Origin of the sequence: Bacillus sp. 22-7 (assembly GCF_010628845.1) — a bacterium.
Classification (GTDB): domain Bacteria; phylum Bacillota; class Bacilli; order Bacillales; family Cytobacillaceae; genus Cytobacillus; species Cytobacillus firmus_B.
This window is the reverse complement of record NZ_NJQY01000006.1, coordinates 274,377-332,047: the sequence shown is the minus strand read 5'-3', so window position 1 is coordinate 332,047 and position 57,671 is coordinate 274,377. Positions and strand designations below refer to the sequence as shown.

The 57,671-nt window shown below is 41.4% G+C and carries 56 protein-coding genes (1 of these 56 only partly in view); 39 read left to right on the top strand and 17 right to left on the bottom strand.

The genetic code is table 11. From position 1 onward, the window contains the following. Positions 1-1,981, bottom strand: partial view of a polysaccharide deacetylase family protein gene (locus CE058_RS05440; RefSeq protein WP_053071404.1) — the 5' portion only. Its footprint begins 1,676 nt before the window's first position; only the first 1,981 of its 3,657 coding nucleotides appear in the window; it begins with the start codon at positions 1,979-1,981; the stop codon falls past the left edge of the window. 257 nt (positions 1,982-2,238) lie between these two features. Here CE058_RS05440 and CE058_RS05435 point away from each other — a divergent pair, with 257 nt between their 5' ends. Further along, a complete protein-coding gene (locus CE058_RS05435; RefSeq protein ID WP_048011853.1) occupies positions 2,239-3,729 on the top strand; it encodes a flavin monoamine oxidase family protein in 1,491 nt (496 codons plus the stop codon). A 320-nt stretch (positions 3,730-4,049) separates the two neighbouring features. Here the strand turns inward: CE058_RS05435 and CE058_RS05430 are convergent, their stop codons facing one another. After that, entirely contained in the window at positions 4,050-4,694 is a 645-nt protein-coding gene (locus tag CE058_RS05430) for a 2OG-Fe(II) oxygenase (RefSeq protein WP_163140884.1), read from the bottom strand. A gap of 249 nt (positions 4,695-4,943) precedes the next feature. Between CE058_RS05430 and CE058_RS05425 the strand changes: the two genes are divergently transcribed. Further along, on the top strand, positions 4,944-5,564 hold the full coding sequence (locus tag CE058_RS05425; RefSeq protein ID WP_163140881.1) for a YitT family protein: 621 nt from the start codon (positions 4,944-4,946) through the stop codon (positions 5,562-5,564). A gap of 66 nt (positions 5,565-5,630) precedes the next feature. Beyond that, entirely contained in the window at positions 5,631-5,867 is a 237-nt protein-coding gene (locus CE058_RS05420) for a hypothetical protein (protein WP_048011856.1), read from the top strand. 440 nt (positions 5,868-6,307) lie between these two features. Here the strand turns inward: CE058_RS05420 and CE058_RS05415 are convergent, their stop codons facing one another. Further along, positions 6,308-6,760: a nucleoside deaminase gene (locus CE058_RS05415; protein ID WP_163140878.1), complete on the bottom strand. Its 453-nt coding sequence runs from the start codon at positions 6,758-6,760 to the stop codon at positions 6,308-6,310. 212 nt (positions 6,761-6,972) lie between these two features. Between CE058_RS05415 and CE058_RS05410 the strand changes: the two genes are divergently transcribed. From CE058_RS05410 to CE058_RS05380, 7 genes are all read left to right on the top strand, one after another. Continuing rightward, the gene (locus CE058_RS05410; protein WP_163140868.1) at positions 6,973-7,698 is read left to right on the top strand and encodes a GntR family transcriptional regulator; all 726 of its coding nucleotides are present in this window, start codon (positions 6,973-6,975) and stop codon (positions 7,696-7,698) included. A 195-nt stretch (positions 7,699-7,893) separates the two neighbouring features. Next, positions 7,894-9,027 (top strand): alanine dehydrogenase, encoded by a 1,134-nt coding sequence (gene ald / locus CE058_RS05405; RefSeq protein ID WP_163140865.1) that lies wholly within the window; start codon positions 7,894-7,896, stop codon positions 9,025-9,027. A gap of 63 nt (positions 9,028-9,090) precedes the next feature. Continuing rightward, complete coding sequence (locus CE058_RS05400) at positions 9,091-10,452, top strand: aspartate aminotransferase family protein (RefSeq protein WP_163140862.1); 1,362 nt, start codon at positions 9,091-9,093, stop codon at positions 10,450-10,452. Positions 10,453-10,543: 91 nt separating this feature from the next. Further along, positions 10,544-12,313, top strand: coding sequence for a sulfoacetaldehyde acetyltransferase (gene xsc / locus CE058_RS05395; RefSeq protein ID WP_163140859.1), 1,770 nt, complete (start codon positions 10,544-10,546; stop codon positions 12,311-12,313). Positions 12,314-12,571: 258 nt separating this feature from the next. Beyond that, a complete protein-coding gene (locus tag CE058_RS05390) occupies positions 12,572-14,032 on the top strand; it encodes a sodium:solute symporter family protein (protein ID WP_163140856.1) in 1,461 nt (486 codons plus the stop codon). A gap of 15 nt (positions 14,033-14,047) precedes the next feature. Beyond that, positions 14,048-15,712 carry an amidohydrolase gene (locus CE058_RS05385; protein WP_163140853.1) on the top strand — a complete coding sequence of 555 codons (1,665 nt, stop codon included), beginning with the start codon at positions 14,048-14,050 and terminating at the stop codon, positions 15,710-15,712. A gap of 144 nt (positions 15,713-15,856) precedes the next feature. Further along, complete coding sequence (locus tag CE058_RS05380) at positions 15,857-17,338, top strand: APC family permease (RefSeq protein WP_163140850.1); 1,482 nt, start codon at positions 15,857-15,859, stop codon at positions 17,336-17,338. Positions 17,339-17,406: 68 nt separating this feature from the next. Here CE058_RS05380 and CE058_RS05375 read toward each other — a convergent pair whose 3' ends face one another. The 3 genes from CE058_RS05375 to CE058_RS05365 form a co-directional block, all read right to left on the bottom strand. Beyond that, positions 17,407-18,294, bottom strand: coding sequence for a selenium metabolism-associated LysR family transcriptional regulator (locus CE058_RS05375; RefSeq protein WP_163140847.1), 888 nt, complete (start codon positions 18,292-18,294; stop codon positions 17,407-17,409). Positions 18,295-18,353: 59 nt separating this feature from the next. Beyond that, entirely contained in the window at positions 18,354-19,397 is a 1,044-nt protein-coding gene (locus CE058_RS05370; RefSeq protein ID WP_163140844.1) for a YeiH family protein, read from the bottom strand. A gap of 116 nt (positions 19,398-19,513) precedes the next feature. Further along, positions 19,514-20,443: a DMT family transporter gene (locus CE058_RS05365; protein ID WP_163140841.1), complete on the bottom strand. Its 930-nt coding sequence runs from the start codon at positions 20,441-20,443 to the stop codon at positions 19,514-19,516. Between the two features lie 101 nt (positions 20,444-20,544). Here CE058_RS05365 and pdxR point away from each other — a divergent pair, with 101 nt between their 5' ends. The 3 genes from pdxR to CE058_RS05350 all read left to right on the top strand — a co-directional run bounded on the left by pdxR (position 20,545) and on the right by CE058_RS05350 (position 23,473). Further along, positions 20,545-21,936 carry a MocR-like pyridoxine biosynthesis transcription factor PdxR gene (gene pdxR / locus CE058_RS05360; RefSeq protein WP_163140838.1) on the top strand — a complete coding sequence of 464 codons (1,392 nt, stop codon included), beginning with the start codon at positions 20,545-20,547 and terminating at the stop codon, positions 21,934-21,936. Positions 21,937-22,119: 183 nt separating this feature from the next. Then, entirely contained in the window at positions 22,120-22,914 is a 795-nt protein-coding gene (locus CE058_RS05355; RefSeq protein ID WP_163140836.1) for an extracellular solute-binding protein, read from the top strand. Positions 22,915-23,029: 115 nt separating this feature from the next. After that, a complete protein-coding gene (locus CE058_RS05350) occupies positions 23,030-23,473 on the top strand; it encodes a hypothetical protein (protein ID WP_163140833.1) in 444 nt (147 codons plus the stop codon). A gap of 49 nt (positions 23,474-23,522) precedes the next feature. Here CE058_RS05350 and CE058_RS05345 read toward each other — a convergent pair whose 3' ends face one another. From CE058_RS05345 to CE058_RS05335, 3 genes are all read right to left on the bottom strand, one after another. Next, complete coding sequence (locus CE058_RS05345; protein WP_163140830.1) at positions 23,523-24,272, bottom strand: anti-sigma factor; 750 nt, start codon at positions 24,270-24,272, stop codon at positions 23,523-23,525. Then, positions 24,262-24,846 carry an RNA polymerase sigma factor gene (locus tag CE058_RS05340; protein WP_163140827.1) on the bottom strand — a complete coding sequence of 195 codons (585 nt, stop codon included), beginning with the start codon at positions 24,844-24,846 and terminating at the stop codon, positions 24,262-24,264. Before CE058_RS05340 ends, CE058_RS05345 begins: the two co-directional genes overlap by 11 nt. Positions 24,847-24,971: 125 nt before the next feature. Then, positions 24,972-25,481, bottom strand: a complete 510-nt coding sequence (locus tag CE058_RS05335; protein ID WP_163140825.1) for a COG4315 family predicted lipoprotein — start codon at positions 25,479-25,481, stop codon at positions 24,972-24,974. Positions 25,482-25,843: 362 nt separating this feature from the next. On the opposite strand from CE058_RS05335, the gene CE058_RS05330 reads away from it, so the two are divergent. From CE058_RS05330 to eutH, 3 genes are all read left to right on the top strand, one after another. Then, a complete protein-coding gene (locus CE058_RS05330; RefSeq protein ID WP_163140822.1) occupies positions 25,844-27,526 on the top strand; it encodes a sigma-54 interaction domain-containing protein in 1,683 nt (560 codons plus the stop codon). Between the two features lie 179 nt (positions 27,527-27,705). Further along, the gene (locus CE058_RS05325) at positions 27,706-28,815 is read left to right on the top strand and encodes a M24 family metallopeptidase (protein WP_163140819.1); all 1,110 of its coding nucleotides are present in this window, start codon (positions 27,706-27,708) and stop codon (positions 28,813-28,815) included. 106 nt (positions 28,816-28,921) lie between these two features. Beyond that, positions 28,922-29,986 carry an ethanolamine utilization protein EutH gene (eutH, locus tag CE058_RS05320; RefSeq protein ID WP_163140816.1) on the top strand — a complete coding sequence of 355 codons (1,065 nt, stop codon included), beginning with the start codon at positions 28,922-28,924 and terminating at the stop codon, positions 29,984-29,986. A gap of 66 nt (positions 29,987-30,052) precedes the next feature. Here the strand turns inward: eutH and CE058_RS05315 are convergent, their stop codons facing one another. Beyond that, on the bottom strand, positions 30,053-31,243 hold the full coding sequence (locus CE058_RS05315; RefSeq protein WP_163141146.1) for a CynX/NimT family MFS transporter: 1,191 nt from the start codon (positions 31,241-31,243) through the stop codon (positions 30,053-30,055). A 386-nt stretch (positions 31,244-31,629) separates the two neighbouring features. Here CE058_RS05315 and pepT point away from each other — a divergent pair, with 386 nt between their 5' ends. From pepT to CE058_RS05295, 5 genes are all read left to right on the top strand, one after another. After that, positions 31,630-32,871: a peptidase T gene (gene pepT, locus CE058_RS05310; protein WP_163140813.1), complete on the top strand. Its 1,242-nt coding sequence runs from the start codon at positions 31,630-31,632 to the stop codon at positions 32,869-32,871. A 143-nt stretch (positions 32,872-33,014) separates the two neighbouring features. Next, positions 33,015-34,091, top strand: a complete 1,077-nt coding sequence (locus tag CE058_RS05305) for a GerAB/ArcD/ProY family transporter (protein WP_163140811.1) — start codon at positions 33,015-33,017, stop codon at positions 34,089-34,091. Beyond that, positions 34,091-34,279 (top strand): hypothetical protein, encoded by a 189-nt coding sequence (locus CE058_RS25015; protein ID WP_283934806.1) that lies wholly within the window; start codon positions 34,091-34,093, stop codon positions 34,277-34,279. The genes CE058_RS05305 and CE058_RS25015 overlap by 1 nt, the downstream gene beginning before the upstream one ends. Further along, positions 34,280-35,548 (top strand): spore germination protein, encoded by a 1,269-nt coding sequence (locus tag CE058_RS05300; RefSeq protein WP_283934805.1) that lies wholly within the window; start codon positions 34,280-34,282, stop codon positions 35,546-35,548. Further along, on the top strand, positions 35,548-36,609 hold the full coding sequence (locus CE058_RS05295; RefSeq protein ID WP_163140808.1) for a Ger(x)C family spore germination protein: 1,062 nt from the start codon (positions 35,548-35,550) through the stop codon (positions 36,607-36,609). The genes CE058_RS05300 and CE058_RS05295 overlap by 1 nt, the downstream gene beginning before the upstream one ends. Before the next feature lie 119 nt (positions 36,610-36,728). Here the strand turns inward: CE058_RS05295 and CE058_RS05290 are convergent, their stop codons facing one another. Further along, positions 36,729-37,238 carry a PadR family transcriptional regulator gene (locus CE058_RS05290; RefSeq protein ID WP_163140805.1) on the bottom strand — a complete coding sequence of 170 codons (510 nt, stop codon included), beginning with the start codon at positions 37,236-37,238 and terminating at the stop codon, positions 36,729-36,731. A 222-nt stretch (positions 37,239-37,460) separates the two neighbouring features. After that, complete coding sequence (locus CE058_RS05285; RefSeq protein ID WP_163140802.1) at positions 37,461-38,195, bottom strand: SDR family NAD(P)-dependent oxidoreductase; 735 nt, start codon at positions 38,193-38,195, stop codon at positions 37,461-37,463. Between the two features lie 198 nt (positions 38,196-38,393). Here CE058_RS05285 and CE058_RS05280 point away from each other — a divergent pair, with 198 nt between their 5' ends. The 12 genes from CE058_RS05280 (at position 38,394) to CE058_RS05225 (ending at position 47,018) form a co-directional block, all read left to right on the top strand. After that, positions 38,394-38,978, top strand: coding sequence for a TetR/AcrR family transcriptional regulator (locus CE058_RS05280; protein ID WP_163140799.1), 585 nt, complete (start codon positions 38,394-38,396; stop codon positions 38,976-38,978). Positions 38,979-39,053: 75 nt separating this feature from the next. Further along, positions 39,054-39,389, top strand: a complete 336-nt coding sequence (locus CE058_RS05275; RefSeq protein WP_163140796.1) for a DMT family transporter — start codon at positions 39,054-39,056, stop codon at positions 39,387-39,389. After that, the gene (locus tag CE058_RS05270; RefSeq protein WP_163140793.1) at positions 39,389-39,703 is read left to right on the top strand and encodes a DMT family transporter; all 315 of its coding nucleotides are present in this window, start codon (positions 39,389-39,391) and stop codon (positions 39,701-39,703) included. Before CE058_RS05275 ends, CE058_RS05270 begins: the two co-directional genes overlap by 1 nt. Positions 39,704-39,835: 132 nt before the next feature. Then, positions 39,836-40,285: a MarR family winged helix-turn-helix transcriptional regulator gene (locus CE058_RS05265; RefSeq protein ID WP_163140790.1), complete on the top strand. Its 450-nt coding sequence runs from the start codon at positions 39,836-39,838 to the stop codon at positions 40,283-40,285. A 63-nt stretch (positions 40,286-40,348) separates the two neighbouring features. Next, on the top strand, positions 40,349-41,722 hold the full coding sequence (locus CE058_RS05260) for an FAD-dependent oxidoreductase (protein ID WP_163140785.1): 1,374 nt from the start codon (positions 40,349-40,351) through the stop codon (positions 41,720-41,722). 39 nt (positions 41,723-41,761) lie between these two features. Then, positions 41,762-41,971: a hypothetical protein gene (locus tag CE058_RS05255; protein ID WP_163140783.1), complete on the top strand. Its 210-nt coding sequence runs from the start codon at positions 41,762-41,764 to the stop codon at positions 41,969-41,971. 28 nt (positions 41,972-41,999) lie between these two features. Further along, positions 42,000-43,247 (top strand): MFS transporter, encoded by a 1,248-nt coding sequence (locus CE058_RS05250; RefSeq protein ID WP_286167886.1) that lies wholly within the window; start codon positions 42,000-42,002, stop codon positions 43,245-43,247. A 13-nt stretch (positions 43,248-43,260) separates the two neighbouring features. Further along, complete coding sequence (locus CE058_RS05245; RefSeq protein WP_163140780.1) at positions 43,261-43,758, top strand: arsinothricin resistance N-acetyltransferase ArsN1 family A; 498 nt, start codon at positions 43,261-43,263, stop codon at positions 43,756-43,758. Positions 43,759-44,149: 391 nt separating this feature from the next. Beyond that, complete coding sequence (locus CE058_RS05240) at positions 44,150-44,494, top strand: ArsR/SmtB family transcription factor (protein WP_048011475.1); 345 nt, start codon at positions 44,150-44,152, stop codon at positions 44,492-44,494. Positions 44,495-44,508: 14 nt separating this feature from the next. Further along, on the top strand, positions 44,509-45,804 hold the full coding sequence (locus tag CE058_RS05235) for an arsenic transporter (protein WP_163140777.1): 1,296 nt from the start codon (positions 44,509-44,511) through the stop codon (positions 45,802-45,804). A 17-nt stretch (positions 45,805-45,821) separates the two neighbouring features. Then, positions 45,822-46,241 carry an arsenate reductase (thioredoxin) gene (arsC, locus tag CE058_RS05230; RefSeq protein ID WP_048011477.1) on the top strand — a complete coding sequence of 140 codons (420 nt, stop codon included), beginning with the start codon at positions 45,822-45,824 and terminating at the stop codon, positions 46,239-46,241. 411 nt (positions 46,242-46,652) lie between these two features. Next, complete coding sequence (locus CE058_RS05225) at positions 46,653-47,018, top strand: DUF5661 family protein (protein WP_227887884.1); 366 nt, start codon at positions 46,653-46,655, stop codon at positions 47,016-47,018. Between the two features lie 152 nt (positions 47,019-47,170). Here the strand turns inward: CE058_RS05225 and CE058_RS05220 are convergent, their stop codons facing one another. The 4 genes from CE058_RS05220 to CE058_RS05205 are packed head-to-tail and all read right to left on the bottom strand — an operon-like array spanning position 47,171 to position 51,804. Next, complete coding sequence (locus CE058_RS05220; protein ID WP_163140774.1) at positions 47,171-47,569, bottom strand: hypothetical protein; 399 nt, start codon at positions 47,567-47,569, stop codon at positions 47,171-47,173. Between the two features lie 5 nt (positions 47,570-47,574). After that, positions 47,575-48,969, bottom strand: coding sequence for a sensor histidine kinase (locus CE058_RS05215; RefSeq protein WP_163140772.1), 1,395 nt, complete (start codon positions 48,967-48,969; stop codon positions 47,575-47,577). Further along, the gene (locus CE058_RS05210) at positions 48,966-49,637 is read right to left on the bottom strand and encodes a response regulator transcription factor (protein WP_048011480.1); all 672 of its coding nucleotides are present in this window, start codon (positions 49,635-49,637) and stop codon (positions 48,966-48,968) included. The genes CE058_RS05215 and CE058_RS05210 overlap by 4 nt, the downstream gene beginning before the upstream one ends. Positions 49,638-49,677: 40 nt before the next feature. Further along, on the bottom strand, positions 49,678-51,804 hold the full coding sequence (locus CE058_RS05205; protein WP_163140769.1) for an MMPL family transporter: 2,127 nt from the start codon (positions 51,802-51,804) through the stop codon (positions 49,678-49,680). 181 nt (positions 51,805-51,985) lie between these two features. On the opposite strand from CE058_RS05205, the gene CE058_RS05200 reads away from it, so the two are divergent. The 4 genes from CE058_RS05200 (at position 51,986) to CE058_RS05185 (ending at position 54,610) form a co-directional block, all read left to right on the top strand. Further along, positions 51,986-52,774: a hypothetical protein gene (locus CE058_RS05200; RefSeq protein WP_163140767.1), complete on the top strand. Its 789-nt coding sequence runs from the start codon at positions 51,986-51,988 to the stop codon at positions 52,772-52,774. Next, positions 52,775-53,227 (top strand): hypothetical protein, encoded by a 453-nt coding sequence (locus CE058_RS05195; RefSeq protein ID WP_163140764.1) that lies wholly within the window; start codon positions 52,775-52,777, stop codon positions 53,225-53,227. Positions 53,228-53,251: 24 nt separating this feature from the next. After that, on the top strand, positions 53,252-53,830 hold the full coding sequence (locus CE058_RS05190; protein ID WP_163140761.1) for a cysteine hydrolase family protein: 579 nt from the start codon (positions 53,252-53,254) through the stop codon (positions 53,828-53,830). Positions 53,831-53,920: 90 nt separating this feature from the next. Then, positions 53,921-54,610, top strand: a complete 690-nt coding sequence (locus tag CE058_RS05185) for a YetF domain-containing protein (protein ID WP_163140758.1) — start codon at positions 53,921-53,923, stop codon at positions 54,608-54,610. Positions 54,611-54,634: 24 nt separating this feature from the next. Here the strand turns inward: CE058_RS05185 and CE058_RS05180 are convergent, their stop codons facing one another. Beyond that, the gene (locus CE058_RS05180) at positions 54,635-55,372 is read right to left on the bottom strand and encodes a YqcI/YcgG family protein (protein ID WP_483297533.1); all 738 of its coding nucleotides are present in this window, start codon (positions 55,370-55,372) and stop codon (positions 54,635-54,637) included. 441 nt (positions 55,373-55,813) lie between these two features. On the opposite strand from CE058_RS05180, the gene CE058_RS05175 reads away from it, so the two are divergent. Further along, the gene (locus tag CE058_RS05175) at positions 55,814-56,656 is read left to right on the top strand and encodes an STAS domain-containing protein (protein WP_163140752.1); all 843 of its coding nucleotides are present in this window, start codon (positions 55,814-55,816) and stop codon (positions 56,654-56,656) included. Positions 56,657-56,829: 173 nt separating this feature from the next. Beyond that, entirely contained in the window at positions 56,830-57,546 is a 717-nt protein-coding gene (locus CE058_RS05170; protein WP_163140749.1) for a YwaF family protein, read from the top strand. The last annotated feature ends 125 nt before the right edge of the window (positions 57,547-57,671 follow it).

The window sequence follows — 57,671 nt, the reverse complement described above, 5'->3', positions numbered from 1 at the left end:
TGGATGTAATATCTGGATGTGTAAAGGTATGGTTTCCAATTTCATGCCCCTCATCATAAATTCTTTTAACAAGCTGAGGATGCATCAGCGCATTTTCCCCTACGACAAAAAAAGTGCCTTTCACCTGATACCTGTTCAATATATCCAGTATTTCTGGAGTGTAGGCTGGATCAGGACCGTCATCAAACGTAAGGACGACTTCTTTTTTACTTGATTTTCCATGGCGGATTACTTCAAATGGCTTCGGATATTGGACATAGGATTCGTTTTTGATCATTCCATTCGAATCCATTTCTATTGTCCGTCCTCCTTTTTCTGTTTCTGAAGCGATTTTTAATATCTCGCCGCTGCCAGTATGAAGGGCTCCAAAATGACTATCAAAGGTACTAAGCACTTGAGATGGTTTTTTGGCTTCATTAGTCTTGCTAAGAAAACTCCAAATCGAAGGATCCTCAGAACCGAGCCGCCATATGGCAATCCCGGTAGAACCGCTATTTAGCGCTAGGTTCATCTGGTTATAAAAAGTGGCAGCATCCAAAAACCAGACAGTGTGATTTTTTCCATTCTGTTTGTATCTTAAGTATGGGTTTCCAGCTTCCATACTCCAATTGATATGTAGGTTCGCTTCTCTGCCCATCTTCATGATATCCCCAAACGTCATTTCAGCTGCGGGTTCACTTGAATTTTCTTCCCAGTTGTAGCCATATGTACCCAGGCCTGCAATCAGCTTTTCGGAGGGAATATCAATTTGGTTCAGGTTCTCCTTTACCCAATGTGTTTGAGCGACAGGTCCTGGTTCGCTCATGGCATAATGCTGGTCATAGAGCATCACAATGACGCGGTCAGCGTATTTAGCCAAAGAGGCATAATCATAGCTTTCATCGTTCGGCGGAACATCCAATGTCACCATTAAATCTACCTTATGAAAGGCTTTGTACACCTTACTCATGAATTGTGTAAAATGATCCCTGTCAGAAGGTTTAACGGCTTCGAAGTCAATATTAATCCCGTCGAAGTTATTTGCTTTCACATAAAAAATCATTTCTTCAATAAAGCGATCTTCAGCCCCTGGAACAGTGAATAACCTATGCAGAACATCTGAATTCCATTTGCCGTCTATGTAATTATTTACTAATGGCAAAACCTTGATTTGATGTTCTTTAGCTTCTTTTACAATGGATGGGTCAATTGAGGACTTGACCTTTAGATCTGGTGTAACCTGCATCCATTCAGGTACCAAGGTAGTAATAGACTCTTTATTTTTATTGAAAGATATTTTACTATTCTCGTCCCAATTGACATAGAATCCATACACTTCTTGATCTTGATTTTCTGGAATTTTGGCAGCAGAGTTTGTTTCCAGAGCCCGAGATGCCGTATCCTTTTCATGGAAGGGTGTGTCAATCGGCTCTATTTGTTGGCTTGAAGTGTGCTGCTCCAGATTCAATGCAGGTACCTTGGGAGCCGTATTAAGGCTCTCAATAAAAAATGCTGATATCACTGCGATTAATAGAACGAAGCCTGCAGTCATTCGTTTGATTAGAGACCAGCGCCGTTTAGCTGGATCAAGAAATATAGATTCCTGTTTTCCATCATTTGTTTTCAGCCCCAGATTATAAAACCAGTGGAAGAAAAAATAGCAGACAAGTCCAACAATCCCTCCTAAAATACCTGAAACAACTGAATCGGAAGATAATATTCCGCTTTTAAGATTTGAAATCAGCCAGAAATCGTCTAATGGGCCAAAATCCATGTAAGGCAGCTTATGTATGTATGGGATAAAAACAGTAATCAGAGAGCCCAGGAACAAGGCAATAATATTAAGGCGCAGAATCAGTGAACAAGCAAACAACAATGAAACTCTGTAACTATCCAAAGGTAAAAATGCCAGAAAAAAGCCCATAGTACTTGCGATTGCTCCTGCGGTACCAGAGACAGGGGCAAACAGGGATCTGACAACCCACCTGAAAAAACGATCCAAATTTATTCCTCCCAAGATGTAATGTTAATTATGTAAGAGGGGGACGCCTGTACTCCCAACCCTTCATTAATTCTACTAAAAATGACCATCAACAAAAATTTAGGCTTTCATTCCTGGGTTTTGGGGGTAGGATAAAATTTTCGCTGATTTTTTTATTGGTAAAACTGGTTAATCATAAAAGAAGCATATTGTAAAGCTGTCCCGCATTATGATGAAGTAATAGCTATTTGTGACAGATTGCCGGAAGGAGAATCTGAATGGCCTTTTATCGGGATCCGCAGTTATCACCAGAAGAAATGCTTTCTATCATCAGAAACGGACTCGGCATTTCACAGGTTCAGAAGAAAATTATTGTTGTCGGAGCCGGTATGTCCGGGCTGGTGGCTGCTTCACTGCTGAAGGATGCCGGTCATGATGTAACGGTGTTAGAAGCAACACAAAGGGTTGGCGGCAGGATTTTTACGATGAGAGAGCCGTTCATGGACGATTTGTACCTGGATGTGGGCGCCATGCGAATTCCTCATATTCATCCATTAGTCCTTGAGTATATTAAAAAGTTCCGTTTAAAAGTAAATGAATTCAGGAACACAACACCCCAGGACCTGATCTTTGCCAATGGAATAAAAACCAATCGAACTGCCTATAAGAAGAATCCGGATATGCTGGGCTACCCGGTTGCACCGCATGAAAAAGGAAAGACAGCCGAAGAACTGCTCATGATGGCAATAAAGCCGGTTGCAGATTTTATTAACCAAAACCCCGCACAAAATTGGAATACCGTAGTTAGAGAGTTTGATAGGTATCCCATGAGTTTTTTTCTCAGATATAATCCAGTGGGGCCCAGCCTATCGCCTGGAGCCCTTGAAAGCATTAAGGTTCTGCTGGGCCTGGAAGGGTTTCCGGAGCTGAGCTTTCCGGCCATTCTGAGGGAGCTGCTTCCTTTATTCAGTCCGGACATTCATTTTTATGAAATAGAGGGAGGCAATGACAAGCTTCCAAACGCTTTTTTGCCTCAGTTAAAAGAAGATCTTTATTTCGGTTATCAGATGACAAAAATAGAACAGGATCTTCAGCAGGTTACCATTCATGCCAGACATACCTTGAGCCAAAGACCTTTGGCCGTAACTGGTGATTTGGCCATTATCACGATTCCTTTTTCTTTGCTCTCCTTCGTTGAAGTCGTTCCCCGGCATTCATTTTCCCATAATAAATGGAAAGCCATTCGGGAACTTCATTATGTTTCGTCCACGAAAATCGGGCTTCAGTTCAAGAAGCGATTCTGGGAACGAGAAGGACTGCAGGGAGGGAAGCTGATGACAGATCTGCCCATTCGATTCGCTGCCTATCCGAGCCATCTGATCGGATCTTCAGGTTCCGGAGTTATTATGGCAAGCTATACATGGGAAGATGATACGTTATCCTGGGATAACCTTAAGGAAGGTGACCGGATCCGGAATGCACTTGACAATTTGGCTGTTGTTCATGGCAATCAGGTTTATGAGCATTTCTTAACAGGAGCTTCCCATAGCTGGTCGCAGTACCCTTTTTCGGGCGGAGCCTTCTCCATGTTCAAGCCGAGCCAGGAAACAGAGCTGTACCCGTCTATTCCTGTTCCTGAGGGAAGAGTTCATTTCGCCGGGGAACATACTTCCACAGCCCCGGGCTGGATAGAAGGAGCGATTCAATCAGGCATAAGGGCTGCAAGTGAAGTGACCGATTTGCCAAGGGGCTATTATAAGTGGTCTTAAAGGCTAAAATGCGACAGAGATGTCTGTTTTTGACGTTAAAAAGTGCCATTGGATAGGCACTTTTTAACGATTTTCCAACAAATTGTACAAGACAGGTGTAAACGCTTTCAATTATAATTGAAGTATCAGATAGGAAAGGGGATGCGTTCAGGTGGAACTTTTAATGGAGCAATGTGAACATGGCCAGCAGGAAGGACCTTGTGAAGAGTGTGCCCCCAATATAGAAGGGGAAGAGAATTTCGATACCTCTGATTATGACTATCATAAGAGACTGTGGTTTTAAAGAAAGGCGCTTGGGAATAAATTTCCCAAGCGTTTTTTCATAGTTTCTTTCTTCTCATCCACTGTGTGGCAGCCCATTTATCACCAATGACAACAGGTGCTCCGCCATGAAGGGTCAGATCGTTTAAGTTCTGGTCATTGTAAAAATATTCGAAGTACACGGCCATGCCTTTTTGTGGTGATACGGAGAGGTTAAGCTTTGGGAAATACGTTTCCCCGCCCTGTTCCACATCATTCAGGTACATGACAAGCGTGCTGATTCTCGGGTTGCTTGCTGCTTTGCTGGTTGAAGAGAAAAAGTCAAAGTGTGCTTTATATTCCTGGCCTATTTTATAATTAAGAATTTGCAGCCCTTCACCATGCTCAACTGGAATGTTCATGATTTGGGATACTCTTTTTTCAATTCTGGCGACAAGTTCATTTTCCCCTTCCTCGAAAAACGTACTGCTGCTGGTTCTCAGTTCATCCACTTCAAGAGAGTTGGCAACTTTTGAACGCTGCATGCGATCTTTTGACTGCTGAATCAGCTGGTCACATTCTTCATCGCTCAAAACATTTCCCAGTACCACAATTAATGGTTCTGCGAATTTAGCGATTATATGAATTTCCCGATCCTCTGTAATAATTTTATTTCCAGCATGATCAAAAATCGTTTGTTCCTTAATAGATGCATCCATTGCCATGTACATCAACCTCTTTTATTTAGTTTTCTGAAAATTCAATATATTTTAGTGCTGCTTGACGTATTTCTTTTTGTGTTTCCTATACCAGTTTTTCAGCTGGCTGAATTTATTTTACACTCTGATATGAAGGAATTCTATCTTTTTTTTTCTGGAAAACCATTAAAAATTTAAAAGAAAGCATCCGCATTTTATTGATTTGACGGAATATATTTCAATACATAAGCCAGACTGAACAAAAGGAGATGGACGGTGTATAGAAATAGAGTTCCAAACTATTTAGGTCAGAGTCGAAACGGCACTTTTTCCGCATTTAAAAATGGGCTGATTATCATATTAGGGGCAACACTTGTGGCTGTATCCCTGCAATTATTCCTTGTGAAAAATTATGTCATTGACGGTGGCATTGTCGGATTGAGCATTCTCCTTTCACATGTTTTTCATGTAGATGTAGGTGCCTTGATCCTGCTGTTGAATCTCCCGTTTTTAGCGGCAGGCTTTTTCTTTTTAGGAGGAAGATTTTTGGTGTTAAGCCTGTTTGCCAGTTCCGTACTGGCAGGGGAAACATACATATTGGCTCCCTTTGAGGAAGTGACTAACCATCCCCTGCTGATCATTATCATTGGAGGACTTTTGCTCGGTACGGGAGTGGGGCTCATTATCCGGTTCGGAGCCTGCCTGGATGGTACAGAGGTTTTAGCGATATTATTCAGCGAGCGCCTGCCGTTCACCATCGGGCAATGCATTTTGATCATGAATACCCTGCTTTTTGGAAGTTCGGTTTTTTTATTCGGACTCACCGAAGCGGCATACTCCCTTGCCACATTTTTGGTTGCTTATAAAACCATAGATACCATTTTAATGAAAACTTAAACATATTCGAATAATTTGAGGGGCCCGATGCATCCTAAGCTATAAAAAGCTAAAGGAGATAGTAGAGTGTATCCTTACGAAATAACAGGAATGATTGTGGATGATGAATTTGATGGGGAAGAATATGTGACGGCAGAATTTCTTCATGAACACAATACTTATAGCATCACATTTAAAAAAGCGGATCTTGAGGTGATCAACGCCTGGGTATTTAATGATGGCTCGTCGCTTCCAGCGAACTTGTCTGAAGAGATGGTCGGGCTCATTAGAGATGATGTGAAAAATAGAATAGGACTAAAATAGAGGCACGAAAGTGAACCTCTATTTTTTTTTGCAAACAACACTTGTAAATACAATTGTATTTGCAAGTGAGGGGGAACTGGATGAACATATTAGTGAAACAGCGAAGTAAAAAAGATGGAACAATTTCCGCTGAGCATTAGTCATTATGCATGAAACTTTAAGAATGATGTGTTTAAACTTGCAAATAGAACAGTCAAACTTGCAAATAGATGAGCAAACTTGCAAATAGACCAGTCAAACTTGCAAATAGATGAGCAAACCTGCAAATAGATGAGCAAACTTGCAAATAGACCAGCAACTTGCAAATAGATGAGTAAACCTTGCAAATAGACCAGTCAAACCTGCAAATAGATGAGCAGGATGAATGAGAATATTAAGGGGTGACCAGTATTTGAAAAAACACTCGGCCTCCCGTCTGCTTTGAGAAGGGAGGCTAAGTGTTAAATGTGTTCTTTCCAAAGCTTCATTGGATTGTCTTGATCCTCATTTAATGGCATTTGAACCAATTTTAGTCCCCTGTCATCTTTAGCGTTTTTTAAATCCTCATAAATCATTTTAGACTTGCCTAAACCTGCAATAGAAGCATCCTCGACTGATTGGCAATAGTACACCTTATCGATGCCTGCGAAATAAATGGCAGTTAAACACATCGGGCAGGGTTCTCCGCTTGCATACATGGTAAATCCGGCTAAATCATTCGTATGAAACTGCTCCTGTGCCCGCCGGATTGCCAGCAATTCCGCATGCCCGCTTACATCATGCTTTTTATGCAATTCATTCACGCCCTCAGCAATGATATCCTGATCTTTCACCAGAACGGCACCGAAGGGCTGGCCTCCTTCTTTTACATTGTTAATGGCCAGTTCAATAGCCCGTTTCATGAAGTGATTCATTTCTAATCATCCTTTTTATTTAATTGCCTCTGTTTAAACTAATACCATTTTTCCGTCAGTTTTCCAAATCATCTGCTGACTTTTACAGCCTGCAAATAGCTAAACTTTTAAATACGCACATCAGCTGCTGTAAAAGGATGGATATTCATTCAGGTAATCTATATAATTAATTATACATTTTCCATTTAGAGAAAATAAAGGAGGCATCCATTATGACAGAGTTAGATTCCAAAAGTCCTATTCCGCTTCACATACAACTAAAGAATAAGCTGCAGGAGCTAATAGACAATCGTTCTTTCAATGAGAAAATTCCAAGCGAAAGAGAACTGATGGATACCTATAAAGTAAGCAGAAGCACTGTGAGAGAGGCAGTTTCCCATCTAGTAAACGAGGGTGTGCTAAAGAAAGTCCACGGAAAGGGCACTTTTATTTCAAAGAAACCGATTGAGGAATGGCTTGGGAATATTACCAGTACAACAGAAGTGATTAATAAAATGGGGATGAAGCCCGATTCAAAATTACTTGACAATGGGATTGTTGTTCCAGCAAAAGAAATTGTGGAGGCCAGCGGGCTTACAGAGGCATACTTTATAAAGCGTATTCGCTATGCAAACGATAAGCCATTGGCACTTGAAAATCAGTACTATCCTGTAGAAATTGGTGAAAACCTCGCCCAATATGATATTGAAAAGGGAACATTGTATGATCTTCTCGAGCAAAGTTTGAACTTAAGGTTTGCAGAAGCCGAACAGATTATTACAAGTACTTATTTATCTAAAGAAGAAGCCGATCTGCTGGGTGTTCCATGCTCCTTAAGTGTGCTTCATATAGAACGGTTATTATCAGATATAAATGGAAACTTAATAGAATACTATTCTGCTTTTTTTCGCTCGGATATGTATTCATTTAGAATAAAACTATCAAAGAATTATACATAAATGTACTGTTATTCAATTTTGCAATAATATCTATTAATAATTCCGATAATATAAAATTTTTAGAAAATATTGAAAATGCATAAAGGTTGTGTTTTAATTACAACTGAGGCTAGTCATAAAACAACTGGTACGGACGACATGACGTCATGACGAGATAGTTTGAGATTTTTTTATTTTGCAGGATGGAGTGATGACATGATTATTGGTGTGCCAAAGGAAGTAAAGAATAATGAAAACCGGGTTTCCGTTGTGCCGGCAAGTGTTTCTGCATTTGTTAATGCCGGCCATGCGGTCTGGATTGAGAAGGGTGCAGGTGCAGGAAGCGGCATCTCTGACCAGGAATATGAAAAAGCTGGTGCAAAGGTTGTTTCAAGTGCAAAAGAGGCCTGGTCTGCGGATATGGTCATGAAGGTTAAAGAGCCGCAGCCAAATGAATACCGATATTTTCGAAAAGGATTAATTCTCTTTACTTACTTGCATCTTGCAGCTGAACCTGAATTGACAAAGGCTTTAGTAGAAAAAGAAGTTACCTCAATTGCTTATGAGACCATTCAGCTGGATAACAAATCATTGCCTCTTCTAACCCCTATGAGCGAAGTTGCCGGAAGGATGTCTGTCCAGCTTGGAGCTCAATTTCTTGAAAAGATTCATGGGGGAAAAGGTGTCCTATTAGGCGGGGTTCCTGGTGTGAAGCCTGGAAAAGTGGTGATTATTGGCGGTGGAGTTGTTGGGACAAATGCCGCAAAAATGGCAGTTGGCCTTGGTGCAGATGTTAGCATCATCGACATAAGCGCAGAAAGACTCCGCCAGCTGGACGATCTTTTTTCTGGCAGGGTAAGGACGGTCATGTCAAATCCGTTCAATATCGCCCAGGAAGTAAAACGTGCCGATTTAGTGATAGGGGCTGTTCTCATCCCCGGTGCAAAAGCACCTCAGTTAGTAACCGAAGAAATGGTTATGCAAATGGAGAAGAATTCGGTCATTATTGATGTTGCCATTGATCAGGGCGGTTCAATTGAAACCATTGATCATATTACCTCACATGATTCTCCAACATATGTAAAGCATGGTGTTTTGCATTATGCGGTTCCAAACATTCCGGGCGCTGTAGCAAGAACTTCCACCTATGCCCTCTCCAATACTACAGCACCATATGCCTTAATGCTCGCTAATACAGGGATTGAAAATTCTATTTTAAAGTATCCTTTTCTTGAAAAAGGAGTCAATACCATGAATGGAAACGTCACTCATCAGAAAGTTGCAGAGGCGCATAACTACCCGTATACCCCCACCCATGAATTAACACACAAAATTCCAACTGCAACGTGATTACCCATTAGAGGAGACACAATGCAAACCTGAATCTTTACTTAATAGAAGGAGGCAAGCAATATGTCTACAGTAGAACTAAATGATCACAAAAAGTTAACGGATCAGGATCAGAAACACTTATGGCATGCGATGAGCCGGCATACAGAAGGAAGCAGTCCAATGATTGCCCAATCAGGTGAAGGCTCCTGGTTTACTGATATGGACGGCAATCGATATTTGGATGGTGTATCCGGTCTTTGGTGTCTGAACCTTGGACATGGCAGGAAAGAAATTGCCGAGGCCGCTGCGGAGCAAATGATGAAGCTGTCGTATTTCCCTCTGACTTTAAGCCATGCACCAGCCATCCAGTTATCTGCAAAAATTAGTGAATTGCTGGGGGACTCCTATAAAACCTTTTTCTCAAATAGCGGTTCGGAAGCAAATGAAACCGCATTCAAAATAGCTAGGCAGTATCATAATCAGAATGGCAATCCCGGTAAATACAAATTTATTTCGCGCTACCGTGCCTATCACGGTTCAACTTTAGGTGCATTAAGTGCTACTGCACAGGCTAACAGGAGAGTGAAATACGATCCTGGCATGCCGGGATTCCTGCATGTTCCGCCTCCTTACAGCTATCGCTGTCCATTCGGGGAGGATGTGAAGGATTGCGATAAAGTTGCAGCTGACATGATTGACCAGGTCATCCAATGGGAAGGTGCCGAAACGGTTGCTGCGGTCATAATGGAGCCTTTCATTTCAGGCGGTGGTGTTATTATCCCATCTCCTGAATATCTGCAGAGGGTGGCACAAATCTGCAAAAAACATGATGTCCTGCTGATAATGGATGAGGTTGTATCCGGATTCGGGCGAACGGGCAAAATGTTTGGATTTATGCATTCGGATGGTGTTCAGCCTGATATCGTAACGATGGCTAAAGGGTTGACCAGCGGCTATCTTCCGCTTGGGGCTACGGCAGTTCATTCCAGAATTTATGAGAAGTTTAAGGAGCAGGGTACAGATAACCATTTCCGCCATGTCTCAACCTATGGAGGACATCCGGCAAGCTGTGCAGTAGCATTGAAAAATATCGAAATCATAGAAAGAGAGAATATTGTCAGCAGGGTAGAGATGCTGGGTGAAAGCATTTTAGGCAGCTTAAAAGAGCTTCAGTTTCATAAAAATGTAGGCGAAGTCAGAAGCGTCGGTTTCTTGTATGGCATTGAAATGGTTGAAGACAAGGAAACGAAGCAGCCGGCATCTGATCAATTAATGGCAAAGGTCATTTCACTATGTAAAGAAAAAGGCCTGATTATTGGAAGAAACGGTGATACTGTGCCTGGTTTCAATAATGTCCTTATTATAGCTCCGCCGCTTTCATCTACAGAAGAAGATTTAAGATTTGTTGTTGAGACTGTTGAAAGTGTAATTAAGGGAATTTAGACAAAGTTGAATCTGGTTTAGGGCTCTTTCGACAGGGCTCCTATCCATTTAAATATACGAAATTTCATTAATCGGAAAGGGAGTGCCCGTAATGGCAAAAGCAGAAAAAGAACTAGCAGAAATCAAAACAAGAAAGGTGAAAATGACACCAAGTGAGGCTATTGTAGAAACATTAGTGAAGGAAGGTGTCAAACATATTTCCGGGATTTTGGGGTCAGCTTTCATGGATCTATTAGACTTGCTTCCAACTGCCGGGATCCGATTCATCGGCGTGAGGCATGAGCAAAGCGCAGCCCACATGGAAGATGCCTATACCCGGGTAAGCGGAGTTGCCGGGGTAGTAATTGGCCAGAATGGGCCAGGAATCACGAATATGGTAACGTCTGTTGCAGCTGCAAATCAGGCTCATACACCTATGGTTGTCATTTCTCCTTCAGCAGGAACACCGACCGTCGGATGGGACGGTTTCCAGGAATGCGATCAGGTTTCAGTCTTTAAAGCGATTACAAAGGAAACCGTTCGGGTCACACATCCGGGACGGGTGGCGGATTGCCTGAGGACTGCCTTTAGAATTGCTTATGCAGAGAGAGGTCCAGTGTTATTTGATATTCCGCGGGACTATTTTTATGGGGAAGTGGAAGATGTAATCCTAGAACCTCATCAGTATCGTGTGGATAATAGGGGCTGCGGATCATTAGAACAGATTGATCAGGCTGTGGAATTGCTTGCATCTGCCAAAAATCCTGTGATCATTTCCGGCAGGGGGACAGTGGATTCAGATGGTATAGAGGCTGTGAAGGAAATTGCCGATCACTTGACGATTCCTGTAGCTGTTTCCTATATGCATAATGATGCTTTCCCGGCAAATGAACCTTTAGCGGTAGGACCTATTGGGTATATGGGGTCAAAAGCAGCTATGAACACATTAAAGGATGCAGATGTGGTGCTCGCTATCGGCACCAGATTATCTGTATTTGGAACATTGCCATGCTATGACATTGATTACTTTCCGAAAAACGCAAAGATTATTCAAATCGATATCAATCCCCGCAATATCGCGAGGACCCATCCAGTAGAGATCGGGATCATTGGAGATGCAAAAGCAGCTTCAGTTGAAATCGCCAAACGGCTAAAAGAAAAAGTGCCAAATAAGCAATTCAATTCTGAGAGAATGGCAAGAGTGGCAAATGAGAAAGAGCAATGGGAAAAAGAGCTTGTCGATCTGGCAATGGTGGATGGAAATCCTATCAATCCGCGCAGGGCACTCCTTGAGCTTACAAAGGTCCTTCCGGAAAACGCAATTGTAACTACAGATATCGGGAATGTATCTTCCACTGCAAATGCCTATTTAAAATTCAATTCCGGCCGCAAGCATGTTGCAGCCTTAACATTTGGGAATACAGGCTTTGCCTATCCGTCAGCATTAGGTGCAAAGCTTGCAAATCCGAATAGCCCTGTAGTAGCCATCGTAGGGGATGGTGCATGGGGAATGAGCCTGCATGAAGTAAGTACGGCGGTTGAGGAGAACATTCCAGTAGTTGCATGTGTTTTTAATAACAATGCCTGGTGTGCGGAGAAGAAAAACCAAGTAGATTTTTATAATAATCGCTTTGTAGGAGCGGATATCCAGAATCCTGACTTTGCAGAGGTTGCAAGGTCCATGGGGGCACAGGGAATTAGTGTGGATAAACCTGAGGATGTTGGGCCAGCTATTCGCCGGGCAATAGAATCCAATAAACCGACAGTTATTGATATTCAGGTGGATGGCACGCAATTGGCACCTCCTTTCCGCAAGGATGCGTTAAAGATGCCGACTCGTCTTCTGCCGAAATATGCTCACCTTGATCATAAAAACTGGTAGGTAAAATAGAAGGAGCTTAATTGATTTTTGATTAAGCTCCTTTTTAAAAGATAGTTGCGTTTTTTGGAGAATGGCAGTTTAGTGCTGATATGAGAAAATTGTTATGACGCGAACTGACCGCTATAGTGGAAAAGCAGCCGATAAAAATAAAAATTGACCAATAAATAGTAAAGTTGACCGATATATCGAATTGAGTTGAAGATGTTCAATGTATTGCTGTCAATAATTTACAGAATATTAAGAAAAAGGAGGCAGTCGATGAGCTGGTATTTTGGATATATTTTAGCGTATTTCATATTCATGTTCGCAATTGGAATCTATTATTTTACAAAAATTAAAACCTCTGACAGTTATTTGATTGCAGGCTGGAATATGGGTTTTTGGAATATTGTCGGAACCATCATCAGCACGAATTGCGGTGCTGCCGTTTTTATTGGCTGGATTGGAATGGGATTCACAATGGGCGTATCTGGATTTTTTAAATTTGCCTTACCAGCCATGCTTGTCAGTATGCTCTTGATCTTCTTTTTTAGCCGTCCATTAAGAAGACAGAGATTATATACACTTGCGGACCTTTTTAGTGAAAGGTTTGGATCAAAAACCGGTATCATTCCATCCGTGTTATCTGCTTTCATATATTCTGTTCCCACAACTGCCCTGCAGATTGTAGGGATGAGTACCGTATTCAGCATTGCTTTTAATATGAACGTGAAAACGGGAATTGTGCTTTCTTTCATTCTGATCCTCGGCTTTACGATTTTAGGCGGCTTAGTAGCGACAATTGTAACGGATGCCATTCAAAGCGTGATCCTAATTGTAGGGATTGTAATGCTCGCATATGCAGCCCTGCAATTTGGCGGAGGAATGGAGCACATTCTCAGCAGCACGCCGAAAAATTTTTTAACACCGCTTGGGGCGAATGGCCTTGGGGATGTACTGCTTTTTGCCCTTTCTGTGGCTCCGTTCTACTTAGTTTGGCAATCCACATGGCAGCGGATTTTTGCTTCTAAGACAGAAGATATTGCCATTAAAGCAGGCCTGACCGGTTATGCCATTACTTTATGCATTTCTGTGCTTCCATATAGTATAGGAATTATGGCAAGGCAATTTGTGCCAGCCGATATTCACCCAGATTTAATTTTCTCCTATGTAACCGTGGAAATGCTTCCTCCATATATTGGAGGCATTATTCTAATCGGACTCCTATCAGCACTTATGACAGGTGCAGACTCCTTCATTTTACAAGGAAGCTCTAATATTACTCAGGATTTGTATCACCGGCTATTAAATCCCAATGCAACAGAAAAGCAAATGATGTTTGTTTCCCGCTTGAGTGTAGTGATTATATCGGTATTATCACTGTTAGTCGCCTTTGCATTAACAGATATTGTCAGTATGTATCAATGGGCACTCAGGCTGTCAGCAACAACTCTTGTATTTCCGTTTCTGGCCATTATGTTCTGGAGGAGGACAACCAACACCGCTGTCATTTCGAGCATGCTCCTGGCCTGCTTCACGACCATTCTATGGCCTCTTCTCCATTCAGGAATCGATCAGACCATACCTGGCTTTATCATGTCCTTTTGTTCGCTTGTCATAATTAGTTTCTGGACAAAACATTCACCATCAGAAAATGTAAAGGCTGTTTACTGGGAAGACCTCCCTTCAGCAAAAAGAAAGATAAACGATATCAATTCAGCAGAAAACAAGGCTGTCTAATAAGGAGGGATAAGGGTGAGTATCCTTATCATAAAAAATGCAAATATTATTACGTTTGATCAACAAAACACTAAGGCAAAATCATTGCTTGTCAGGAATGGCATCATCGAAAAAATTTGGGATAAAACCGAACCGGACCGTTCGGAAATTCCAAATAGTCTTGATGTCGAGATCAAGGATTTAAAAGGAGCCACGCTGCTTCCGGGGTTTATTGACACACATAGTCATTTATTAATGTACGGGCAAATGCTGAATTATGTTGATTGCAGATCCCCGCGGAATAAAAACATTGGTGATATAAAGCGAGAGATAGCAGAAAGGGCGGGTAAGGCGAAACCTGGAGAATGGGTCATGGGGTGGGGGTATGATGATACCCTCCTGGAGGATAAAAGGCATCCGGACAGGTGTGATTTAGATCATGCAGCTCCGAACAATCCCGTTTTTATCCGGCATATTTCCGGACACTTTGGTGCTGCCAATTCCAAAGCTCTTGAAATGGCTGGAATCGATGAAAGCATTTCGAATCCGCATGGCGGGTACTTTACACGCGATAATAATGGAAGGCTGGACGGTGTCATTCACGAAATTCCCGCTCTGGAATTTATTTTTCCATTCCTGCCTTCCCCGTCAAGCGATGAACAAATTAAAAATATAGAGAATGCGGCAAAGGTGTACCTGTCTAAGGGGATCACCACATGTACAGATGCCGGCGTGGGCCTTGACAGAGGAATAGAAGAATTAAATGCGCATATAGCGGCCATTAATTCAGGGAAGAATCCGATGAATATGCGGCTAATGATCCTGCATCATCTTTTAAGAGATGGCAGTGCTTTTTCCGGTTATACTGCCGATCAGCTGGACCTTGAATTAAAGAGACGAACTAAAAACAGAGTTTCTCTGGATAGTGCTAAATTATTTCAGGATGGATCCATCCAGGGACTTACAGGTGCACTCCGCGAACCTTATCATTCTGATGAATCTGTATACGGTGAACTCTTGCATGATCAAAACAAATTTGCAGAAGAAATGCTGGATCTCCATAATAGAGGGTTTAGGATTGCGATTCATGGAAACGGAGATCGGGCAATCGAATCTATCCTTGAGGCCTTCGATTATGTTCTGTCAAAAAGTCCGATGGAAGACCACAGGCATCGCATTGAACATGTACAGACTGCAGGCAGTGATGACCTTGATGTCATGCAAAGATTAGGTGTGGCTGCTTCCTTTTTCATCAATCATGTTTATTTTTGGGGAGATCGGCACCGCAGGATATTCCTCGGTGAGAAGAGAGCGGCAAGAATTAATCCTTTGGCTGATGCAGTTGACCGCAATTTGCTGTTCACACTGCATTCTGATTGCCCAATTACTCCCATTTCGCCCCTGTTTTCCATATGGGCGGCTGTGAACCGCATCACTTTAGAAGGGGATGTTCTTGGTGCTGATCAGAAAATTGATGTTTTGGATGCTTTAAAAGCGATGACGTCTTACGGGGCAGCTCTGAACTTTGAAGAAGATTCCGCAGGCACCATTGAAGAAGGAAAAAGAGGAGATTTTGTTGTCCTGGATGCCGACCCTCTTACTTGTCCAGCAATGGAATTAAAGGATATTCCTATATTGGCGACCATTATTTCCGGTAAGGTTGTGTGGGAGAATACAGAAAAAGCTTACACTCATTCATAGAAAACCGCTATTCAAAAAATCCTCAATACTGAAGCAAAAGCAGGGGTCAGCTTTTTGCTCCAATTTAAGGATAAGGCATTAGCTCAACAAGATTAAGCAATCCTTAATAGATTTGAGAGAAGCCTTAATAATGGAGGGGAAAACATGGAAGAAAGGGTACAGCTGGAAAAAACGTTTAAGCCGCAATGGGTGTGGGCTATCGCGCTTGGTTCTGCCATTGGATGGGGAGCCTTTATTCTGCCGGCTGAATGGATGGGGAAAGCAGGGCCGATCGGTGCGGTGATCGGATTAACCATTGGTGCTTTGTTAATGATGGTGATTGCCGTCAGCTACGGGGTTTTAATTGAAAAGTATCCTGTTTCCGGCGGTGAGTTTGCTTATGCATACATCGGATTTGGGAGGAAACATGCCTTTATTTGCGGATGGTTTCTGACTCTTGGCTATATTTGTATTGTCGCCCTGAATGCGTCTGCATTGGCCTTGCTCGGTAAGTTTATGCTTCCATCGCTGACAAATATCGGATTGTTATATGAAATAGGCGGCTGGCAGGTATATTTAGGTGAAGTAGTGATTGCGACTGCAGCACTTCTGATCTTTGCCTATTTTAATATAAAGGGTGCTTCCATTTCTGGCAGTCTCCAATATATATTTTGTATTATCCTCGTTGCCGGTGTGTTTCTGCTCACCATCAGCATGATACTAAGCCCATCTTCAAATCTGTCAAATCTTCAGCCTTTCTTTAAACCGGGGATTCCTGCCCTGACTGGAATCATCGCAATCATTGCGATTGCTCCTTGGGCATATGTAGGGTTTGATAATATCCCGCAGGCAGCTGAAGAGTTTGATTTTCCTCCCAAAAAGGCATTTAAGCTTATCATATATTCGTTAATTGTAGCTTGTGCTCTGTACTCCTTCATGATTATTGCAACAGCAGTGGCAATGCCATGGCAAAACCTTGTTGCCGGAAAGCCGATTTGGGGGACAGGTGATGTCATTTCTGATACGTTAGGTGCCTTCGGAGTACTTCTGCTGGCAATCTCCCTTTGTATGGGTGTTTTCACAGGGCTTAACGGATTCTATGTATCTTCCAGCCGTTTATTGTTTGCGATGGGGAGAGCTAAAGTAGTTCCTAAAGCTTTTTCCAGGCTTCACTCGAAGCATGGCACCCCTTATGTGGGGATTCTGTTCACATGTGCCCTGTGCCTGTTTGCTCCGTGGTTTGGGCGTCCCGTCCTGTTATGGATTGTTGACATGTCAGCAACGGGAGTAACCATTGCCTACTTTTATACTTGTTACACAGCCTATAAGCTATTCAGCTGGACAGAAGCAGGCGATGGAAAAATGGTCTCACCAGGCAAAAAACTGGTTGCTCTGATAGGAGCACTAAGCGGACTTGCATTTCTTGGCTTGCTGCTCGTTCCCGGGTCCCCATCTGCACTTGGAGCACCTTCGCTGATCGCCTTAATCGTTTGGACAGTATTAGGATTAGCATTCTATCTATATAAAAGGAAAGAATACAATCAAATACCTAAAAGTACACTTGATTATTATATTTTAGGCAGTACAGATGCAAATGGGATGGAAGATAAGACTGATAGCCAGGTTAATATTAAAATTGACGCTTAATTGACAAAAGCTCAGAGTCTGCGGCTCTGAGCTTTTATATGTCTTATCGTTTTTCCTTATTTAATCCCTCAATGTCTCGATGATATATATTCCATCAGCTTTCTACTGGTATGTTTCAGGGCTTCCTCATGATAGATCATGTAAAAGTCCCGCTGCATTGTAATTCCGTCTATCTTTAATTGTATTAAAGTTCCCAGCCGAAGTTCTTTTTTTACTGCAGATTTTGAGATGATGGAAATTCCTAATCCTGCTTCGACACAAGTTTTTATGGCTTCAGTGTGTTTCAGTTCCATAATGACATTCAATTTGGATGCATCTACATGGCATCTTCTAAAGGAATCCTCCATCACTTGCCGTGTTCCTGATCCTTTTTCACGGATAATAATAGGAACAGACAGGAGCTCCTCGATGGTTATATTGTCCGTCTTAATGAATTTATTTTCAGGGGAGGCTATGATAATCAGCTCATCTTTGGCAAAAGGAACTTGTTTTAAGGCTGGATAGGAGAGCATGGATTCAATGAACCCTAAGTTAATTTCATGATTTAATAGTTTCTCAACGATATGCCTGGAATTATATACATTTAAATGCAGGCTGACTTTTGGATAGAGACTCGAAAAATCGGCTAATAAAAAGGGGAGTACATGCTCCCCGATTGTTAAGCTGGCTCCAACCTTTAAGTCCCCATGTACACTTCCCTTTAATTCTTCCAGTTCATTTTCAGTTTCATTCATTAAAGCTATCAGCTTTTTGACTTTATGATAGAGGATTTCCCCTGCGGGTGTCAGCGAGATTTTTTTGGTTGTCCGTTCAAAGAGCTGACAATCCCACTGTTCTTCGAGTTGTTTGATTTGAAGGCTGACACTTGATTGAGAGAGGTGAAGATCTTTGGCAGTCTGGGAAAAACTTTTATTATTTGCGGTGACATAAAATACTTTCAGATAGTCGAGGTTCATGGATATCCTCCTTCAAACATGTAACTTCCCTCTATCTATTGTAATCGATTAGGGGACATTTAAAAAATTTTATATAGTAAGAGCAGCAGCGGGGTTATGGCAAGAAGACCCAGGAAGCCTGCAATGGCAACAGCAACAGGCTTAAAGCCAACTTTCACAAAGTCTTTCCATTTAATATTAAGCCCCAGCCCTGCCATACCCATTGCGAGGAGGTAGGTGCTCAATAACAAAAAGATGCTGATGATGCTCCCGGGTATGTGGAAAATAGTATTGATCAGGCTGGTAAGGAGAAATCCGAAAATAAACCACGGGATTGGCAGCTTTCCTATATTGCGGCTCTTACCGCTGTTTTTTCTGCTGTAAACAAAGCTTATGATAAGGGCAACTGGTATCAGCAGCAGCACTCTTCCCAGTTTTACAAGAATGGCAGAGTCACTGCTGACATCTCCGCCCGGAACCCCTGCCGCCACTACATGGGCGAGTTCATGCAGTGTTGCTCCGGCTAATACACCATATTCCTGCTCGCTGATTGGCAGCAAGGGAAACAAAACAATGTACAAAATCGCCCCAATGGTCCCTAAAACGGCTATGCATGATACTGCCACAGCGGTTTGCTCTTCCTTGCTTTTGACAATTGGCGCAATCGCAATAATGGCTGCCGCTCCGCAAATAGCAGTGCCTGCTGCAAGTAAAGCGGACAATTTCTTATTGATTCTGAATACTTTGCCCAAAAGAAGGATCAAACTCATGGTAAAAACGATGACCACTACATCAATGAGCATGATGGAAAAGCCTGCTGATATAATCTCCTGCAAATTCAGCCTAAAGCCCAGTAAAATAATCCCTGCACGAAGCAATACCTTGCTTGAAAACTGTACACCTGAATGAGCCTCCACAGGGACAGATAGCGTATTTCCCCAAATGCCTCCCAGCAGAATGGAAAGGATCATGATTCCGAGAATGGAGAAAAAGGGAAGATGGGCAATTTGTCCAGCCAGAACCGCAAGGAAAAGGGTCAATGATAATCCTTTCGCAAACCCGATGGCCTTTTGTTTTTTTTTAGGTTCTTCTATTACATATTCTTGAATTTTTTGTGCTTCCACAGCGAGTTCCCCTTTCGTTCATTTGATATCTTAACCGTATCATAGGAAAGGAGAACCGCTTCACCGATTGTTTAATAAGGCTTATTGGATTTCTTAATGATTGAAAAGTAAATAGATTAAGCCCCTTTTTGCTGCAAAATAATGACTTCCTCTTCTTTTTCTTTCATTGATAGGAATAGTACTCCTGCAATGATAAAAACACCGCCCAGTAATTGATAGCTTCCAAAGGTTACATTTAGCCACAAGAAGGATATCAAAGCTGCTACAAGAGGCTCGATACTGGATAAAAGACTGGTTTCTGTTGGTGACAAATACTTCAAGCTCCCTATATATAACAAGAATGAGAGGGTGCTGATCACTATGATGCTAATTAACATAGATAATGTACCGAAATTAAGGGCTCCTGCCATGTTGGCAAAGCTGAATGATGGCCTTAGCAAATATAGGACGATACCTCCAATCAGCATTCCCCATCCGATGATTGTCATCGTTCCCCAGGTCTTAATGAGGGAAACAGGCTGCAATGTATAAAAGGCAAATCCAAGCGCTGTTAGAAAACCAATCCCTAAAGCCTTATTTGATAAAAGGATTTGGTCCAGAGATCCGTTGGTAATAAGCAGAAAAATTCCTGAAAGGGCTGTTACAATGGCCAGCAAATGGATCTTGGCTGGCCATCTTCTCGACTCAATTGCCACATAAATCGTGATCAGCACCGGGCCAGCAAATTGAAACAGGGTGGCTGTAACGGCATTGCTCACCTGAATGGTTTCAATAAAAGCATATTGCCCTCCAAGCATTCCCAAAACAGCAAAAAGAAGAAGCTGTATCCAGTGGCGGGGATATTTCCATATCGCAAATACATTTACTTTCCGGCAGGATAGGAAAATGAGCGTGAAGATGCCTGCCGTAATTAATCTGATAACTAAATAATCGCTTGATGATAAGCGGGTTTCCTGAAAAAACCACTGGAGCATTGGACCAGATAATCCCCACAAAGAAGCTCCGCTTATGATCATGGCCAGTCCCAGCCTGCGTGAATTGCTCATGATGTGTGTCTCCTTACTGTTTTTGTTATTATCATGTATTATAGATAATAACTGATGTTGTTAGAAGGGTCAGATCTTTAATATTTAAGGGGGTCAGATTAATGTCGGAGTTAACACCAAACCTGGAGTTTACGAGCGGTGAGCCACTATATGTGCAATTATATAAATATATTAAAAACGAAATTAAGACAGGCAATCTGACGGTAATGGCAAAGCTCCCTTCCAAAAGAAAATTTGCCAGATATCTTCAGGTCAGTGAAAACACAATTGAATCTGCTTATGAACAGCTTATGGCTGAAGGGTACATCGAATCGAAGGCACGTAAAGGATATTTTGTATGTGCAGTTGAACAACCCGGCTTTTCTTCAGCAAATGAAGAGCCTCTCGCTGAAGAAAAGAAGTATATTGAGGGTAAGTACCTATATCATTTTACTCATTCCGGAGTGGATATCAGGACGTTCCCATTTTCTGTGTTCCGGAAATTAACAAATCAAGTACTGACAAAGGATAATGGCGAGGTTCTATTGCTTGGCCATCCTCAAGGAGAACTGGAGCTGCGGAACGAGATTGCGAAGTATCTTTATAAATCCAGGGGAGTAAACTGTTCCCCCAGCCAAATCATTCTTGGTTCAGGAACACAATATCTAATGAGAACTTTATTGCAGCTGCTTGAAGGAAGTATTTTTGCAGTCGAAAATCCGGGATATCACCGCAAGCTCGTCATCTTTGAAAAAGGAATGGAAAATGTGAGGGACATTCCACTGGATGAAGATGGACTTATTTTATCAAAGCTGAAAAAGTCAGGAGCAAACATCGTCTTTGTCACTCCATCGCACCAATTCCCCTGCGGTATGATTATGCCTATTGCCAGAAGGATGCAGCTTTTAAAATGGGCAAAGGAAAAGCCTGGCCGTTATATCATTGAAGATGATTATGACAGTGAATTCCGCTACACAGGCAAGCCGATTCCAGCTCTGCAGGGATTGGATAAGGATGAAAAAGTCATTTATATGGGCACATTCTCAAAAGCCCTGCTTCCCTCTTTAAGGATTAGTTATATGGTCCTTCCAAGGCCTTTGCTGAAAATTTATCAGGAAGATTACTTCTTTTATGCCCAAACTGTTTCCCGGACAGATCAGGAGATTTTAATTAAATTTCTCGAGGAGGGTTACTGGGATAAGCATATCCAGAAAATGAGGGTCGTTTATCGTAAAAAACGCGACAGTCTCATGGCAGCAATTTCGAAGTACTTTCCTCCTTGTGCTGAAGTAATCGGGCAGGAATCAGGTTTGCATATATTGCTTCGGCCAAATAATCAAATGAATGAGCAGCAGCTGATCAGCAAAGCATTAAAGGCAGGAATAAAAATTTATCCTGTATCCCAATTTGGAGAAAATGACGGTCATACTGTATTGCTTGGTTTTGCCTTGCTATCTGAAGATGAGTTATTTGAAGCAATAAGGGTATTGGCCAGGGCATGGTTTGAATTGTAAAACCTGAAAAGTGGTGATTTAGCATTCGCAGCTTATCAAGAACCATAATGTGGAGAACATTTGCATGATTTCAAAATAGTTATTAATACTCATTTTACCAAGTAAAGCGAACTGTTTGTCTATTCAGTACGTTTCCATTTATAACAGGCTTTAGCCTGAAAAATTAGATGGAGGTTTTCTTGAATGAAAAAGTATTCTTTCCTGATGGTATGTCTATTTTTTTTAGCAGGTGCAGCAGGTTTTACTGCATATTCGAATTCCGTGGAGCCGGCAAAATCTTCAGTTGAAGCCGCACAGACTGAAGCTGTTCAAGTTTATGGTCCAGGTGGTCCTTTGGGCCCGATAAAGGAGGCTGCTGAAAAGTTTTCAGCGGAAACAGGTATCAGGGTGAACGTAACGGCTGGACCGGAATCCAATTGGATTCAGCAGGCAAAGGAGGATGCAGACCTGATTTACGGGGGTTCAGAGTATATGATGCAAAGCTTTATTTTTAACCATCCTGGAATGATAGACGAAAAATCACGAACAGAGCTGTATGCTCGTGCTGCTGGTATTCTGGTGAGAAAAGGAAATCCCAAAAAAATAGAATCCCTAGAGGATTTAACAAAGCCAGGAGTTAAAATAGTGGATGTTAACGGTGCAGGCCAGCTTGGCCTTTGGGAAGACCTGGCAGGAAGAAAGGGCCTCATCGCTGGTTTAAATCAAAACATTGATATTTCAGTCAAAACCAGTGCTGAAGCCATTGATCTTTGGAAGACAAATTCAAAGCTGGATGCATGGATCACATATGAGTCCTGGCATTATCGCTTGAAAGAGGAAACAGAATTAATCCAAATGCCGGATGATGAAAAGATTTACAGAGGAACACCTATTGCTATTGCCAAAGCTTCGCAGCATAAAAAAGAGGCAAAAAAATTCATAGAGTATCTGCAAACGGAATCAGCCCATAAGATTTTCCAAAAATGGGGATGGAACTAAGTGAGTTAGCTGATATTAAACATGCCTATATTTCTATCGAAAAACAACAGTCTGTGACATCTTATCCAGTTTGATATTAATACAAGAGGGAATGAAATGGGCGAGGAGGGATCAAATGAAAAAAATACTTTCATTTATATCCATTTTGGTGATTGTTATAATGGCAGCTGGCTGCAGTACCAATGGAGAGAATGAGAAGCAGGAAAATGCAAACAGCGAAAAAGCAAGCAACTCAGACGGACAAATGGCCGATAAGCTTTTTAATGGCAGTGATGAGGTAATGGCGGTTCTGGATGATTTACAAGCTAATTTGGAAAATAAGGCGGAAAACTCGGAACTGATACAAAAAACGGGCAAAGACCTTGAGGAAAACTGGGATGAGATTGAGAAGAAAGTGGAAGAGAATTTTCCCGAAGACTACGAAAGTATTGAAGAGAGCTTATATCCGCTAATTAGTGAATCTCAAAAAGATCAGGGTGACTCAGCAAAAATGAAGGAACTGGTTACCGAAACAAAGGAAAAATTAGAATCATTTAATGAGAAATTAGCTAAAGAATAATGAGTTTAAACCTGCCCTAAATACTTTTGGGCAGGTTTATTTCATCAAGTTAGGTCCCCAGCACTTTTTGCCCTTGCGGCTGAGTGTTAAATGGATTAGGTTCTAATGTAATCCCAATATCTTCAAACGAATATTCTGGAGGCAGGCGGTAGGTGATAAGTCCGCTGCCGTTTTGATCAGGTATCAAAGTGCCAGCACTTTGCCGGTTTCCGTTTTTTAACAGCCATACTTGGTAAACCTCATCACCCTTCGTAATAGGCATATTATTCAAAGCAATGACAAGGCTTGTTTCCGTACCTTCCTGAAGAAGGTATGCGCTGCCGGTTGCAGAAGCAGCTAAGCTTTGCCCTGTTAAGGAATAAGTCGTAACAATTTGTGCCGGATCAGCAGCTTTATTCTCTAATGACTTAATTGTATCTTTCAATTGAAGGCTGTTCCAATAAAACCCAATTAAACAAATGATTAAAATAGCTGTTACAGCAGTGGATATGGGTGAAAAATGCCTTTTGGCAACTGATAAAATTCGTTCTTTAAAGCTAATCGGTTCGGCTTCTATTTTTTCTTCATGTTTAAGAAATTTATTTTCTTCAAAGACAAAATCCATCACTTGTGACTTCAATGATTCCGGCACCTCTGTTTCTTCTACATCATAAGAAAGCATTTGCCATGTTTCTTGTATAGATTTCAGTTCCTGCTGGCATTTTGCGCATTTTAGCAGATGGTCTTCGAACTGTTTTTTATCTTGGTTTGTAAGTTCATTTATAATATATAAAGATAAATTATCACATTTATTCTCCATGCCGAACACCTCCTATTTTCCCTTTGAAATTATTCCGCAGTTTTTTTAAGGCCTGATGCAGGCGGCTTTTAATCGTACCCAGCGGCTTTTGTTCAAGTTCTGCAATTTCACTTAAGGAGTAGCCTTCCCAATATAATAAGTTGATCAGGCGCTGCTGAGGCTCAGAGAGATGTCGTTTTGCTTCTTGAATCTGCTGTTTTAGCAGATTTCTTGTAACTTGATGCTGGACATCATCAGCTGGAAGACCTTGCATTTGCTGCCATTCTTTAAGATCCAATTGGACCGTTCCTTTATATTTTTGTTCTTTACGGATGAGATCTATGGAAATGTTTCGAGTTATGGTGAGAAGCCAGTTCACAAACTGTCCTTGGGATGCATTATAGGTGCTTTTTGTCGTCCAAAGCCGAAGGAACACCTGCTGAACAATTTCTTTCGTTTTTTCCGTATCTCCCTTGGTTATTTTTATGGAGAAGCTGTAAATAAGTTTTACATATCGGTCATACAGCTCTTCAAGTGCTGGCCGATGATTTTGAACAATTAATTCTATTAGTTCTTCATCTGACTTAGACTTCATTGACGGAAATCTCTCCCTTGTTAAACGAAATTATTTAGTATAGATCTTAACATAGATTGGCGGGAAAATTTGATAGGGAAAAAAAGAACTGCCGATAAACCAGGCAGTTCCTTCAGTAACATGCATTATTGTGTAAATTTCGTTTCGCTGTTTACAATAAACCAAACATCTTTGACGCCTTGTCCCTTTACATCACCAGATGCTCCGTCATTTACGAAGTAGTAAAGCGGGTAGCCTTTGTAGGTCGTTTGTTTCTCACCAGTGTCAGCGCGAGTAATCGTTCCGAAGTCTTCTTTATTAAATCCTTCCGGAACGGCAAAATCTTCAGAGTAGAAAGCAGGCCAGTTTTCAAGGCAATCACTATTGCAATTTGATGTATTAGGCTGATCTTTTGCAAAGTAGTAAAGTGCCATACCTTCAGCATCTGTAAGATATTTACCAATTTTTCCGTTTTCCATTAGTTGAAGTTTTGTATCCGATTCTGCAAGATCTTTTTCTGGCTCGTTGTTAACCTCCGTTGTTGTTTCTTGTGCTTGTTTCTTTGCATCTGTGCTTTCAGATTTTTCCTGAGAGCTGCATCCTGCAAAAAATATGCCAGATAAAAGAATTGTGCAAAAATAAATTTTTGTTTTCATGATTAATCCCTCCGTTATTTTTTCTAATCAAATACAGGTAACGCAGGGGAGTTGTAAACGGTTTTATACAAATTTAAAATTTTTAAGATTCCTCAAAACAGGGCGGAATTAACAACGCGCATTCTAGCATTGATAAGTTTAACAATTTATATTTGTATATAACTTTCCAATCTGACTATGCCTGATTTGAGTGCGCTGATGAATCAGGGGTAATGATACTAATGAAACAGCAGCCCATGTACAGGCTGCTTTTTTTTATGCTTCATGTTATATGAATTCATAAATTTTCTTTTTTGATAATCCTATAATAGAATCAGGAATGAAGTAAGATAGTTATTGAACTACCCGGGCGGTGAAACATTGTGGAAAATTTATATTTTAAAAAGTATATACGTACTGATTTTTGTTTTGAACATGACCATAATCATAAAAAAAATAATATACTGCTCCAATATAAGAACAGCGATTTATATTATATGGACAAAGAGGAATATTCCTTCTATAAACAGCAAACTAAAGAATTATTTTGGAAGAAATGTGTAGTAACCTCAATGGATGATTTTGATTTAAGCCTTCTCGCAAAGGATTTTTTAACTGAACTAATTGTATTCACTGACTCTGAAAACAGAATACTCGGTTACGTCAAGTGCCAGGATCTGCTAAAGGAACTCAGCAATGATTTTGAAGAATTACAGGCTTATTTTCATACTATAATCGATACCATTGAGAATTCGGTATCAGCCGTGGACAAGGAAGGGAAAACAATCGTATGGACAGAAGGGGCTGAAAGAATATTCTCTATCCGCAAAGAAGATATTCTGGGAATAGAAATGAAAAATTTCTTTCCTGAAGAGATGCTTTTAAATCAGGAAACACTTCTGACTGGCAAAGCGTTTAAACATCATCTTCATAAACCAAGAGAAGATCTTTTTGTACTGATAAATATTAATCCAGTTGTTGTCAAAGGGAAAATTATTGGGGCTGTAGCCGCGGAAACGGACATAACGAGCCAGGTCATGCTGAGCCAGGAGTTATTGAGTGCATCTTCTAAAATTCAGCAGCTGCAAAACGAGGTTTCCAGACTTAATAATACTAGGGATCCTTTTCAAAAGGTTAAAGGATCAAGTGTTGAAATTAAAAACGCCATATCCCTGGCAAAAAAGATGGCTAAAACGGATGAGAATGTATTACTGCTGGGTGAAACAGGAGCGGGAAAAGAAGTATTTGCAAAGGCTATACATGACCAATGCCGATTATCAAAGCCTTTTATTGCTTTGAATTGTGGTGCCATTTCTCCAGCATTGTTTGAAAGTGAATTGTTTGGCTATGAAAAAGGTGCTTTCTCAGGGGGAGATCCTAACGGGAAGCCTGGAAAAATAGAGCTTGCTGATAAAGGAACATTGTTTCTGGATGAAGTAGGGGATTTGCCTTTAGATCAGCAGGTTAAATTGTTGAGAGTCATTGAAAACAAAACCTATTATTCTGTAGGTGGTTTGAAGGTGAAAGCTGCCAACTGCAGAATAATAGCTGCAACCAATAAGGATTTAGAAGCAATGGTTGAGAGGGGTGAGTTCAGAGAAGATTTGTTCTACAGACTGAATACCTTAACGATATTTATCCCGCCATTAAGAAAAAGAAGACAGGATATCTTAGAGTTATTTCATCTGTTTATTCATGAATCATCTTTAAAATATGGCCTGGACATTACCTTTATTGCACCTCAAATTACACAATTGCTGCTTGAGTATGAATGGAAAGGGAATATTAGAGAACTTAAAAATGCAGTAGATAGAATGGTTCTTTTATCTGAAAATGGTTCCATATTGCCTAATACATTGCCGGAAAAGATACTAAAGGAGAAACCTCATTTTTTCTTGCCGTCTGCCAATGAATTGCAGAACGAAATAAACAGATTCGAAAAACAAAAAATCCTTGATGCACTAAAAGGAGAAAATGGAAATAAATCAGAAGCGGCAAAGCGGTTGGGCATAACAAGAACTACTTTATATAATAAGATGAAAAAATTAAATATATCCGATTGGTAATAAGAAGAAGAGAGGGATCATTGATGATTTCTTTCTTTTTTTTATTGTAAAGAAATCTTTACACTTAACGGATTGGTGTTAAAGAAAATGAACAACCCATTCACATAAGGAGCTTGCCATAAATGCTGGTTGAGGCTGGCACGATAATTGCATATTGAATAAGAGAAAGGAGATTTTTTATGAATAACAAAATAGCATCTTTAGAGACATTCTTAGAAAAGAGAAACTGGATGGGGGGACTCATTACATCACGGCAGAACATTTTTTACTTAACCGGTTTTGATTACGAACCGCATGAACGCTTTGTTGGAATTTATATTTTTCCGGGAAGACCCCCATTAATTGTATTGCCTGAAATGGAGTTGAAAATGCTCTTGGAAGCAGGCTGGAGATATGACTATATCTGTTATAAAGACTCAGAAAATGTCTGGAGTATGATTACAGATCATCTCAAAGAAAATTTAAACTTGATTACAGATTTTGCAGTAGAAGAGACCTATATTTCTCTTAAATATGTTCGTATGCTGCAGCAAATGCTGCCAAATATTCAGCTGCAAAATTTAGATCAGGCGCTTTCTGAAATGAGAATTAGAAAAAGCCATGAGGAAATGAAAAAATTAAGGATAGCAGCCCAATATGCAGATTATGCAATACAAGCTGGAATAGATGCCTTATATGAAGGTGTATCAGAGTTAGAAGTGCTGGGTGAAATTGAATATAAAATAAAAAAAGCAGGATTGCGTGATATGTCTTTCAGCACAATGGTGCTTTTTGGCAGCAATTCAAGCAATCCTCATGGAGTTCCGGGAGAGAATAAACTGCAGCCCGGAGATACCATCATATTTGATTTGGGTGTTAAATATGAAGGATATTGTTCGGATATCACTCGAACATTTGTCTTTAAGGAATTAAGGGACGAAGTCAAAGAGATGTATGATTTAGTGTTGAAAGCTAATTTGGCTGCTCTGCAGGAGTGCAGGGCAGGCAATAAAATGAGAAAAATAGATGAAGCGGCCAGAAAAGTAATAAACAATGGCGGATTTGGAGAATACTTCCCCCATAGAATTGGCCATGGCCTGGGAATAGAAGTGCACGAGGAACCTTCTTTACACTCTGAAAATGAGGAAATCCTCCGGGAAGGTATGGTGCTGACTGTAGAACCAGGCATCTATATCCCGGGTGTAGGCGGGGTGAGAATAGAGGATGATGTAGTAATAGGGGCTGAAGGAGTAGAGGTATTAACGAAGTTTAAGAAAAACTTGCATGTCGTAAAAGGAAAAAAGTGCTGATTGGAAATAATAACTTACAAGGTAAGCTGAGGAGCGTGATGCTCAAAACTGCAGCATGAAAGAGCCGGATTTCGATCCGGTTCTTAAACATCAAGGTGGGACATAAATGGAGAATTTCATTATTTATTTAATAGCTATATTTGTGGCTATTGGTGGAATTGATAGGATTTTAGGTAACAAGTTTAAGATTGGCGAAGAGTTTTCAAAAGCTTTTTATAGTATGGGAGCCCTGTCACTATCGATGATTGGCATTATTTCTATATCTCCTGTATTGGCAGATATATTAATACCAATTATCTCACCTGTTTATACCTTTTTTGGGGCTGACCCTTCCATGTTTACTTCAACCCTCTTTGCTCTGGATATGGGCGGTTATAAACTTGCGGCTGAAATGACAGATGATATGAATGCAGCCAATTTTTCCTGGGTGTTTTTAGGTACCATGATGGGGCCAACTCTGGTGTTTACCATCCCGGTTGCATTGAATTTAATTCAAAAAAAAGACCAGGCCCATTTTGCAAAAGGGATACTGATCGGATTAATGACTATTCCAATTGGCTGCCTGGTTGGCGGATGGATTTCGGGTTTTCATTTAGTATGGATGCTTCAAAACCTGCTTCCAGCGATTCTGTTATCCATTGTTATCATGATCTCATTAATAAAAATTCCCCAAGCTACTACGAAAATGTTCATTGGGTTCTCAAAAATCATTGAGGTTGTATTAATATCAGGCTTAGTCATTGTGATTTTTCAAACTCTAACAGGAGTTGAATATGTTAAGAACTTAGTTCCTATACATGAGAGCTTTAAAACCATTGGGGATATTACCATTATGCTGGCCGGTGCATTTCCATTGGTGTTCTTTCTGCAGCATGTGCTGAAAAAGCCATTTGAAAAAGCAGGCAATAAAATTGGCCTCACGCATCAATCTCTAGTCGGTTTATTATCGTCATTGGCTCACCATGTTCCGATGTTCTCAAAGTTTGATCTTCTTGATGCAAGGGGGAAGGTCATCAATACAGCTTTTGCAGTAAGCGGCTCCTTTGTATTGGGGAGTCATCTGGGCTTTGTTGCCGCTGTGGACAAAAGCTTCATTGTCCCCATGATTTCTGGAAAGCTGACAGCTGGAATTTTAGCCGCAATAATTGCTTATTTTGTTATGAATGACTAGGTTCATGCAAACAGACTGAAGGTAAAACAGCAGCAGTTCTAATGAACATAGCTGCTGTTTTTTCGTTTATGCACTGGTTGTAGCTGACTTTTTCTGCTTATGCTGCACACCTTGCAGAACAAATTGATCCCGGCCTGCCCCAATTCCGGAAATAGTAAAGATGGCCGTAATGATCATAAGGAAGATCAATGGAACGGTCCAGGAGTGGAAAAGGTCGTACAATGAACCGATGAGAATCGGTCCTGCCGCGGCAAGCAGGTAGCCGACTGATTGAGCCATTCCTGAGAGGCTGGCTGCCTGTTTGGCATTTTCAGCACGAAGGCCGATCAGGGTTAAGGAATGGCTGATCGCTGCTCCGAGGCCAATCCCTAGGAGGACGATGCTGATGTTAGAGATGATGGCATTCACATTCATCAGGAGACCCATTAAGCCGGCAAAAGTGAAAAGGCCGATTCCAAGAGCAATCCCTTTTTGGTTAGGAAGCCGATCGGCAAGAACAGGGATAATAAAATTAACAGGGAGTCCTGAGAACTGGAGAACCGTTACCATCCATCCAGTGGCGGCGATTTCCCGGCCCTGGCTATGAAGAATTTCAGGAAGCCAGGTAGTAGCGCTGAAATAGACCATTGATTGCAATCCCATAAACAGTGTGACCTGCCAGGCAATGGGTGAGGACCAGATAGAACCCTTTGGTGCAGATACTTTAGGTGCTGCCGTTTTTTTCTTTCGTTCCCTGATCTGCGGCAGCCAGACAATAATAGCGATAAATATTAAGATGGTCCATACACCAAGTGAAAGCCTCCAGCCCAGGCCAAGATTTTCTGCAAGCGGGATACTGAATCCGGGCGCAAGTCCTGCACAAATGCCCATAGAAAATGTATAAATGCCTGTAAGCAGGCCAACCTTTTGCGGAAATTTTTCCTTGACCATTCCAGGAAGAAGCACATTGCAAAGACCTACGCCTAACCCTATTAAAACAGTTCCTATGTAGAGCGGAGGAAGCATTCCTAATGAACGGGCCGCAATGCCGGCTCCCAAAATAGTTAACCCCAAAAGAATGCTCCATTCGCTTCCAAGCTTTTGTGCAATCCTCGGTACAAAGGGGGAGAGAAGAGCGAAGGCAACGAGCGGAAGGGTAGTCAGAAGGCCTGCTGCACTATTGGAAATTCCCGTTTCATCCCGGATTGCACCAATCAGTGGTCCGACTGATGTAATCGCCGGGCGTAAATTAAATGCCACAAAAATAATGCCGGCCATCAGGAAAAAGGTTTTTGAATTAAAATTTGCTGTACTTCTCAACTGAAGACACTCCTTAAAAGTATTTCCAACATCCTTCGCTTAACGAAAAGACAATATTCAGAATAGTATATATGCATACCGTTCAAAAGTACATAGGTTTTTATGAAAAATGAAATCTTTTCATATGAAACTAAACCCTGCATCTAGATAAGCAGCTTTTAAATGACCAACTTCCAAATAAATATATACTGTACAAACGTATATAATCTTTTTAGCGGGAGTTTTCTCTGTTTCCTTTATATATATTGTTTAGCTGTAAAAACATAATGTATTATAAAAATAACTGGAGTTGTAAGAAACTCCTAATTTTTGTTTTTAATTGGGGTCAGAATGGGGGAAGTGGCATGAAAAAAGATTTAATAGAGAGATTTACAAGATATGTAAAAGTTGATACACAATCCAAAGAGGGTACGGAACAAACTCCTTCAACGCCTGGTCAGCTGGTGCTTGCGAATATGCTTGCAGAGGAATTAAAAGAGATTGGTATGTCTAATGTTACAATCGACCAACATGGCTATGTAATGGCGACGTTACCATCAAATATAAGCAAAGATGTTCCAGCAATAGGATTTCTTGCACATCTTGATACCTCAAGTGACTACACAGGGAAAAATGTAAACCCTCAACTGGTGGAAAATTATGATGGAACCGACATTATTTTAAATAAGGAATCAAACATTGTGCTGTCTGTAAGGGATTTTCCTGAAATGCCCTGCTATAAAGGACATACACTCATATCAACAGATGGAACAACACTGCTCGGGGCGGATGATAAAGCTGGCATAGCGGAAATCATGACAGCAATGGAATATCTAATTAAACACCCTGAAATTAAGCATGGAATGGTAAGAGTTGCTTTTACACCCGACGAAGAGATATCTAAAGGAGCAGATACGTTTGATGTTGATGCTTTTGGTGCTCAATTCGCATACACAATGGACGGAGGCCCATTAGGTGAATTAGAATATGAGAGCTTTAATGCCGCAGAAGCTTTAATTACGATTAAAGGCCGAAATGTTCATCCCGGTACAGCAAAAGGGAAGATGATAAATTCCACTAAAATTGCCATAGAATTGAACAGCAAATTACCAGTTGAGGAAGCACCTGAATCGACCGATGGATATGAAGGCTTTTACCACCTTTACTCTATGAAAGGAACTATCGAACTCACAACTGTCAGCTATTTAATTAGGGATTTTGATAAAGAAAACTTTAATGCACGAAAAGCAAAGTTGGAAAACATAGTGAAAGACCTTCAAAGAACGTATGGAAATGATGCCATTCTTCTTGAGATGAAGGATGAATACTATAATATGAAAGAAAAAATAGAACCTGTTTTTGAAATTGTGGAGATAGCTAAGAAAGCCATGGAGAATTTGGATATCGAACCTGATATTAAACCCATTCGCGGGGGAACAGATGGTTCAACTTTATCCTTCATGGGGCTGCCGACACCCAATATTTTTACAGGCGGAGAAAACTTCCATAGTAAATATGAGTTTGCGTCAGTTGATAATATGGCTAAAGCTGCAAATGTCATAATAGAAATAGTTCGATTGTTTGCGGAGAAAAAAATAAATGATTAAGGCAATCATAAACTGAATGATGAGAAAAAAGAAATCAGCGGTAAATTTACCGCTGATTTCTTTTTTGGCCGGTCCTTACGATGCATAAATAATCCAATATGGCAAAAATTATCTCTATTACACTTGGTTAGCGGGGATTGACTATGAAATATTCCAGACTCCAAATATCGTTTTTGCTGATTTTATTTACAGGAATATCAAATCACGTCATGATCCTTCCACACCTTTTAAGAGCAGCGAATCGTGATGCGTGGGTATGTGTACTGGCTGCTTATGCGATACTCCTTCTCTGGGGACTATTTCTTTATTTCATTTTGAAAAGGCTGATGAGAGAGGGCTTGAGGAGCTGGATAAAAGATAGGGCAGGGAAATTTGTTTCCAGGGGAATTATACTGATTTTCGCCGTTTATTTCTTTGTGAGCGGAATCCTGGCATCATATGATTTCATTCTTCTGATAAAGATATATTTCCTCCCGGTAACTCCAGCTTGGATAGTCACGGGATGTTTTCTGCTTCTTTGTGTGTGGGCTGCATATAAAGGGTTTAAGGTAATTGCCTATATGTCAGCTTTATTATTGCCTATTGTATGGACATTGGGGTATTTTGTGGCTTTTTCCACCTTAAACAAAAAAGAATATTCCTATCTTCTTCCTGTTTTGGAGAACGGTTTTGACCCCATAAAAGACGGAGTAATCATTGTTTTGGGAGGAAGTATTGACTTGCTGGTTTTATTTTTAATTCAAGATCGGATGAAAAAGCCTTTCACATACTTCCACTTACTCATTCTGATTACAATTCTTTTAGGTCTTGTCTTAGGCCCAACGATGGGGTCTATTTCTTCCTTCGGGCCGTCTGTTTCGTCCAACTTTCGTTATCCTGCATTTGAACAGTGGAGATTGGTTCAATTGGGAAGACAAGTTTCCCACCTTGACTTTTTAGCAGTTTTTCAATTTTTGTCAGGTTCAATAATCAAAGTTTCTTTATGTCTCTCTTTTCTTGTGGAACTGTTTGACATTCAATCAGAGAAAGGAAAAAGATCCTTTCTCATTATAAGCGGAATTTTATTTTCTTCGATTTCCATTGTGCCCTTAAGCGATATTTGGCTCCAGAAAAAAATTGCAGGATATTATTATCCAATCCTTTTTTTTGGAGGGTTTGCACTTTCTCTAATTCTATTTGCCATAAGCTATCTGCCTAAAAAGAAGGGAGTGCCATTTTAATGGAGCTTGATCACCATTTGTCTGAGAATATAAGAGCCATGGAAGAAAAGCTTTCCAGTGGGAAAATGGATGAAAAAAACCTTCTGGATTTTTTTAAAAGCTATTCCGATGTAAAAGTAGCACAATTTAAACAATCAGAGGGAGATACGACTGTAATTTATTGTGAGGGTATGGTCGATGGCACTTAAATGAATGAATATTATAATAGTGTTTTTACCTTCCTTTCAAAAGAGAGAGATATGGAGCAGCTGCCTGATCTGCCGCCGATTATGACTTTAAATTCTTTTAGGCTGATGGTTGAAAAGGTATTTTCCGGTTTTTTGATTTTTTTTAGAAATGGACGACCGTTCTTCTGGGCTATAGACATTGCCAATATTCCAAAAAGGTCTCCAGAGGAGTCTAAAACGGAAACATCCATCAAAGGACCAAAAGACGGATTCACAGAAGAAATAAATACAAATATCTCCTTAATTCGAAAAAGGATTAAAAGCCCTAAGCTATACAATGAATCCTTTGTAATTGGGTCATTGAGCCAAACGAAGGTTTCACTATTGTACTTAACCAATAAAATTAATCCAGACATGCTTAAAGAAGTCCGGGAGAGGCTGAGCACAATTCAAACGGAGAGTATTTTGAGTGCAGGACAGCTTGAACAATGGATTTCAGACCGGACGTTTTCTATATTTCCTCTGTTCGATTACATTACACGGCCGGATTTTACCATCGAGTGTATGCTCCGGGGAAGGTTTATTATTATCGTTGATGGCTCTCCTATGGTTTTGATTGGCCCGGCTAATTTGACAGAACTAACCAAGTCGCCTGAGGATCTTCATTTTCCCTATTACTTTGTTCTATTTCAAAGGATGTTAAGATTGGTTGGCATTGTGATCGCCATTTTCCTTCCAGGCTTTTGGATAGCGATTGCTGATATAAATGTGGATCAGCTCCCTTTTCCGCTTTTAGCGACAGTGGTTGTATCAAGGAATGGACTGCCGCTGCCTGGAGGGCTGGAGGCTTTTTTTATCCTTGGCTTGTTTGAATTGCTGAGAGAAGCTGGGGTCAGAATGCCTACGGCTGTTGGGCAGACTATATCGATTGTTGGCGGCCTGATCATTGGGGATGCCTCCATCAGAGCCGGACTTGCATCACCGACGATTATTGTTGTTATCGCTCTGACTGCAGTAGCAACTTATACACTGGTAAATCAATCTTTATCGGGAACGGTGACAGTACTGCGTTTTATAACCCTGCTTATTTCCTCTTTCCTGGGTATTTTTGGTGTGTTCCTTTGTGTATTTGGTGTTCTTATCTATTTGTGTCAATTAGAGTCCTATAAAATGGCCTATATGGAACCGCTTGTTTCGCTTAAACCAAAAGAGATTTTTTCAGCCTTGCTGATTAATCCTTTTAAAAGACGTGATTTTACTGCCCCGATGCTAAAAAGGGGGAGAAAGTGATGCTGCTGACTTTGCGCAAAGGGCTTTTAATGGCTGTGGCTTTCCTGATTCTGGTTTCACAAACAGGATGTACAGATATTAAAGAAATGAAGGATCTTAACTATGCTACTGCCATTGGGGTGGATTATAAAGATGGAAAGTACCATACCTATATCCAGATGGTGGATCTAATGAAAGTTGCCAAAACAGAAGGAGGAGATACGTCTCCTGCGAAAATGTGGGTATCTGAGGCTGAAGGAGAAACATTTAATAGTGCTTTCTTTGAAGTCTACAATACTGCCCAGGCAAGGACTATATGGGCGCATGTAACTGCCATCGTCTTAAGCGAATCTGCTTTAGAACAGGGGTTTCATGAAATTTTGGATGGCCTGACCCGTTACCATGAATTTCGGCTGACTCCCTGGGTTTACGGAACGAAAGAACCGATTAAAGATATTCTTTCCACGCTTGGCTTTTTTGGCCAGACAACACTGGATACAATTTTGCATGCTCCAGAATCAGTTTTTCAGCAGAGCTCTAAGCTCAGGCCTATCCAGTTTTTTAAGCTTGCCAAACAAATTTATGAGCCGGCTTTTACGGCATATGTGCCATCCTTATCTATAAATGCCTCTCAATGGGAAGAAAATAAAAAGAAGGAGCCAAAACTAGCATTAAATGGTGCTTTCTTTATAAAGAATAAAAACTTTAAGGGGTTTTATCCCTATGATGTGTTAAAGGGTATAAGGTGGGTCATTCCCAAGATGGAAAGAATACAGGTGTTAGTGCCGAATGAAGATGATCCAGAGTTTCTGCCAGTATTTGACGATCCGAAAGCCATGTATAGAGCAAGGGATGGCAGGATTGATATCGAAGTAGAGGCTAAAGGGTACATCACCAATCGAGATAATAATAAAACAACCAATTTAAAACAAATGGAAGAGCTGACTGAAGCAGCTATAAAAAACGAAATACAAAAGCTATTTGATTTGGGCATTAAGGAGAATACGGACTTTCTCAATTTGGAACACACTTTATACCGTGACAATTGGCAGGAATGGAAGAAAAATAAACATTTGACTTAAGATTCTTTGAAAAGCATTATAGTCGATGTTGAAATTATACATTCGGGCGGTTCGAAAAATCGGGTCATTGATATGGATTATTTGAAATAAGCAGAAAAGGGAACCGATCCCTATTCTGCTTATTTTTTTTCCTCCAAGGCCTGGAGAATGTCTGTCAGCCAATTCATATAAAATTCATTTAAGCCCTTGTAATGTTCCTGTATCAGATTGGGAATGACCGCCTGGTAGTCATGCTTTACTTTGCTTTCTGCCTTCAAATCAGAAATCCAGTTTTTTATATGTTCAGCTGCTTCGGAGACTTGGGCTGATTGAACAAACAATAGGGCTGGATAAAGGGATCGCGGTTCTGGCATCCGCTTTTTAAAGACCTCTATGATTTCTTCAGAAAGCTGATATTTTCCATCTTCAGTAATTCGGTAGACAGTCCGGTTTGGCCGGTTGTTCACCTGTTCCTGCTTTTCCGCCTGGATCCACTTATGCTTTTCGAGCTTGCGGATGGCATGATATAAATTGCCGTCCGTAACGGGGAATAGGTGATCCCATTTGTGTTCTAAAATGACTTTTTTCATTTCATATGGATGATATTCTTTCTCTTCTAATAGACCGAGAATGACAATTTGGATAGACATGATTGGTAACTCCTTTTTAGACAATACCTTTGCTCGAATACAGGATATCTTACCCTAATGTCATTTTAATGCAAGCAGCATTGGAATACCAAATGGAAGAACAGGGGGAAAAGCTGCTGTATCGTATTCAGCGCAGCTGCTCCTATTAAACTGTGCAAACCATCACATGGGAGATGAGGGAACACAAAAAAACTGTCCCGCAGCGGGAACAGTTCTTTGTGTTTATTGTGCAGAAAATCCGCCGTCAATAACTAATTCTGCTCCTGTAATATAAGAAGCATCATCTGAAGCAAGGAACATGACAGCGCGTGCCACGTCATCCGCTTCACCAAGTCTTTGAAGCGGAGTTGCCTGAATTAATCTTTGCAGCACTTCACTGGATTCTGACAGGTTTTCTGTCATTGGCGTTTTAATAACTCCAGGGAAAACAGCATTAACCCTGATCCCGAATCGGCCAAACTGTGTGCTTGCCGCTCTGGAGATGGCTCTGACAGCCCCTTTTGAAGCAGTGTATGTGTTTGTTCCCATTCCCACCATGGCTGTGTAGCTGGAAATATTCACAACGGCACCGCTCTGCTGTTTGACCATTTGCGGCAAAACATGCTTCATTCCTGCAAATGGTCCGAAACCATTGATGCGCATCATGAGATCCCAATCTTCAATTGTCACATCATCCATATGCTTCTCACTTGAAATGCCCGCATTATTGATAAGAACATCGATTCTTCCATGATCGGCAACAATTTCTTCCACAGCCTTTTTCCAATCATCCTCAGACATGACATTCAGCAATTTGCCTTCCACTGCCTCATTTTGGCTGACAACGTCCAGGAGCTCTTTATTAATGTCCGCTGCAATAACATATGCCCCTTCATCGACTAAAAGCTCAGTCATGCGTTTTCCCATTCCTGATGCTCCGCCAGTAACCAATACAATTTTATTATCGAATTTACCCATGATAATGCCCCCTTGATTTATCTTTATAGAATACGTTTACAAATTAAGTATAATCGATAATATACTTTGCGCAAAGTAATTAGTTCTGGAAAATTACCAAGTTTTAAGGGAACTTTCATTATTCTTGATAGAAAGGAAATGGATTGGTATAATGAATGACAGTCAGTCATTCGCTTTTGTGCAAGGAGGGTAAATCATATGCAGCATCGGCCAGATGATAAATACAGCAGAATACTGAACGCTTCTATAGAGGTTATTTCTGAAAAGGGACTTGAAAAATCCTCAGTATCAGAGATCGTTAAAAAAGCAGGCATCGCTCAGGGAACGTTCTATTTATATTTTTCTTCAAAGAGTGATTTGGTTCCTGCGATCGCCAATTCACTTCTCACAAAGATACTGGAGCGGATGAAGAGAAAGGTAGAGGAAACAGAAAGCTTTTGGAGCACTTTAGATGGCGTAATCGATGAGACCTTTAAGGTTACCGATGAACATAAAGATATCATAGTACTTGTATACTCGGGACTTGCATTCAATCATTCCCTGGAAAAATGGGAAGAGGTATACCGGCCATATTACGAATGGCTTGAGATTGAAATCAGCAAGGCAGTGCAGAAAGAAGAAATTTATGCAGACATTAATGTGAAATGGACCTCAAGGACCATTATAAACCTTATTGAAAATGCTGCTGAAAGATATTATATTGGCGCAGAGCAGGATGAATCCCTGTCTGTTTATAAAGAAGAACTTTTTAAATTTATCAGGAAATCACTAATCAAAGATTAAAATTATTGGGCTGCTTCCAATAATTTTTCTAAAAATAAAAATGACTGACAGTCATTCATATGGGGTTGAGAGCAAATGAAATGGATGTTAGTATTTGCAGCCGGCATCCTTGAAGTGATCTGGGCTTCAGGTTTAAAATATGCAGATTCATTTCTGGAGTGGACGATTACCACATTGCTGATTGCAGCAAGTTTCATCTTATTGATCCGCTCTTATAAGGTAATTCCTGTTGCGGCGGCTTATACCGTTTTCGTCGGAATTGGAACTGTGGGTACCTATATTTTAGGTGTGATAATGGGAGAGCCTTTTTCGGTTACTCAATTATTCTTTCTGGTGATTTTATTGGCAGGGATCATTGGCATGAAGACCTTTACGAAACAGGAAAACACGGAAGCGGGAGGTGAATCTTAATGGCCTGGGGATTATTGGTCCTGGCGGGGATAGAAGAAGTGATTGCCACAATCGCGATGAAATACATGGATGGAACGAAAAAGAAATGGCCGATTGCTGTAATGACAGTTGGCTTTATTTTCTCGTTCTTCTGCTTATCCATGGCTATGCAAAGAATCCCAGCCGGTGTGGCTTATGCAATTTGGACGGGAGTGGGAAGCATTGGCATTACACTCGCCGGTTTATTCTGGTTTAAAGAAAGATTCGAATATAAACAGTTATTATCCCTGGCATTTATCTTAATTGGAGTCATTGGTCTGGGGATGACATCTTAATAAAGTTTTAAGTTATAAGAATAATTGGAAGCAGACCTGAATGCTGGTCTGTTTTTTTTGCTAGAAAAATAAATAAAAATTAGTTGCAAAATACAAATAATATATTTATAATGTAACCAAGAGGTGAAAATAATGGAAAATCTTCGCAGTTTGTTTCAAGTAATGACGCGCCGTTTTGGCTTACTCAATAAAAATTGCTGCAGTGTCGGCGGATGCGATATTTCCCTCATTCAAAGCCATATTCTTTATGAGATTGACAATCAGCATAACCCGTCCATGCAGCAGATTGCGGATACATTAGGGACCGATATCACAACTTTCAGCAGGCAGGTTCAATCTTTAGTGAAAGTGAACTTAGTTAAGAAAACGCCAGATCCTGCTGATAAGAGAATCAGTATTCTTTCGCTGACTGCTGAAGGGAAATATATTGCAGGTTCTATCGATCAGCAGATGAATTCTTTTTTACAAGAGGTTTTTTCACAAATGAATGAGTTTGAAAAAGAAACAGTCATCCGCTCGATTCATTTGTTAAATAATGCAATGGCAAAATCCAGTGCATGCTGTAAGCCGTTTCAGGGGTAAATGCCTCTGGAGTAAAAACTTGCATTTTGCAAGTAAAAATAATTGGAGAAAAGAGGAGAAAGCATGACTAATCAGAATGATCTTGTAAAAGGATGCTGCACACCTAAGAAAAACGAACTAGAAAAGAATTCATTAGGCAAGAGGGAAACAAAAGAGCTGCCTGTGGCTATAATTGGAGCCGGACCGGTGGGTCTGGCAGCTGCTGCACACCTGGCAAGCAGGGGGCAATCATTTATTTTGCTCGAGGCGGGAAAGCAAGCGGGAGCTAATATCAAAAGCTGGGGACATATTCGCTTATTCTCACCATGGCGATACAATATTGATAAAGCTGCTGCCAGGTTATTAAGCGCAAATGGCTGGGTACAGCCGCAATTGGAAGCTTTGCCTACCGGGGAGGAACTTGTTGAACACTATCTAAAGCCGCTGTCGAGCTTACCTGAAATAAAGCCTTTCTTTCACCTTAATACGAAAGTTTTATCAGTTGGCAGGAAAGACACCGATAAAATGAAAACCGCAAACCGGGAAGACATTCCCTTTGTTATCCATGCTGAGCAGAATGGAGAGTACAAAACTTTCGAATCGAGAGCAGTCATTGATGCTGCAGGAACCTGGGGAAATCCTAATCCGGCTTCATCAAGCGGAATTTGGCTGGCTGATGAGAAGAAACTAAATGAAAAGATATTTTATGGAATACCCGATGTATTAGGGAGTGAGCAGCAGCGCTATCGGAATAAGCGAGTTGCAGTTGTCGGCGGAGGCCATTCAGCGATTAATGCCTTGCTGGATTTAGCCGCTTTGAAAGAGTCCTATCCCAAAACGGAGATTTTATGGATTATGAGAAGAAATCAGGTTGAGGATGCTTATGGAGGAGAAGAAAAAGATGCACTTGAAGCACGCGGCCGCCTCGGAAGGAGAATCCATCAATTGGTTGATAAAGGGCAAGTGGAGGCCGTTACTCCATTTCGTATCCAGCTCGTCAAAGAGTCGGAAACGGGAATCGAGTTAATAGGCAGCCAAAACGGGAAGCAGAGAAGCCTGAATGGAATCGATGAAATGATTGTCAATACAGGAAACCGTCCAGATTTTTCAATTATAAGTGAACTTCGTACTTCCATTGATTCTGCAACTGAAAGTGCAGGTTCATTGGCACCATTAATTGATCCTAATATTCATAGCTGCGGAACGGTTCGTCCCCATGGAGAAAAGGAATTAAGACAGCCTGAGAAAAATTTTTATATTGTGGGTTCAAAAAGCTATGGCCGTGCTCCAACCTTCTTGATGGCGACAGGCTATGAGCAGGTCAGGTCTGTGGCTGCTTATTTGAGCGGTGATTTCGCTGCTGCAGAAAAAGTGGAGCTGGATTTGCCGGAAACAGGTGTATGCAGCGTTAATTTAAAAAGTTCAATTGAAGTGTCTGCGTCATCCTGCTGCAATTGATTCGCTGCTCCTTAAAATATAATTGAATAGGTGATAATAATGACCATAAATCATGCTGGAGCTCTCAAAAAAGAATATTTTATATCCTATATTAAATTAATCATGAATGCTTTTGGGTGTTCTGTTGAGGAAGCAAAAGATAAAACGTTTGAAAGGCTGTTTCGATTGCGGGAGATTGAAATGGGGAAGGAAACGTATGAACAATTTATTTTGGCTTATCGGGATTTAATTAAACATCCGAATGATTAAATTTAATAACCGGAGAGGATGAATCCTGGTGACTATCAAAGATCAATTATCTTCACAGCCAATTATAATAGTCGCCATCGTCACAGCTTTAAGTCTCTTAGGAGATTCCATGCTGTACATTGCCTTGCCTATTTATTGGGAAACTGCTGGGCTTGAATCAATTTGGCAAGTGGGTGTGCTCCTTTCCATAAACCGATTCATACGATTGCCTTTTAATCCATTGGCAGGCTGGATGTATAAACACATTTCATTAAAGGCTGGTCTGATCATTGCGGTTCTGTTAGGCGGATTCACAACGATAGGATACGGTGTGTTCGAAGGGTTTGCGTCCTGGGTGATCCTCCGTTCATTATGGGGGATTGCCTGGTCATTTTTTCGGATCGGAGGATTGTCGGTTGTTGCTGTTTATGCTGAAAACAATAAGCGTGGAAGTTCTATGGGCTTATATAACGGGCTCTACCGTACAGGAAGCCTGGTCGGAATGCTGGTTGGGGGCTTGCTCGTTCCGATTATAGGCTTGAGTACGGTTTCAATTGCATTTGGATTATTGTCCCTGTTGGGGCTTCCTCTAATGCTGAGCTCTAAAATTAATCAAGTTGAGGAGACACCCGGAAAGATTGGTACAATGGCTGAAGAGAAGCCTTTCATTGGCAGGACCGCATATAAAGCAGCGATTATTGTATCAGGCTTTCTCATTGCCATGCTATATCAGGGAATAGTGACATCCACAATGAGCTCCTTGATTGAACATTTTTACGGAGAGAGTATATCAATATGGAATGTGGCTGTCAGTGTTACTTTTTTATCAGGCCTAATACAAGCGGTAAGGTGGACATGGGAACCCTTTCTGGGGAAAACAGTGGGGCACTGGTCTGATGGGGCGCCGGGGAGGCTGCCGATTTTTATTGTTTCCCTGATTTTTGCAGGGGGTGTCTTTGGCTTGGTATCTGCTAAACTTCCATTATATCTTTGGATAGCAGTTACTCTTTTAGTGATGGCCGGTGCTACTATTTTATCAACCATTCTGGATACGATTGCCCTGGACACAGCAAAAACTGCAAACGTGGTTTCTTTCCTTACGGTATACACCATCTTTCAAGATGTAGGGGCAGCTTTAGGACCTGCAATTAGTTACATAGTAATCCAATTAGAAGCTGGTTTTACATTTTTATATTGGGGCGGTTCGTTCATACTGCTTATTTTAGCTGCGATATGGACAGTTTTAGCCAATAGGTTAAACACTTTTATAAAAAAAGAGATTTATGAATCTTATTAGCGGGGGAACTGCAATGATTAGTGAAAATGTTGTTCGTTTAGCGAAGAAGACAGATTTGGAAGAGATTATGGAGATTTATAATCAGGGAATAAAAGACCGCATCGCTACATTGGAAACAGAGGAAAAAGATCTTTCCTATATGGCAGACTGGTTTGAACAGCATCAGGGACGATTTAGTGTGCTTGCCGCAGAAAAAGGAGGTCAAGTAATCGGCTGGGCTTCTCTGAATCCGTACAGCAGCCGCTGTTCTTATAATGGAGTGGCAGATATCTCAGTCTATATCTCCAGGGAATTCAGGGGCAAGGGGGCAGGCGGTAAGCTGCTTTCTGCCCTCGAAAAGAAAGCAAGAGAAAACAAGTTCCATAAGCTGGTTTTATTTACTTTTCCATTTAATGGACTGGGACAGAGTCTGTATAAGAAATTGGGGTTTCGTGAAGTAGGGATATTTCAAAACCAGGGTGTTTTGGATGGAGAATTTGTTGATGTGATGGCTATGGAAAAACTACTTTAAATAGAAGTGCGGCTATTAGTTTAGCCGTTTTTTTGTCGGGTTTTTCTATATGTTCGGCGGGCTGCCAGATTAGGAAACTCAGATTTCCGGATTGTTAGTCCGAAGTTGGACAAAGTTCGGACAGGAACTCTAGGATTTCTTCCTTCCCTGTCCGAATGAATGGAGAGTGGCCATGAGTCGCTCCTCCCGTGAGCAGTCCCTGTCTGAAAGTGCATGGAGTAAGGCAGCCACACAAGTAAACTTCTCCTTTTTCAAAACAGGCAAACCAAACGAATACTGCTAAAATAAAAAGCAAAATATATGTAAAGTTATTGTAAATAAGAAAAAAACCATTTGCTTATATAAGCAAATCATTATATATTAATATATGCAAAGCGGAGGTGATGATATCATGATAGAATCCACAGTTGAAATCGGCAAGGCAGCATCCATTTTAAAATTATGCGGCGATAAAACACGGCTCACAATGGTGAAGCTATTAAATAATCATGATTGCTGTGTGTGTGAATTTGTGGAAATTTTTAAAATGAGCCAGCCAGCCATCAGCCAGCATCTTCGGAAACTAAAAGATGCAGGTGTGGTAAAGGAAAACAGGAGGGGTCAGTGGATTATTTATTCATTGAATCAGGAAAGTGAATATTACCAATTGGTTCAGACTGTGCTTGATCACCTTCCAAGCCAGGATTATTTATTAACAGAATTGGAAGAGCAGGGATTGCGAATTTCCTGTGAGTAAGAGGGGGGAATACATTGACTCAAATAATTTTAGCATCGGTGATTTTCTTAGTCACCCTCATATTAGTCATTTGGCAGCCAAAAGGTCTGTCCATCGGCTGGTCCGCATGCGGCGGAGCTATCCTTGCTTTAATAGCCGGTGTGGTGGATTTCAATAACGTCATAGAAGTTACATCCATTGTCTGGAATGCCACATTAACCTTTATTGCCATCATCATAATATCGCTTATTTTAGATGAAATCGGGTTTTTCGAATGGGCCGCTTTACATATGGCAAGAGCGGCAAAGGGCAGCGGAGTGAAGATGTTCATTTATGTTTCCATTTTGGGAGCGGTTGTCGCCGCATTCTTTGCGAATGATGGAGCGGCACTCATTCTCACGCCAATTGTCCTTGCGATGGTGCGGAACCTTCAATTTGAGGAAAAATTGGTTTTTCCGTTTATTATCGCAAGCGGATTTATTGCAGATACAACGTCACTGCCGTTGGTTGTCAGCAACCTGGTCAATATCGTCTCAGCTGACTTTTTTGGAATCGGCTTTGTGGAATACGCCTCCCGCATGATTATCCCGAACTTCTTTTCACTGGGTGCCAGCATTTTGGTTTTATTCTTATACTTTAGAAAAAGTATTCCAAAGAATTATGATTTATCTCATTTGAAAAAACCAGCCGAAGCAGTTAAAGACAGCAAAATGTTCCGATTGTCATGGCTCGTTTTAGGCATCTTATTAATAGGCTATTTTGCCAGTGAGTGGATTGGTGTCCCTGTTTCATTCATCGCAGGCATTGTAACAGTGTTCTTTCTGATCATGGCGCGAAGAAGCCCTGCCGTGAATACGCGCACGGTCATCAAAGGTGCACCATGGGCTATCGTTTTCTTTTCGATAGGCATGTATGTAGTGGTATACGGACTTCGAAACGCGGGTCTTACAAATGTATTGGCTGATTTAATTCAAATCACAGCTGACCAGGGACTATTTGCAGCAACGATCGGAATGGGATTCATTGCGGCCATCCTTTCTTCTGTCATGAACAATATGCCTACCGTGATGATTGACGCTTTGGCCATTGCGGAAACCGATACAAGCGGCATTATCCGTGAAGCCCTTATCTATGCGAACGTGATTGGGTCGGATTTAGGCCCAAAAATTACGCCGATTGGATCCCTCGCAACTTTGCTGTGGCTTCATGTATTGTCCCTGAAGGGAGTAAAAATCTCATGGGGAACGTACTTTAAAACAGGGATTATATTAACCGTTCCAACACTGTTCATCACATTAACCGGATTGTACATTTGGCTAATGATTATCTAAAAAAGGAGAATCTCAACATGACTAAAAAAACGATCTACTTCCTATGCACAGGCAACTCATGCCGCAGCCAGATGGCAGAAGGATGGGCAAAACAGCATTTAGGTGAAGAATGGAATGTTTATAGTGCAGGGATTGAAGCACATGGCTTGAATCCGAACGCTGTAAAAGCAATGAATGAAGCTGGAATTGACATCTCAAACCAGACTTCTGATATCATTGATCCGGAAATACTCAATAATGCAGATTTGGTTGTAACGCTTTGCGGCGATGCAGCTGATAAATGCCCGATGACACCTCCACATGTAAAGCGCGAGCATTGGGGATTTGATGACCCTGCGAAAGCAGAAGGAACAGAAGAAGAAAAATGGGCTTTCTTCCAGCGTGTACGGGATGAAATCGGCGGCCGAATTAAAACATTTGCCGAAACAGGAAAGTAAATAATATACTTAAAAACATTCAAAGGGAGGGAACAGATTTGAAAATTACAGACAATGCGCGTGACGAATTGAAAAAAATGCTGGAAGAACAAAATGCCAGCAGCGTCCGCATCTTTTTTGACGGCTATGGCTGAGGACAGCCAAGAATAGGACTGGCTCTGGATGAGCCGGAATCAGATGATTTTATTGTCACAATCAATGAAATCAAAGTAGCAATCGATCCGATTATTGAACCAAACACCGAGGATCTTGTATTAGAGCGAAGCGGAAACGGAAGCGGGATCTCGATGATCGGGAATACTGGAAGATGCTGTTAGGAAAGGGCCTTTTGGGCCCTTTTTTATTTTGTTCAAGTCCATGCTCCTAAAAAAATCATTCACATACATTATGGTATCTGGCATGGAGAGGTGAATGTTGTTGTATTATTCTTATCCTTACGGGCATCACTTTAGCAGAGGACATGTGAATCATCAGGCTTTTCCAAATACCAGCAGACAGAGAGCAGGCTTTTCCAAAGAAGAGGCCGCAGCCATTGCACTGCTATTGGGAATTGATTTTACGAAAACCCAGTTTGATCTGAATGAATTCTGGATGGGTGTTAATACAGAACTGGAACATGGAAAACGATCAAGCCAAACCAATGTTACTGGAGATGACCCGCTTCTTACAGGGAAAATTGCCCTGGCGCATCTTAACGAGTTTCCTGACTATTACAAGAGATTAAAAGTTTTGGAAGCGGAAGCTAAAGCCTATTGGAATTCATTGCAGCAAGGCTGACTAAAGAAAAGCGCAAGCGCCTTGGTCACCCCCAACACCTCGAGGGGGTAGGCTGCTTTCGCTGGACAGTTCTCAAAGTTAAAATTTCTCCTTTCTTATCATTTTAAAAAAGCAATGCAGACTCCAAAAGAGGACTGCATTGCTTTTATAACTTACTGTTCCGAAGTTTTTTCATTTAAAAAGGTAATTGCCACAAAGAGTGCAAAGGCCAGCAGCAGCAGGGTTCCTCCGACAATAAAGAAGACCAGAACAAAGGTATCTCCTAAATTAAACGGATTTAAAGTATACATCCACATGCCGATTGTCAGACCAAGTGCTCCTGCCATTCCAAGGATGCTGTGAATGGATACGAGCTTTTTATATTTTACGCGGTAGACTTTATAAAAGATTCCCCAGGCAAAGACGGAAAGCCATCCTACCAGCAGGATGTGAGCATGAATGGGCCTTAACGAATAATCCATCTGCCCGGACATATGCGAACCAAGATAGGTTCCAATAATGCCAAAGATAGCTGCAAACCTTATTAATCTAATACTCCATTTTTGTTCCATAATGTTTATTCCTCCCGTTGTTTCTCCCTGAAAAATGTAATGGTAAAGGTGGTGCCTTCGCCAGCCTTGCTGTCTGCCTTTATTTCCCCATTATGCAGCTCAATGATTTGTTTTACAATCGATAGCCCGAGTCCTGTGCCATCTTTTTTCCTGGCCGAGTCCACCCGGTAAAAGCGCTCGAAAATCTGGCTGATCGCATCCTCTGATATTCCAATTCCGGTATCTTTAAAAACAGCTTCAATCGCTGTTTGGGTTTGATACAGGCTGATCAGAATGCTGCCGCCATGCGAGTTATATTTTATCGCATTCGTCAGCAGATTGTCCCAGATATTTACTAATAGCTCGGGGTCCCCCTTTAATGTGACGGGCGCGAGCTTGTACGAAACCTCAATTTCTTTTTCCTCCAGCCGCCATTGATGCCTGCGGATGGTTTCCTTAATCTGATCGTCCAGTTTCACCTCCGAGAGCTTCATCGGATAGGAATTCTGGTCAAGGGAAGTCAATAGCAGAAGCTGTTTGGTCAGATTGGACAGCCGCTTGGACTCCTGGTCGATAATCTGCACGTATTCGAAATGTTCTCCATCTGACAGTTTCTGTGTCTGCAGAAGCTCCGCATACCCCTGAATATTCATGAGAGGGGACTGAAAGTCATGGGACACATTGTTGATGAATGATTTGCGGGCCTCATCATTGTGCTGCAGCTGAGCCTGCATGCGGCTGAAGCTTTCCGCGAGCTGTCCGATTTCATCCCGTCGCTCAATATTCAATGGGAAGTTGAAATTCTCACGGGTAATTTCCCTGGTCGCTTCCGTTAGCTTCGTGATCGGCTTGATCAGGTGCTTGGCGAACCAGATCACCCCGGTGATGCTGACAACGGCAATGGCGACAAAGAACCACGCGAAGATCATGTGAATGTCCGAGAAAAGCAGCTTATTATCCGGCCGGAGAAAAAGCCCGTAATTCTGATTGTCCATGGTAAAAGGGACGCCGACCGTATTTTCAAGGTCGTTTGAAAAATGACCCATCATCAGAAATTGGCCGGCGAAGCTATCCATCCCATGATAGACCTTCTGATCAGTCAGTACCTTTTCAGCTTCTTCAGGCAGCTCTGTCTTATTGAAAGGCTGCCCGAAGAATTCTCCATCTCCGGATTCACTCACGATATAGAGCTGATAGCCGAGCTTGCTCATCGAATTTAAGTACGTTTTATAAGTGGAGCCGGAGGAATGCATATGTTCAAGGCCATTCGCAATTTCCTCTGCAATCACTACATTGTGTCTGTCGATTTTCCCTTTTGTCGAAGCCATATAGACCCAGTTGGTTAAAAAGAAGGAAAGCAGGATACTTATGGCTAAAATCACAAGTGTGGCTGCAATGAATTTCCGGTAGAGCGACTTCATTTGGTTTCCTCAAGCTTATACCCGATGCCGCGAATAGTCTGAATCTCAACGGTTGCCCCGTATTTTTTCAACCGGTCGCGAATTCGGTTGATGTGGGTATTTAAAGTTTGTTCGCTGCCCTCATAATCGGCTCCCCAAGCCTGTTCAATCAATGCGGCCCTCTGTGTTATTTTATTTTTGCGGGCCGAAAGCAGGCTTAGGAGCTCAAATTCCTTTAATGGAAAAAGGATGGTCTCCTGATTGATTTCCACTTCAAAGCTTTTTCTGTCAATGGTCAGATTACCGGCCTTAACGACTGTTTCCATCGCCCGCTCGGCTCTTCTTAACACCACGGCTACCCGGAAAAGGAGCTCTTTCACTTCAAACGGTTTGACAATATAATCTTCAGATCCGGATAGGAAGCCCTGTTCTTTATCACTGAGCTGCCCTTTTGCCGTCAGAAGAATAACAGGGATTCCGAAGTCGTCAGTCAAAATCCTGGTGAGTTCGAATCCATTCATGCCAGGCATCATGACATCGACAACAGCTAAATCTGCCGTCTGCTCTTCCAGCAGCGCCAATGCTTCTTGAGCATTGTTCGCACGCAGCACCTGATAGCCTTCATGATTTAGATGAATCGTTACGAGTTTCTGTATATGCACATCATCATCTACGACTAGTATTTTCATAGCAGGGCCTCCTTAAAGGGAATAGGGAGGGACCCTCACTCTATTCCGAAATGTTTTGCCGAAAAGTTTCCTTATCTTTTTCAAAGAATAAGATTAATGCCGGAAGCAGCATCCCTCTCACTAGGAAGGTATCAATCAATATTCCCATCGCAACGATGAAGCCGAAGACGAATAAGTCCGCGATTGGCATGGTCATCAGGGCGGCAAAGGTAGCAGCCAGAATGAGGCCTGCCGAAGAAATAACGCCGCCGGTATTGCGGATGGAAATTTCAAGAGCGTCCTTCACTCGATGTTTCTTCCTTTCCTCCATAAAACGCGAAACCAGGATGATGTTATAATCAATCCCCAATGCGACTAGGAAAATAAATGAATAGACTGGAACTCGGGAGCTGATGGCATCAAAGCCGAATAATACATCAACCAGGAATATCCCTAGCCCTAAAGCCGAGACAAATGAGAGCAAAATAGTTGCCATCATGTAGATCGGCATCCTGATGGATTTCGTTAGCGCAAATAACAATGCAAGTATCAGGACCGTTTCAAGCAGGACAATTTTCATTATATCATCGCTGTTGACATCCTGTTCGTCCACTATTTTCGGAGTGACCCCGCTATAGTAGGACTCAGCTTCCACACCGATTTCTTCTAATAACTCTGGTGTGTCGTCACGCAGATCTTTCATAAAGGATATGGCTTCATTTGAATATGGATTGATGGATAATGCCACACTCATTATTGCCGCCTTGCCGTCTTCGGATAGGGCAGACAGGCGGACAGAGGCAACTTCCTCATATTCCTGCAGCTTTTCACTTATCGCTGCTGTATCGTTTTCAGCCAGCTTCTGATCGCTGACAACCAGAAGTGTCGAAGGAGCCAGCTCGCCTTTGTCATATCTTGCTTCGACTATTTCATAGCCAACCCGCGATGGCAGGTCTTCCGGGAATTTCTTGACGGTGTCGAATTCATAATCAAGGCTGAAAATATTAAACGCTGTGATCAGCATGAAAATGCCGACAATTCCGCCTGAGAGGCCGGGCTTGTTCACAACGAATCTGGCAATGGGTCCCCAGACACTATGTTTAACTTCTGTTTCAGCACCGTATTTAGGAACCTTCGGCCAAAACGCCTTGCGTCCAAACAGGGTGAATAGAGCTGGAACCAGTGTAACTGACGCGAGCATGATAAAAAACATCGCCGTTCCAAAAATCGGTGCAAAGTTCTGATAATCGCGGAAATCAGCGAAGAACAGAACCAGCATGGCAGCAAGTACCGTTCCGCCCGCAAAGAAAACAGGCTCGCCGGTTGCCCGCATGGCATGTTTTATGGCTTCGTATTTGTTTTCGAAATGATTGAGCTCCTCGCGGTAACGGGAGAAAACAAATAAAGAATAATCTATCACGGCAGCAAACAGCAAGATGCTCATGATAGAGGTCGTCTGGTTATTGATCTCAAGTCCGCCGGCACCCATTAAAGCAACACTCTGGTTCACGACCTGGTAGACGATTACCGTTGCCAGAAGTGGAATGATAGCTAGCAATGGTGAACGGTAAATGGCTATAAGCAGTACAAGAATGATGACAACGGTGGCAATCAGGAGAACAAAGTCCGCCTGTTCGAACAGCTTGACTGTATCTCCGGCAATACCGGCTGGACCCGTGATATAAAAGGAAGTGCTTTCGAGATCCTCCGCAATTTTATTGCCTGCTTTTGACGCATGATCATTGATCTCGGCATACTGATCATTGCCAAGTCCCTGTTCAAGCTCCATCGGCACAATTAACGTGGACTTGTCCTCAGAAATGAAAGAACCGAGGGCTTGCGGCGGAAGCTTGCTGATATCGATAATCGTCTTGACTCCATCGATGTCTTCTTTCATGATTCCTTCCAGAATCTGTTTAGCTTCGTCGATTTCAACCTCGCCATTTTCATTATGGAAAACCAGGATGCCCGGAGTTCCTTGTTTGTTTGGAAAATATTCTTCTGTTTTATTCTGGGCAATTATGGATTTCGCGTCATCAGGAAGCGACTGGAAATTATTTGTTTTATAATCTCCAAGCATCGGACCTGCACTTAAGCCGATCATCAGCACAAGCCAGCCGATAATCGTAATCCACATTCCCCGTTTGGTGGAAACCCAATCTGTAACCCCATGCAGCAGTTTTTTCACATAAATGCCTCCTAAAACTAATTTCAAGGATTATCTTACAAAATGAAAATAAACTTTATATCAACTTTCGTTTACAGTTTCATCAAATACAATGCTAAATGACTCTGAAAGATGTATGAAAAGATCCTTCTTGATGGAAAATACCAATAATGGTTTTTTCAGATAAAGCTGGGGTGGATTTATGCCATATACATACAAGAATCAAAAAGCGGTTCCTAAGCTTGCGTATTTAAGTATTTTTGGAACCTCACAAATTCATTTGAGAAATCCCTATGTAGTTGCTATGTGGTCTGCAGTATTTCCGGGCTACGGTCATCTGCTGTTAAATAAATATCTTAGGGGCTTTTCCCTGGTTATTTGGGAATTATTTATAAACCAAATGATTCATTTGAATTCAGCCATGGTTTATAGCTTCATCGGAGATATTCAAAAAGCAAAAGATGTAATAGATATCAGATACATGCATTTGTATATTCCTGTATATATTTTCGCCATCTGGGATAGTTACCGGACAACTGTAGACATGAATAAAATTTTTCTTCTGAACGAAAAAGACGCAAGCACCATAGAGAGATTAGTGATAAAACCATTCGAGATCAATTACCTGGATAAGAGAGACCCCATAGCCGCTATTTTATGGTCGTTGACCATCCCAAGCCTTGGCCAATTATACATTCATAGAATCTTTGGCGCCTTTTTTACATTGGTTATGACGGTTGTACTTGTCCATTTTTCTCATTTTATCGAAGCATTCCATTACCTCCTAATAGGAGAACTTAAGAAATCATCTCAAGTTTTAAATGCACAGTGGCTGCTTTATTTGCCATCATTTTATTTTTTTACACTTTATGATACCTATATGAACGTTGTTGAAAACAATAAATTATATGATACCGAGCAGAAGAAGTTCTTAAGAAAGTATTATCAAACAAATTCATTTCATTTACAGAAAGGCATTAAGGTGAAGTAAATGCAGGTATTTGCAACATTTGACCATTCACCCTATCTTGAACTTGCAATCAGGAAGCTGGAACAGCAGGGGATAACTGACATATATTCGGTCCCACTGGATAACCGGACGGAGGATCCGGGGATGTTTGACACAATTCACAAGTCAGATGGAGTATCACTTATAAATAAAGGGATGGTACTGGCGGTAATGTTCTCAGTTGTTGGAGCCAGCAGAGGATTTATATTGGAATGGGGACCAATTTATTGGGGATTGATTGGGGCTGCGGTTGGATTTCTGCTTGGCTTTGCAATTGATTTCACACTTATTAAGCTAAGAACTAGAAATAAGCGGCTGTTAAAAGGAGTAAAGTCTGAGGTTATTTTGATTATTGGCTGCCATGAAGAAGAAGGAAAACAGGTTGAAGCAATCCTCTGGGAGCATTTTGCAAACGGAGTCGCCAGAGTAAATTAACGATCCTTTTAGGAGGGAAGTGAAATGAATAGATTTCCTACTGCACCAGCATTGTTGGTTTTGGACATGCAAAAGGGATTTGACGACCCATACTGGGGGAAGCGGAACAATCCCCAGGCTGAAAACAATGCGTTTCGCCTGCTGACAGAATGGAGGAAGCGGAAGTGGCCTATTTTCTTTTCAAAGCATTTGTCGCTTGACCCGCAATCGCCTCTTTATCACAAAAATGAAGCGGGAATCCAATTTAAGGACCTGCTGGCTCCAAAATCAGGGGAACAGGTTTTCACAAAGAATGTGAACAGTGCCTTCATCGGCACAGAACTTGAAATCCAATTGCGGCAGCAGCAGATTGAATCAGTTGTCATCACAGGCCTGTCAACACAGCATTGTGTGTCAACTACAACGCGAATGAGCGCTAATTTAGGGTTTATTACTTATTTGGTGTCAGATGCGGTTGCCGCTTTTGACATCACTGATCATAAGGGAGTTGTCCATTCGGCGAAAACAGTGCAGGAATTGGAGCTGGCGGCATTGCATAAAGAATTTGCAGTGATTGTGACTTCCGATGAAGTGATAAACCAGTTAAGCAGCAGAACATTTTAGAGCAGGCTGCATTCAGGCCTGCTTCCGGGCAAAGGGATTACGGCTCTCTATTTTTTAAAAGATGTCTATATGGAAAGGTGTGGTTTGGATATGCCGGTTAATGAAACGATTCTGCGTGTAACCATCTCGTTTATGGTGTTATTTATGCTGGCAAGGCTAATGGGCCGGAAGGAAATTGGGCAAATGACCTTTTTTAATTGGGCTTCAGCCATCGGAATCGGGTCTATTGCCGGAAACCTTGTCGTGGATGACAGGACCCCCATTAAGGATGGAGTAATCGCACTAATTGTTTGGACGGCTTACACCATCGCATTGGATATCATCGACCTCAAATCAAAACAGGGAAGGTCAGTTACAACAGGTGACCCATTGATTGTCATAAAAGAAGGCAAGATTATGGAAGCCGCTCTTAAAGCAGCAAGGGTGGACCTGGATGAGCTTCAGGCGTTATTAAGGCAGAAGGATATATTCTCCTTTAAGGATGTCGATTGCGCCATCCTGGAGTCAAACGGAGATCTGTCTGTTTTGAAAAAAGAAAGTCAGCAGCCAGTTACGAAAATGGATTTAAACATTCAGAGCATAAAAAATGTTCTCTTTCCATTACCTACGGATGTTATTTCCGATGGAAAGGTCAATTCAGAAAATCTGTCTAAATTACATTTAGAAAAAGGCTGGCTTGAAAGGGAACTGCAAAAAGCAAATATCAGTTCAGCAGAAGATGTATTTTTTGCACAAGTCCAGCAGGACGGTACGTTATATATCGATAGAAAAACCAAATAGAGAACAGAAGCGGTTTCTGTCCTCCTATTTATTCTTGAACGTCCCCAGCAGGCGATGAAAGGGGCATTTGGAAATCGCGGTGTCATCATCCCGAAGAAAATATTGTTTCCATTCTAAATTATCTTCGTTGCCATAACTGTTCAGATCAGGATGGATGCTGATAGTATCATAATTGAGCAGCCTTTTGCGAACCTGATTTTTAATGCGGGATGCTAACGTCTCTTTCTTCATGAACTCCTGCAGAACCCATCTCGGCGTGATGGCAAGCATCATTGTATCAAAATGGCGGCTCTGCCGATTTTTATGCGCAGGGGTTGCACAATACATAAAATATTTTTCCCCATGAAAGCAGAACTCCCAAAGCGGATCGTGCGGGTCTTTAGGGATTCCGTTTGGCCACTCCACCTCATCTATCTCAGACAGCCCCGTCAGCTGATCCCAAAAAAGCTGCTCATACTCCTCCACTCTCAAATGATCCTTATGTTTATAAAAAATGATCAGTGAAGTGTAGCTTCCGTAATTTCTTGAGTGCTTTGTGAATTCCTTCAGGATGGATGCTGTCTGCTGAATGGAGGACGGATTTCCTGGATCGTCCGAAAATCCATAACGAAGCTGATTGTTGGCAAACCCGATGGTTGCAGGGATGCAGGGGAAGGGTTTTTCTTTGTCGGTCATCTTTTTCTGAAATTTATCTAAGGCATTCAGCTGCCAATCTTCTAAACTCTGCAGGCTGGAGGAGCTGGCAGTATATAAATGGCTGATCTTGGTCACCCCCCTCTAACTCCTATACTATATTCAAAGTGGGATAAGGCGGGTGAGTGTCCATGGTGAAAATGGGCGGACAGAGGTGGGGGCAGGGATTTGCGGATTGAATTGGTGAAAGGGAGGATATTGGTGGTCATGACTACGAATACAGGCGGAGAGTAGAAGAAATGTAGTCATGTCGGGTTTACGGTGACAAAAAATCAGATGAGGGTTGGAAAATGGCAGTTAATGATAAGGAATAACGCTGAAAAACCGGAGTTAAAGAGAAGGAATAACTCCAAATACTCTTCCTATAGAAAAAGGGGCAGGTAATCACAAAAAGTCCATAAAATTTTAAATCAAAGGTTTATTCTAAAAAACAACCGGGTAATGTAATGTGTTTAGGACGAAGCGGACTCAGTGTTAAAGGATTAAATCCAGGTGCTATAGGGGGAGAACATGAATAATCAGATGCTTCTTTTAGGGGAAAAGATTTTAAAAGAGAAGGACACAATAGCGAAAAAACTGCATAAGGATCGAATGAGCGACGTCGAGATGACTAAAACAGAAAGATCACAGGCAGAGAAAATGGAAGCGCACATTGTTCAGATTCGTGCTGAGTTTATTGAATTGTTCGGTGAAGCATTGCTGAATCATGAGAACAAAGATGAAGCAATGGAAAAGATTGAAAAATGGTGCAAGGAGACAGGCAAGTATTTCTTTAAGCTCGGAATCCCTTTGGATGAAGCTTTAAAGGATGCGGGATATTACCGAAAATATATCTGGAATGAACTTGAAAAAACGATGATGGAGCATAAAATGACAGCATCAGAGGTTATAAAGGTTGTCTATTTGATAGACCCCCTTCTGGATCATTCCATTCATTGTTTTAGCATGGCTTATGTTCAATACCATCAGTTAACCCTCGAGAATGCAAAGCAGGCTTTCCTTGAGCTATCTGTCCCGGTTGTTCCCCTTTCAAAAGGGGTGGGCATCCTTCCGTTAATTGGAAATATAGATACAGGAAGAGCCCGGCTGTTAATGGAAGAAACATTAAAACAATCTGCACACCTAAAGCTGTCTCATTTAATATTAGACCTTTCCGGTGTCATGATTGTCGATACCATGGTGGCAGATCAGCTGTTTAAAGTAATTGAAGCCTTATCGCTTGCCGGCGTTAAGACCATCATTACAGGAATCCGCCCGGAAGTGGCACAGACGATTGTTACGCTCGGCATTAATCTGAATGGCATTCAGGTAAGAGCAAATGTGTATCAGGCATTTGAAGAACTGCATGGGTAAAATTGAACATAGCAGAGGAATTCAGATTTGAATTTCCTCTGCCTTTTTTGTTTTAAACCTTTCTACAGTGGTCATCAATTCAATTTTTCCGCACATGAACCGTGTTAATTTTCCCAACCGTGAATACAATGAATCAAACAGCACTTCAATGAATATTGAGGGGTGATGACATCATGTTTTCGGTAACGGGAATGCAGGGTTTTGAAATCTTTTCGCTTATGCATCTGGTTACGTTGTTTCTTTTCTTTTTTACGGCCTGGTGGCTGGTGTATTACAGGCAGGCGCTCAGGGCGTATCAGAAAATCATTAAATGGACGCTGTTTTTTACGTTGCTTGCCTGTGAAGTGACGTATCATGTATGGCTGGTCCTGACAAATCAGTGGGATTTGTCAAATCTGCCGCTGCAGTTATGTTCCTTGAGCACTTTTATTGCCCTTTTCCTATTTTTAAAGCCTAATGAAAAAGCTTTTTGGCTGCTTTATTTTATTGGTACAATTCCTCCCATTTTAAGCATGGTGACACCTGATATGGTTTACCAATTTCCTCATTACCGCTACATCAAATACTTTCTTCATCATTCAGCTATTCCATTGGCCGTACTATATTTTATTTTGTTTGAAGGATACAGGGTGCCGAAAAAAGCGGTGCTGACCGGCTTTTTAACACTCAATGTGATTGCGGTGCCAGTCTTCTTTTTAAATCTGCTGCTGGGGACAAATTTCTTCTATTTGGCGAGCCCGACAGAAACCAAAACCCTGCTGTCATTTTTCGGGAATGGAGTCTGGTATTATGTAACACTTGAAGCAGCTGCGTTAGTTGTCTTTTTTATCACTTATTTCCCGATGCATTATTTGCAGAGAGCCGAACAAAAAAGAGTTCGGGACAATTAAAAGCCGTAATCCTGCTTGACGGCAGGATTACGGTATTTTTTTATCGCAGTCTAACGGGCAGTAAGACCCCCACTTCAAGACTCAGAGGAATCAAAGGAGGATAAGCGGGGGTCAAACTGCCCGTA

Excerpts from the sequence above, each read along its gene's own strand:
- CE058_RS05435 (WP_048011853.1), top strand. The coding sequence starts at position 2,239 with ATGGCCTTTTATCGGGATCCGCAGTTATCACCAGAAGAAATGCTTTCT.
- CE058_RS05430 (WP_163140884.1), bottom strand. The coding sequence starts at position 4,694 with ATGGCAATGGATGCATCTATTAAGGAACAAACGATTTTTGATCATGCT.
- CE058_RS05415 (WP_163140878.1), bottom strand. The coding sequence starts at position 6,760 with ATGAATCACTTCATGAAACGGGCTATTGAACTGGCCATTAACAATGTA.
- CE058_RS05410 (WP_163140868.1), top strand. The coding sequence starts at position 6,973 with ATGACAGAGTTAGATTCCAAAAGTCCTATTCCGCTTCACATACAACTA.
- ald (WP_163140865.1), top strand. The coding sequence starts at position 7,894 with ATGATTATTGGTGTGCCAAAGGAAGTAAAGAATAATGAAAACCGGGTT.
- CE058_RS05400 (WP_163140862.1), top strand. The coding sequence starts at position 9,091 with ATGTCTACAGTAGAACTAAATGATCACAAAAAGTTAACGGATCAGGAT.
- xsc (WP_163140859.1), top strand. The coding sequence starts at position 10,544 with ATGGCAAAAGCAGAAAAAGAACTAGCAGAAATCAAAACAAGAAAGGTG.
- CE058_RS05390 (WP_163140856.1), top strand. The coding sequence starts at position 12,572 with ATGAGCTGGTATTTTGGATATATTTTAGCGTATTTCATATTCATGTTC.
- CE058_RS05380 (WP_163140850.1), top strand. The coding sequence starts at position 15,857 with ATGGAAGAAAGGGTACAGCTGGAAAAAACGTTTAAGCCGCAATGGGTG.
- CE058_RS05375 (WP_163140847.1), bottom strand. The coding sequence starts at position 18,294 with ATGAACCTCGACTATCTGAAAGTATTTTATGTCACCGCAAATAATAAA.
- CE058_RS05365 (WP_163140841.1), bottom strand. The coding sequence starts at position 20,443 with ATGAGCAATTCACGCAGGCTGGGACTGGCCATGATCATAAGCGGAGCT.
- pdxR (WP_163140838.1), top strand. The coding sequence starts at position 20,545 with ATGTCGGAGTTAACACCAAACCTGGAGTTTACGAGCGGTGAGCCACTA.
- CE058_RS05355 (WP_163140836.1), top strand. The coding sequence starts at position 22,120 with ATGAAAAAGTATTCTTTCCTGATGGTATGTCTATTTTTTTTAGCAGGT.
- CE058_RS05350 (WP_163140833.1), top strand. The coding sequence starts at position 23,030 with ATGAAAAAAATACTTTCATTTATATCCATTTTGGTGATTGTTATAATG.
- CE058_RS05345 (WP_163140830.1), bottom strand. The coding sequence starts at position 24,272 with ATGGAGAATAAATGTGATAATTTATCTTTATATATTATAAATGAACTT.
- CE058_RS05340 (WP_163140827.1), bottom strand. The coding sequence starts at position 24,846 with ATGAAGTCTAAGTCAGATGAAGAACTAATAGAATTAATTGTTCAAAAT.
- CE058_RS05335 (WP_163140825.1), bottom strand. The coding sequence starts at position 25,481 with ATGAAAACAAAAATTTATTTTTGCACAATTCTTTTATCTGGCATATTT.
- CE058_RS05325 (WP_163140819.1), top strand. The coding sequence starts at position 27,706 with ATGAATAACAAAATAGCATCTTTAGAGACATTCTTAGAAAAGAGAAAC.
- eutH (WP_163140816.1), top strand. The coding sequence starts at position 28,922 with ATGGAGAATTTCATTATTTATTTAATAGCTATATTTGTGGCTATTGGT.
- CE058_RS05315 (WP_163141146.1), bottom strand. The coding sequence starts at position 31,243 with ATGGCCGGCATTATTTTTGTGGCATTTAATTTACGCCCGGCGATTACA.
- pepT (WP_163140813.1), top strand. The coding sequence starts at position 31,630 with ATGAAAAAAGATTTAATAGAGAGATTTACAAGATATGTAAAAGTTGAT.
- CE058_RS05305 (WP_163140811.1), top strand. The coding sequence starts at position 33,015 with ATGAAATATTCCAGACTCCAAATATCGTTTTTGCTGATTTTATTTACA.
- CE058_RS25015 (WP_283934806.1), top strand. The coding sequence starts at position 34,091 with ATGGAGCTTGATCACCATTTGTCTGAGAATATAAGAGCCATGGAAGAA.
- CE058_RS05300 (WP_283934805.1), top strand. The coding sequence starts at position 34,280 with ATGAATGAATATTATAATAGTGTTTTTACCTTCCTTTCAAAAGAGAGA.
- CE058_RS05295 (WP_163140808.1), top strand. The coding sequence starts at position 35,548 with ATGCTGCTGACTTTGCGCAAAGGGCTTTTAATGGCTGTGGCTTTCCTG.
- CE058_RS05290 (WP_163140805.1), bottom strand. The coding sequence starts at position 37,238 with ATGTCTATCCAAATTGTCATTCTCGGTCTATTAGAAGAGAAAGAATAT.
- CE058_RS05285 (WP_163140802.1), bottom strand. The coding sequence starts at position 38,195 with ATGGGTAAATTCGATAATAAAATTGTATTGGTTACTGGCGGAGCATCA.
- CE058_RS05280 (WP_163140799.1), top strand. The coding sequence starts at position 38,394 with ATGCAGCATCGGCCAGATGATAAATACAGCAGAATACTGAACGCTTCT.
- CE058_RS05275 (WP_163140796.1), top strand. The coding sequence starts at position 39,054 with ATGAAATGGATGTTAGTATTTGCAGCCGGCATCCTTGAAGTGATCTGG.
- CE058_RS05270 (WP_163140793.1), top strand. The coding sequence starts at position 39,389 with ATGGCCTGGGGATTATTGGTCCTGGCGGGGATAGAAGAAGTGATTGCC.
- CE058_RS05265 (WP_163140790.1), top strand. The coding sequence starts at position 39,836 with ATGGAAAATCTTCGCAGTTTGTTTCAAGTAATGACGCGCCGTTTTGGC.
- CE058_RS05260 (WP_163140785.1), top strand. The coding sequence starts at position 40,349 with ATGACTAATCAGAATGATCTTGTAAAAGGATGCTGCACACCTAAGAAA.
- CE058_RS05255 (WP_163140783.1), top strand. The coding sequence starts at position 41,762 with ATGACCATAAATCATGCTGGAGCTCTCAAAAAAGAATATTTTATATCC.
- CE058_RS05245 (WP_163140780.1), top strand. The coding sequence starts at position 43,261 with ATGATTAGTGAAAATGTTGTTCGTTTAGCGAAGAAGACAGATTTGGAA.
- CE058_RS05240 (WP_048011475.1), top strand. The coding sequence starts at position 44,150 with ATGATAGAATCCACAGTTGAAATCGGCAAGGCAGCATCCATTTTAAAA.
- arsC (WP_048011477.1), top strand. The coding sequence starts at position 45,822 with ATGACTAAAAAAACGATCTACTTCCTATGCACAGGCAACTCATGCCGC.
- CE058_RS05225 (WP_227887884.1), top strand. The coding sequence starts at position 46,653 with ATGTTGTTGTATTATTCTTATCCTTACGGGCATCACTTTAGCAGAGGA.
- CE058_RS05220 (WP_163140774.1), bottom strand. The coding sequence starts at position 47,569 with ATGGAACAAAAATGGAGTATTAGATTAATAAGGTTTGCAGCTATCTTT.
- CE058_RS05215 (WP_163140772.1), bottom strand. The coding sequence starts at position 48,969 with ATGAAGTCGCTCTACCGGAAATTCATTGCAGCCACACTTGTGATTTTA.
- CE058_RS05210 (WP_048011480.1), bottom strand. The coding sequence starts at position 49,637 with ATGAAAATACTAGTCGTAGATGATGATGTGCATATACAGAAACTCGTA.
- CE058_RS05200 (WP_163140767.1), top strand. The coding sequence starts at position 51,986 with ATGCCATATACATACAAGAATCAAAAAGCGGTTCCTAAGCTTGCGTAT.
- CE058_RS05195 (WP_163140764.1), top strand. The coding sequence starts at position 52,775 with ATGCAGGTATTTGCAACATTTGACCATTCACCCTATCTTGAACTTGCA.
- CE058_RS05190 (WP_163140761.1), top strand. The coding sequence starts at position 53,252 with ATGAATAGATTTCCTACTGCACCAGCATTGTTGGTTTTGGACATGCAA.
- CE058_RS05185 (WP_163140758.1), top strand. The coding sequence starts at position 53,921 with ATGCCGGTTAATGAAACGATTCTGCGTGTAACCATCTCGTTTATGGTG.
- CE058_RS05175 (WP_163140752.1), top strand. The coding sequence starts at position 55,814 with ATGAATAATCAGATGCTTCTTTTAGGGGAAAAGATTTTAAAAGAGAAG.
- CE058_RS05170 (WP_163140749.1), top strand. The coding sequence starts at position 56,830 with ATGTTTTCGGTAACGGGAATGCAGGGTTTTGAAATCTTTTCGCTTATG.